The sequence below is a fragment of the Streptomyces sp. NBC_00316 genome (assembly GCF_036158715.1).
GTDB lineage: Bacteria > Actinomycetota > Actinomycetes > Streptomycetales > Streptomycetaceae > Streptomyces.
The window spans coordinates 861,705-917,820 of record NZ_CP108023.1; the positions used below are offsets into that span (position 1 = coordinate 861,705).

General features: G+C 69.2%; 52 protein-coding genes and 3 pseudogenes (1 of these 55 running past the window's edge). 19 read left to right on the forward strand and 36 right to left on the reverse strand.

Annotation, left to right across the window (positions count from 1 at the left end):
* Positions 1–21: 21 nt before the first annotated feature.
* Together OG878_RS03960 and OG878_RS03965 are read right to left on the reverse strand one after the other, a co-directional pair.
* The gene (locus tag OG878_RS03960) at positions 22–732 is read right to left on the reverse strand and encodes a response regulator (protein WP_328885441.1); all 711 of its coding nucleotides are present in this window, start codon (positions 730–732) and stop codon (positions 22–24) included.
* Positions 729–4,916, reverse strand: coding sequence for a HAMP domain-containing protein (locus OG878_RS03965; RefSeq protein WP_328885442.1), 4,188 nt, complete (start codon positions 4,914–4,916; stop codon positions 729–731). The genes OG878_RS03960 and OG878_RS03965 overlap by 4 nt, the downstream gene beginning before the upstream one ends.
* Positions 4,917–5,046: 130 nt before the next feature.
* On the opposite strand from OG878_RS03965, the gene OG878_RS03970 reads away from it, so the two are divergent.
* The 4 genes from OG878_RS03970 (at position 5,047) to OG878_RS03985 (ending at position 10,950) form a co-directional block, all read left to right on the forward strand.
* On the forward strand, positions 5,047–6,957 hold the full coding sequence (locus OG878_RS03970; RefSeq protein ID WP_328885443.1) for a SpoIIE family protein phosphatase: 1,911 nt from the start codon (positions 5,047–5,049) through the stop codon (positions 6,955–6,957).
* A 294-nt stretch (positions 6,958–7,251) separates the two neighbouring features.
* On the forward strand, positions 7,252–7,773 hold the full coding sequence (locus tag OG878_RS03975; RefSeq protein ID WP_328885444.1) for a (2Fe-2S)-binding protein: 522 nt from the start codon (positions 7,252–7,254) through the stop codon (positions 7,771–7,773).
* A complete protein-coding gene (locus OG878_RS03980; RefSeq protein ID WP_328885445.1) occupies positions 7,760–8,749 on the forward strand; it encodes an FAD binding domain-containing protein in 990 nt (329 codons plus the stop codon). Before OG878_RS03975 ends, OG878_RS03980 begins: the two co-directional genes overlap by 14 nt.
* Positions 8,746–10,950: a xanthine dehydrogenase family protein molybdopterin-binding subunit gene (locus OG878_RS03985; RefSeq protein ID WP_328885446.1), complete on the forward strand. Its 2,205-nt coding sequence runs from the start codon at positions 8,746–8,748 to the stop codon at positions 10,948–10,950. The genes OG878_RS03980 and OG878_RS03985 overlap by 4 nt, the downstream gene beginning before the upstream one ends.
* A gap of 28 nt (positions 10,951–10,978) precedes the next feature.
* Here the strand turns inward: OG878_RS03985 and OG878_RS03990 are convergent, their stop codons facing one another.
* The 10 genes from OG878_RS03990 to OG878_RS04035 all read right to left on the reverse strand — a co-directional run bounded on the left by OG878_RS03990 (position 10,979) and on the right by OG878_RS04035 (position 20,858).
* The gene (locus OG878_RS03990; RefSeq protein ID WP_328885447.1) at positions 10,979–11,200 is read right to left on the reverse strand and encodes a hypothetical protein; all 222 of its coding nucleotides are present in this window, start codon (positions 11,198–11,200) and stop codon (positions 10,979–10,981) included.
* A gap of 124 nt (positions 11,201–11,324) precedes the next feature.
* Entirely contained in the window at positions 11,325–12,584 is a 1,260-nt protein-coding gene (locus OG878_RS03995) for an ABC transporter permease (RefSeq protein WP_328885448.1), read from the reverse strand.
* Positions 12,584–13,270, reverse strand: coding sequence for an ABC transporter ATP-binding protein (locus OG878_RS04000; RefSeq protein ID WP_328885449.1), 687 nt, complete (start codon positions 13,268–13,270; stop codon positions 12,584–12,586). The genes OG878_RS03995 and OG878_RS04000 overlap by 1 nt, the downstream gene beginning before the upstream one ends.
* Positions 13,267–14,799 carry a peptidoglycan-binding protein gene (locus OG878_RS04005; protein ID WP_328885450.1) on the reverse strand — a complete coding sequence of 511 codons (1,533 nt, stop codon included), beginning with the start codon at positions 14,797–14,799 and terminating at the stop codon, positions 13,267–13,269. Before OG878_RS04005 ends, OG878_RS04000 begins: the two co-directional genes overlap by 4 nt.
* A gap of 104 nt (positions 14,800–14,903) precedes the next feature.
* Positions 14,904–15,803 carry a hypothetical protein gene (locus OG878_RS04010; RefSeq protein ID WP_328885451.1) on the reverse strand — a complete coding sequence of 300 codons (900 nt, stop codon included), beginning with the start codon at positions 15,801–15,803 and terminating at the stop codon, positions 14,904–14,906.
* A gap of 67 nt (positions 15,804–15,870) precedes the next feature.
* The gene (locus tag OG878_RS04015) at positions 15,871–16,254 is read right to left on the reverse strand and encodes a hypothetical protein (RefSeq protein WP_328885452.1); all 384 of its coding nucleotides are present in this window, start codon (positions 16,252–16,254) and stop codon (positions 15,871–15,873) included.
* Between the two features lie 720 nt (positions 16,255–16,974).
* Entirely contained in the window at positions 16,975–17,982 is a 1,008-nt protein-coding gene (locus OG878_RS04020; protein WP_328885453.1) for a PHP domain-containing protein, read from the reverse strand.
* 179 nt (positions 17,983–18,161) lie between these two features.
* Positions 18,162–18,608, reverse strand: a complete 447-nt coding sequence (locus OG878_RS04025; RefSeq protein WP_328885454.1) for a nitroreductase family deazaflavin-dependent oxidoreductase — start codon at positions 18,606–18,608, stop codon at positions 18,162–18,164.
* A gap of 205 nt (positions 18,609–18,813) precedes the next feature.
* A complete protein-coding gene (locus OG878_RS04030; RefSeq protein ID WP_328885455.1) occupies positions 18,814–19,551 on the reverse strand; it encodes a response regulator transcription factor in 738 nt (245 codons plus the stop codon).
* Entirely contained in the window at positions 19,548–20,858 is a 1,311-nt protein-coding gene (locus OG878_RS04035) for a sensor histidine kinase (protein WP_443049232.1), read from the reverse strand. Before OG878_RS04035 ends, OG878_RS04030 begins: the two co-directional genes overlap by 4 nt.
* 214 nt (positions 20,859–21,072) lie before the next feature.
* On the opposite strand from OG878_RS04035, the gene OG878_RS04040 reads away from it, so the two are divergent.
* Positions 21,073–21,780: an ABC transporter ATP-binding protein gene (locus tag OG878_RS04040; protein WP_328885457.1), complete on the forward strand. Its 708-nt coding sequence runs from the start codon at positions 21,073–21,075 to the stop codon at positions 21,778–21,780.
* On the forward strand, positions 21,777–24,125 hold the full coding sequence (locus tag OG878_RS04045) for an ABC transporter permease (protein WP_328885458.1): 2,349 nt from the start codon (positions 21,777–21,779) through the stop codon (positions 24,123–24,125). The genes OG878_RS04040 and OG878_RS04045 overlap by 4 nt, the downstream gene beginning before the upstream one ends.
* Positions 24,126–24,229: 104 nt before the next feature.
* Here the strand turns inward: OG878_RS04045 and OG878_RS04050 are convergent, their stop codons facing one another.
* The 4 genes from OG878_RS04050 to OG878_RS04065 form a co-directional block, all read right to left on the reverse strand.
* Positions 24,230–24,448 carry a hypothetical protein gene (locus OG878_RS04050; protein WP_328885459.1) on the reverse strand — a complete coding sequence of 73 codons (219 nt, stop codon included), beginning with the start codon at positions 24,446–24,448 and terminating at the stop codon, positions 24,230–24,232.
* A gap of 22 nt (positions 24,449–24,470) precedes the next feature.
* The gene (locus OG878_RS04055; RefSeq protein ID WP_328885460.1) at positions 24,471–24,830 is read right to left on the reverse strand and encodes a UBP-type zinc finger domain-containing protein; all 360 of its coding nucleotides are present in this window, start codon (positions 24,828–24,830) and stop codon (positions 24,471–24,473) included.
* A 130-nt stretch (positions 24,831–24,960) separates the two neighbouring features.
* On the reverse strand, positions 24,961–26,193 hold the full coding sequence (locus OG878_RS04060; protein WP_328885461.1) for an FUSC family protein: 1,233 nt from the start codon (positions 26,191–26,193) through the stop codon (positions 24,961–24,963).
* A gap of 131 nt (positions 26,194–26,324) precedes the next feature.
* Positions 26,325–27,161: an undecaprenyl-diphosphate phosphatase gene (locus OG878_RS04065; RefSeq protein ID WP_328885462.1), complete on the reverse strand. Its 837-nt coding sequence runs from the start codon at positions 27,159–27,161 to the stop codon at positions 26,325–26,327.
* Positions 27,162–27,363: 202 nt separating this feature from the next.
* Between OG878_RS04065 and OG878_RS04070 the strand changes: the two genes are divergently transcribed.
* Both OG878_RS04070 and OG878_RS04075 read left to right on the forward strand, forming a co-directional pair.
* A complete protein-coding gene (locus OG878_RS04070) occupies positions 27,364–27,765 on the forward strand; it encodes a BlaI/MecI/CopY family transcriptional regulator (protein WP_328885463.1) in 402 nt (133 codons plus the stop codon).
* Between the two features lie 15 nt (positions 27,766–27,780).
* Entirely contained in the window at positions 27,781–28,734 is a 954-nt protein-coding gene (locus tag OG878_RS04075; RefSeq protein ID WP_328885464.1) for a M56 family metallopeptidase, read from the forward strand.
* Positions 28,735–28,759: 25 nt separating this feature from the next.
* Here the strand turns inward: OG878_RS04075 and OG878_RS04080 are convergent, their stop codons facing one another.
* From OG878_RS04080 to OG878_RS04095, 4 genes are all read right to left on the reverse strand, one after another.
* Entirely contained in the window at positions 28,760–29,455 is a 696-nt protein-coding gene (locus OG878_RS04080; RefSeq protein ID WP_328885465.1) for a peptidoglycan recognition protein family protein, read from the reverse strand.
* A 579-nt stretch (positions 29,456–30,034) separates the two neighbouring features.
* Positions 30,035–31,072 (reverse strand): ABC transporter substrate-binding protein, encoded by a 1,038-nt coding sequence (locus tag OG878_RS04085; RefSeq protein WP_328885466.1) that lies wholly within the window; start codon positions 31,070–31,072, stop codon positions 30,035–30,037.
* 64 nt (positions 31,073–31,136) lie between these two features.
* Positions 31,137–32,000: an ABC transporter permease gene (locus tag OG878_RS04090; RefSeq protein ID WP_328885467.1), complete on the reverse strand. Its 864-nt coding sequence runs from the start codon at positions 31,998–32,000 to the stop codon at positions 31,137–31,139.
* Positions 31,990–32,805 (reverse strand): ABC transporter ATP-binding protein, encoded by an 816-nt coding sequence (locus tag OG878_RS04095; RefSeq protein WP_030973163.1) that lies wholly within the window; start codon positions 32,803–32,805, stop codon positions 31,990–31,992. The genes OG878_RS04090 and OG878_RS04095 overlap by 11 nt, the downstream gene beginning before the upstream one ends.
* 217 nt (positions 32,806–33,022) lie before the next feature.
* Here OG878_RS04095 and OG878_RS04100 point away from each other — a divergent pair, with 217 nt between their 5' ends.
* The gene (locus tag OG878_RS04100) at positions 33,023–34,621 is read left to right on the forward strand and encodes a sensor histidine kinase (RefSeq protein ID WP_328885468.1); all 1,599 of its coding nucleotides are present in this window, start codon (positions 33,023–33,025) and stop codon (positions 34,619–34,621) included.
* Positions 34,618–35,316: a response regulator gene (locus tag OG878_RS04105; protein ID WP_328885469.1), complete on the forward strand. Its 699-nt coding sequence runs from the start codon at positions 34,618–34,620 to the stop codon at positions 35,314–35,316. Before OG878_RS04100 ends, OG878_RS04105 begins: the two co-directional genes overlap by 4 nt.
* Before the next feature lie 99 nt (positions 35,317–35,415).
* Here the strand turns inward: OG878_RS04105 and OG878_RS04110 are convergent, their stop codons facing one another.
* The 7 genes from OG878_RS04110 to OG878_RS04140 form a co-directional block, all read right to left on the reverse strand.
* Entirely contained in the window at positions 35,416–35,925 is a 510-nt protein-coding gene (locus OG878_RS04110; protein ID WP_328885470.1) for a mycothiol transferase, read from the reverse strand.
* Between the two features lie 107 nt (positions 35,926–36,032).
* Positions 36,033–36,497 carry a MauE/DoxX family redox-associated membrane protein gene (locus tag OG878_RS04115; protein ID WP_328885471.1) on the reverse strand — a complete coding sequence of 155 codons (465 nt, stop codon included), beginning with the start codon at positions 36,495–36,497 and terminating at the stop codon, positions 36,033–36,035.
* A gap of 340 nt (positions 36,498–36,837) precedes the next feature.
* Positions 36,838–37,020 (reverse strand): hypothetical protein, encoded by a 183-nt coding sequence (locus OG878_RS04120; protein ID WP_328885472.1) that lies wholly within the window; start codon positions 37,018–37,020, stop codon positions 36,838–36,840.
* Positions 37,021–37,441: 421 nt separating this feature from the next.
* Entirely contained in the window at positions 37,442–38,077 is a 636-nt protein-coding gene (locus tag OG878_RS04125; protein WP_328885473.1) for a hypothetical protein, read from the reverse strand.
* 401 nt (positions 38,078–38,478) lie between these two features.
* The gene (locus OG878_RS04130) at positions 38,479–38,733 is read right to left on the reverse strand and encodes a hypothetical protein (protein WP_328885474.1); all 255 of its coding nucleotides are present in this window, start codon (positions 38,731–38,733) and stop codon (positions 38,479–38,481) included.
* A gap of 121 nt (positions 38,734–38,854) precedes the next feature.
* On the reverse strand, positions 38,855–39,778 hold the full coding sequence (locus OG878_RS04135) for an RNA polymerase sigma-70 factor (RefSeq protein ID WP_328885475.1): 924 nt from the start codon (positions 39,776–39,778) through the stop codon (positions 38,855–38,857).
* A 282-nt stretch (positions 39,779–40,060) separates the two neighbouring features.
* Positions 40,061–40,534 carry a carboxymuconolactone decarboxylase family protein gene (locus tag OG878_RS04140; protein WP_328885476.1) on the reverse strand — a complete coding sequence of 158 codons (474 nt, stop codon included), beginning with the start codon at positions 40,532–40,534 and terminating at the stop codon, positions 40,061–40,063.
* A gap of 632 nt (positions 40,535–41,166) precedes the next feature.
* Here OG878_RS04140 and OG878_RS04145 point away from each other — a divergent pair.
* The 3 genes from OG878_RS04145 (at position 41,167) to OG878_RS04155 (ending at position 42,276) form a co-directional block, all read left to right on the forward strand.
* A complete protein-coding gene (locus OG878_RS04145) occupies positions 41,167–41,481 on the forward strand; it encodes a hypothetical protein (RefSeq protein WP_328885477.1) in 315 nt (104 codons plus the stop codon).
* Positions 41,482–41,538: 57 nt separating this feature from the next.
* On the forward strand, positions 41,539–41,826 hold the full coding sequence (locus tag OG878_RS04150) for a hypothetical protein (protein WP_328885478.1): 288 nt from the start codon (positions 41,539–41,541) through the stop codon (positions 41,824–41,826).
* A 99-nt stretch (positions 41,827–41,925) separates the two neighbouring features.
* Positions 41,926–42,276, forward strand: coding sequence for a hypothetical protein (locus OG878_RS04155; protein WP_328885479.1), 351 nt, complete (start codon positions 41,926–41,928; stop codon positions 42,274–42,276).
* 2 nt (positions 42,277–42,278) lie between these two features.
* On the opposite strand, the gene OG878_RS04160 is transcribed toward OG878_RS04155, so the two are convergent.
* From OG878_RS04160 to OG878_RS04170, 3 genes are all read right to left on the reverse strand, one after another.
* Positions 42,279–44,336 carry a SpoIIE family protein phosphatase gene (locus tag OG878_RS04160; RefSeq protein WP_328885480.1) on the reverse strand — a complete coding sequence of 686 codons (2,058 nt, stop codon included), beginning with the start codon at positions 44,334–44,336 and terminating at the stop codon, positions 42,279–42,281.
* A gap of 435 nt (positions 44,337–44,771) precedes the next feature.
* Entirely contained in the window at positions 44,772–45,347 is a 576-nt protein-coding gene (locus OG878_RS04165) for a helix-turn-helix domain-containing protein (RefSeq protein ID WP_328885481.1), read from the reverse strand.
* Positions 45,347–46,036, reverse strand: a complete 690-nt coding sequence (locus OG878_RS04170) for a metal-dependent hydrolase (RefSeq protein WP_328885482.1) — start codon at positions 46,034–46,036, stop codon at positions 45,347–45,349. Before OG878_RS04170 ends, OG878_RS04165 begins: the two co-directional genes overlap by 1 nt.
* A gap of 481 nt (positions 46,037–46,517) precedes the next feature.
* Here OG878_RS04170 and OG878_RS04175 point away from each other — a divergent pair, with 481 nt between their 5' ends.
* The 4 genes and pseudogenes from OG878_RS04175 to OG878_RS04190 form a co-directional block, all read left to right on the forward strand.
* Positions 46,518–46,976, forward strand: a complete 459-nt coding sequence (locus OG878_RS04175; protein ID WP_328885483.1) for a universal stress protein — start codon at positions 46,518–46,520, stop codon at positions 46,974–46,976.
* Positions 46,977–47,095: 119 nt separating this feature from the next.
* Positions 47,096–48,925 (forward strand): glycoside hydrolase family 15 protein, encoded by a 1,830-nt coding sequence (locus tag OG878_RS04180; protein ID WP_328885484.1) that lies wholly within the window; start codon positions 47,096–47,098, stop codon positions 48,923–48,925.
* Positions 48,912–49,040 (forward strand): annotated as a pseudogene (locus OG878_RS04185) (hypothetical protein); the annotation flags it as partial. The gene OG878_RS04180 and the pseudogene OG878_RS04185, both read left to right, overlap by 14 nt.
* 64 nt (positions 49,041–49,104) lie before the next feature.
* Positions 49,105–49,164, forward strand: a pseudogene (locus OG878_RS04190) (hypothetical protein); the annotation flags it as partial.
* 15 nt (positions 49,165–49,179) lie between these two features.
* Here the strand turns inward: OG878_RS04190 and OG878_RS04195 are convergent.
* Positions 49,180–49,727 (reverse strand): annotated as a pseudogene (locus OG878_RS04195) (enoyl-CoA hydratase/isomerase family protein); the annotation flags it as partial.
* Positions 49,728–49,798: 71 nt separating this feature from the next.
* On the opposite strand from OG878_RS04195, the gene OG878_RS04200 reads away from it, so the two are divergent.
* Both OG878_RS04200 and OG878_RS04205 read left to right on the forward strand, forming a co-directional pair.
* Positions 49,799–50,200 carry a hypothetical protein gene (locus OG878_RS04200; RefSeq protein ID WP_328885485.1) on the forward strand — a complete coding sequence of 134 codons (402 nt, stop codon included), beginning with the start codon at positions 49,799–49,801 and terminating at the stop codon, positions 50,198–50,200.
* A gap of 42 nt (positions 50,201–50,242) precedes the next feature.
* A complete protein-coding gene (locus tag OG878_RS04205) occupies positions 50,243–52,051 on the forward strand; it encodes an acyl-CoA dehydrogenase family protein (RefSeq protein WP_443049054.1) in 1,809 nt (602 codons plus the stop codon).
* Positions 52,052–52,289: 238 nt separating this feature from the next.
* On the opposite strand, the gene OG878_RS04210 is transcribed toward OG878_RS04205, so the two are convergent.
* From OG878_RS04210 to OG878_RS04230, 5 genes are all read right to left on the reverse strand, one after another.
* Positions 52,290–53,594: a cytochrome P450 gene (locus OG878_RS04210; RefSeq protein WP_328885486.1), complete on the reverse strand. Its 1,305-nt coding sequence runs from the start codon at positions 53,592–53,594 to the stop codon at positions 52,290–52,292.
* A 113-nt stretch (positions 53,595–53,707) separates the two neighbouring features.
* The gene (locus tag OG878_RS04215) at positions 53,708–54,298 is read right to left on the reverse strand and encodes a GTP-binding protein (RefSeq protein WP_328885487.1); all 591 of its coding nucleotides are present in this window, start codon (positions 54,296–54,298) and stop codon (positions 53,708–53,710) included.
* Positions 54,273–54,644 (reverse strand): DUF742 domain-containing protein, encoded by a 372-nt coding sequence (locus OG878_RS04220; protein ID WP_328885488.1) that lies wholly within the window; start codon positions 54,642–54,644, stop codon positions 54,273–54,275. The genes OG878_RS04215 and OG878_RS04220 overlap by 26 nt, the downstream gene beginning before the upstream one ends.
* Positions 54,641–55,045, reverse strand: a complete 405-nt coding sequence (locus tag OG878_RS04225; protein WP_328885489.1) for a roadblock/LC7 domain-containing protein — start codon at positions 55,043–55,045, stop codon at positions 54,641–54,643. The genes OG878_RS04220 and OG878_RS04225 overlap by 4 nt, the downstream gene beginning before the upstream one ends.
* A protein-coding gene (locus OG878_RS04230) for an ATP-binding protein (protein WP_328885490.1) crosses the window boundary here: on the reverse strand, positions 55,042–56,116 show its 3' portion. It continues 134 nt past the right edge of the window; only the last 1,075 of its 1,209 coding nucleotides appear in the window; its start codon lies beyond the right edge, outside the window; the stop codon is at positions 55,042–55,044. Before OG878_RS04230 ends, OG878_RS04225 begins: the two co-directional genes overlap by 4 nt.

The window sequence follows — 56,116 nt, forward strand, 5'->3', positions numbered from 1 at the left end:
TCCGCCTGCCGACAACGGCCCTCAGGCGTCTCGCCCCACGCGCAGGCTGCGGACGGCACGTTCCAGGTCGGCGATGCGGTCGGCGAGGTCGGGGGCCTCGTTGCCCACGGCGTCGCGGAGTTGAAGCTCGATCTGGGCGAGCCGCTCGGTGATTTCCGACAGCTGCTCGCCACTGCCCGCACCCGCAGCCGTTCCAGCGGCCCGCACCCGCGACAGCCTGTTCCGGGCGTCTTCGATGCGTTCGACGGATCCCGCCGGCCCTATCGCTGCGGCGGGCGTCGGGGCCCCGACCAGCAGCCGCCGCAGCTGCTCGGCCTGTGCGGCGAGCTGGCGGTTCTTGCGGTACAGATCCAGGAAGACGTTGACCTTGGTGCGCAGCAGCCACGGGTCGAAGGGTTTGGTCAGGAAGTCGGCGGCGCCGAGCGCGTATCCCCGGTACAGGTAGTCCGTGTCGGCCTCGTTCCCGGTCACCAGGATGATGGGCACGTCCTTGGTCTGGTCCAGACGTTTGATGTTGGCGGCGGTCTCGAATCCGTCCATGCCGGGCATCAGGACATCGAGCAGGACGACCGCGAACTCCTGGCGCAACATCGCCTTCAGGGCCTCTTCTCCGGAGTGGGCCCGTACCAGCTCCTGGTCGAGGGAGCCGAGTACAGCCTCCAGCGCGACCAGGTTCTCCTCCATGTCGTCGACGATCAGGATGCTGGCCTTCTCCGGGGTGGCAACGTTCATGACTCACGCCTCGGCGGGTCTGTGCCGTCCTTCTCGGCCGGATGTGATTTTTCGCCGGTTGCCGACTCGGGTGCCGGCGTGGCGCCTTGCGGGTCGAGCAGGTCGCAGATGACCGTCAGCAGCCGGTCCACGTCCACGGGCTTGGGTACGTAGTCGGAGGCGCCGCTTTCGATGGCCTTCTCGCGGTCGCCCGGCATGGCCTTGGCTGTGAGCGCGATGATGGGGAGTCCCGCGAGACGGGGCGTTCGCCGGATGGTCCTGATCGTCTCGTATCCGTCCATTTCAGGCATCATGATGTCCATCAGAACCAGCGACACGTCGGGAGACCGGTCGAGGACCTCGATGCCTTCGCGGCCGTTCTCCGCGTACTTCACGGTGATGCCGACGCGGCCCAGCATGTGCGTGAGCGCGAACACGTTCCGGATGTCGTCGTCGACGATGAGGATGCGGCGCCCCGCCAGCACATGGCCAGGGCGCCCGCTCAGCCACTCCTTGAGCCGTGTCGTCTCCGGCCAGGCGTCGTCCCGGCCGTCGGCTGCCCCCGGGGTTCCCCTGCCGATCAGGCTGTCCGCGGTACCGAAGACGCCGCTCGGCGCGTAATCGGCGGCCACCCGCGACGGTACGACCTGTTCAGGGAGCTCGGCGGGAGCGACCGTCGCCGGCGCCGCCGGTTCGGGCTCGGGGAAGGCGCCGGGGTAGTGCGAAGGGACGTAAAGGGTGAAGCAGGATCCGACGCCCAGTTCGCTCTCGGCGACGATCCGGCCGCCCAGCAGCCCGGCGATCTCGCGGCTGATGGACAGTCCGAGCCCGGTGCCTCCGTACTTGCGGCTGGTCGTGCCGTCGGTCTGCTGGAACGCGTCGAAGATCACCGACAGCTTCTCGGGCGGGATGCCGGTGCCAGTGTCCTTGACCGAGAAGGCGATGACGGTCTCGGCGTTGCGCAGCGACCGGTCCTCGAACTCCGTTCCGGGCACGCACTCGACGCGCAGTTCCACGCCGCCGGAGGAGGTGAACTTCACGGCGTTGGAGAGCAGATTGCGCAGGATCTGCTGGAGACGCTGCTCGTCCGAGACCAGCTCGCTCGGCACGTTCTCACCGACCGTGACATCGAAGGCGAGTCCGCGGTCGAGGGTCAGCGGGCGGAACGTGGCCTGCACGTAGTCCAACAGTTTGGCCAGCGGCAGCGTCCTCGGGCGCACATCCATCCTGCCTGCCTCGATCTTCGACAGGTCGAGGATGTCGTTGATCAGCTGCAGCAGATCCGAGCCCGAGCGGTGGATGGTCGCCGCGAACTGCACCTCCTGCTCGGACAGCGTGTCGTCCGGGTTGTCGGCGAGGAGGCCGGCCAGGATCAGCAGCGAGTTGAGCGGGGTGCGCAGCTCGTGCGACATGTTCGCCAGGAACTCGGACTTGTACTGCGAGGACGTGGCGAGCAGCGCGGCCTTCTCCTCCAGCGCGGCATTGGACCGCTGGAGCTCGTCCGAACGCTTGCGCAGCTCGCTGGTGAGGCGCTGGGACTCCGAGAGAAGGGACTCGGTGCGGGAGTTGGCGATGATGGTGTTGATGGATACGCCGATGGTGGTGACGAACTGGTCGATGAAGGCCAGGTGTACGTCACTGAACTTGCTGAACGAGGCCAGCTCGATCACTCCGAGCACCTGGTCCTCGAAGAGGATCGGCAGGATGACGACGCTGGCCGGGAGTGCGGCGCCGAGCCCGGAGTTGATGGTGATGTAGTCCGGTGGGACATCGGCGATGAGGATGCGCTTCTTCTCCAGTGCGGCCTGGGTGATCAGCCCACGGCCCGGCGTCCCGGATTCGGGCAACGGGCCGCTCCCCCTGGCCGCGTCGGTGCCGTAGCCCGCGATGAACTGGAGCCCCTCCCCCGGCTTGGCTCCGGCCTCGGTCAGGAAGAACGCTCCGAACTGCGCGTTCACCAGTGGCGTCAGCTCGCGCAGGATCAGGTCGGCGACCTCGACGAGGTCTCGGTGGCCCTGCATGAGGCCGGCGATGCGTGTCAGGTTGGATTCCAGCCAGTCCTTGGCGCGGGTGGTCTCGCGAAGGTTGGCCACCATGAGGTTGACGTTGTTCTTCAGCTCGGCGACCTCGCCCTGTGCCTCGACCAGGATGGCACGGGACATGTCGCCCTGGGTGACGGCGCTGGCGACCTCGGCGATCGCGCGGACCTGGGTGGTGAGGTTCGAGGCGAGTTCGTTGACGCTGGTGGTGAGCCGTTTCCAGGTTCCGTAGACGCCCTCGACGCGGGCCTGGCCGCCCAGTTGCCCCTCGCTGCCGACCTCGCGGGCGACTCGGGTGACCTCGGAGGAGAAGGAGGAGAGCGTGTCGACCATCGTGTTGATGGTGGTCTTGAGCTCAAGGATCTCGCCGCGCGCGTCCACGTCGATCTTCTTCGACAGGTCGCCCTGGGCGACGGCGGTGGCGACCTGGGCGATGTTGCGGACCTGAGAGGTCAGGTTGTCCGCCATGAAGTTGACGTTGTCGGTGAGGTCCTTCCACACCCCGGAAACGCCTCGGACCTGCGCGCGCCCGCCGAGGTTTCCCTCGGTACCGACCTCACGGGCGACGCGTGTCACCTCGTCCGCGAACGCCCGAAGCTGCTGGACCATCGTGTTGACGGTGTCCTTCAGCTCCAGGATCTCGCCGCGTGCGTCCACGTCGATCTTCTTCGACAGGTCGCCGTTGGCGACGGCCGTGGTCACCTGGGCGATGTTACGGACCTGAGAGGTCAGGTTCAGCGCCATGAAGTTGACGTTGTCGGTGAGGTCCTTCCACACCCCGGAAACGCCTCGGACCTGCGCCTGCCCGCCGAGGTTTCCCTCGGTACCGACCTCACGGGCGACGCGTGTCACCTCGTCCGCGAACGCCGAGAGCTGGTCGACCATCGTGTTGATCGTCGACTTCAGCTCCAGGATCTCGCCCTTTGCCTCCACCGTGATGGTCTTGCCGAGGTCGCCCTCGGCGACGGCGGTGGCGACCTGGGCGATGTTGCGGACCTGAGAGGTCAGGTTGTCCGCCATGAAGTTGACGTTGTCGGTGAGGTCCTTCCACACCCCGGAGACCCCACGGACCTGTGCGCGCCCGCCCAGGCGCCCCTCGGTACCGACCTCGCGGGCCACCCGAGTCACCTCGTCCGCGAACGCCAACAGCTGGTCCACCATGGTGTTCACAGTGCTCTTGAGCTGCAGGATTTCGCCCTGCGCGTCCACGGTGATCTTCTGGCTGAGGTCGCCGTTGGCGACAGCGGTGGTCACCTGGGCGATGTTCCGGACCTGCGAAGTGAGGTTCGAGGCCATGAGGTTGACGTTGTCGGTGAGGTCCTTCCAGACTCCGGAGACCCCGGGCACCTGAGCACGTCCGCCCAACTGACCTTCCGTGCCCACCTCGCGGGCGACGCGTGTCACCTCGTCCGCGAACGCCCGAAGCTGGTCCACCATGGTGTTCACGGTGAGCTTCAGCTCCAGCAGCTCGCCGGTCGCCTCGACCGTCACCTGCTGGGTCAGGTCACCGCGCGCCACCGCCGTCGTCACCACGGCGATGTCGCGCACCTGCGCGGTCAACCGTGCTGCCATGGTATTCACGGCCTCGGTGACGTAACGCCAGTCGCCCGACAGGTCCTGCACCTTGGCCCGCCCGCCGAGCCGCCCTTCCGTCCCGACCTCCCGTGCCACACGGGTCACCTCGCCCGTGAACAGGGACAGTTGGTCGACCATCCGGTTCACCACGAGCCCCAGGCGCCTCAGATCACCGCGGAGTTGACGGTTGCCGTCGTGCATGTCCACCCGCTGTGTCAGATCACCGGCAGCAACCGCGTCCAGCACCCGCGTCGCGTTCGCCACCGGGGCCACCAGCGCCTCCACGAGCTGGTTCGTCGCTTCCACGCTCGTCGTCCAGGCCCCCTGCCCGGGACTTGCGGCGATCCGCTCGTCCAGCCGGCCCTGCCGCACGACCTCCCGGCGCACCCGCTGGAGTTCCGCGGCCAGATGCGCGTTCCGCGCACTGATCTGGTTGAACACCCCCGCCATCTCGGCCAGGACGCCTTCATCCGCACCCTGTACACGCACGGTGAAATCTCCGTCGCGCAACGAGTTCAACGCCGCGAGCAGCGGACGCAGCTCCGCCGTGTTCACCCACTGCCCGTCCGCGGCGGAGCCCAGCGGAGCCATTCGTTCCTGGGAATCATCCGACTCCGGGGAAGGAGGGGCGGGGGGAGCGGCATCGGGCGAGGGATCGAGTGCCATGGCAGCTCACGCTCAGGATCGGGGCATATGGGTGCTTTGTCGTAAAATACGTTACATGATTCCGTCAGTCGTCGGGAACTCCAAGGAGCCGCCGGTAGGGGCACTGTCCCCCCACCGCGAGTTCGTCTCGCGGACGACACTGCCTGCGGACGACGGCGCGGCATCCGCGGCGCGCACCTTTGTGCGCGCCGCGCTCGGCGAATGGACCGATCCTGCGATCCCCGGCTCACCGAGGATCACCGACCGGCTCGTCGACGACGCCAAGCTCCTGGTCAGCGAACTGGTCACCAACGCCGTCATGCACGCCGGCACCCAGATTGAGGTCGTCTGCCGCCTGGAGGCGGGGCACGGCTCGCCCGCCGCGTCCCCCCTCGACGTGACCGGTCCCGTCAACGCGGACGGACCTGTCGACGTGGTCATCGAAGTGGCGGACCGCCACCCCTCCCGCACGGTGCTCGGCAGGAAGGACGCCCGGCGCGCGGCGTGGTACGGCCGTGGCCTCCAGCTCGTGCGTGCACGGGCGGAATCGTGGGGCGTGACGTACCGGCGGACCCAGAAGACGGTGTGGTTCCGGTTGAACACCATGGCTGAGGAACCGGAGACGGTCGACAGCCCTCTTGACGAGGTCCCCGGCAGCGAACCGCACACCGCGGACAACTTCGTATCCACCTCGGTGCACGAGCGACGCGACGCCACCACCGATTGGGCCGACCGCGGGGGTCCTTCGTTCCTCGCCGAGGCGAGCGAGCTCCTCGCCGGACAGCTCGACCCGGACATGGTCGCCGCCCTGGCCGGGCAGCTGCTCGTGCCCAGGCTCGCCGACTGGTGCGGCGTGTGGCTGAGCACCGAGAGCGGCGGTCTGCGGCTCTCCCGCGTCTGGCACGCGGACGAACGGTGCATCGACGCGCTGCGTCGCGTACTGGAGAAGGACCCGCCGCCCAGCAGGCTCGCCACGACGGGTATCCCCTGGCCCTGGCCGGAGAGCGCGAACACGGGCGGCTCCGCAATCGCCTTCCCCCTCGTCACGTGCGGTCACTCCTACGGTGTGCTGCTGCTCGGCCGGGCGGACCTGCTGCAGATGACCGACGGAGTCGTGCGGCTCGCGGAAGACCTGGCACGGCGTGTCGCCCAGGCGGTGGCCACAGCCCGCCAGTACACCGAGCAGACGACCATCAGCCGGGCACTCCAGCGCAGGCAACTGCCCGCTTCCCTCGCCAGCATCCCGGGCATGGACGCGGCCATCGTCTACGAGCCGCGCGGTCACGGCCAGACCGTCGGCGGCGACTTCTACGACCTGTTCCCGATGGAAGGCCATCGCTGGGGCTTCCTGCTCGGCGACGTGTGCGGCCACGACCCGGAAGCGATGTCCGTCACCGGCCTGGCCCGGCACCTGGTACGGATGCTGGCACGCGAGGGTCACGGCGTCGAGTCGGTGCTCTGCAGGCTGAACTGCGCGATGGCGGAGGAGAGCGCCGAGGCCGTGGCGCTCGGCGGCGAGCAGGCCCGGCCCCAATTCCTGAGCCTGCTGTACGGGGAACTGGAGCCCGACCCCGCCGCAGGCGGCGCGCACTGCAAGATCGCCAGCGCCGGGCACCCGCTGCCTCTGCGGCTGTCCGCCGATGGCTCGGTGGCGCCCATGGCGGACCCGCAGATGCTGCTGGGCATCGACGACAACGCGAAGTTCCACGCCAACTCCTTCGACCTCGCACCGAGTGAGACCCTGCTCTGCGTGACCGACGGCGTGACCGAACGCCGCAGCGGGAATCGGCAGTTGGACGATGACGACGGACTCTCCGAACTGCTGCAGGGGTGCATGGGGCTGAGCGCCACAGCCGTCGCGGAGCGGGTGCGGCAGGCGGTGCACGACTTCGACACGGGTCCGGTCGAGGACGACCTCGCGGTGCTGGTGCTGGGAGCGATACCCGTGCATGTGCCAGAGGCCGATCAGGTGCGGAACCGGGCGTGAGACCGAACACCGGGCGAGCCGCGGACGCCGACCGGGTGGTGCGGCAGGTCCGGGGCCTTCGCACCCGGACAAGGGCCGGTGGCCGCGGAGCCGCATGAGGGGTCGTTGGCCCGGAACGCGACTTCACCAACGGCAATACCACGTTCATGACATGAAACCTGCTACACCTGGCGCGACTGCATCAAGGACGCGAGGGACATGCCGGTACACGGCGGCCAGCACGTTTTCGTCCTTCCTGCATGAGTCCATGCAGAGCCGTTCAGAACCGACCATGAGCCGTCCGGAGGACACGCGATGGTGGACGTAGCCGGTGCGCGGGGTTCGGCACCCACAGCCGATCCGATCGTGACACTCGATGTGAACGGGCGTGCCTGCACGGTGCAGCTCGACGCCCGCGTCACGCTCCTCGACGCGCTGCGGGACCGGCTGGGTCTCGTGGGCACGAAGAAGGGCTGTGACCAGGGCGCGTGCGGGGCGTGCACCGTTCATGTGGACGGCAGGCGGGTCCTGTCGTGCCTGACCCTCGCCGCCCAGTGCGAGGGGCGCGAAGTGACCACGATCGAGGGCATCGCGGGCCCCGACGGGCCGCACCCGGTGCAGCGCGCCTTCATCGAGCACGACGGTTTCCAGTGCGGGTTCTGCACGCCGGGCCAGATCATGTCCGCCGTGGCCCTGCTGTCCGAGGGACGTGCCGGGTCGGACGAGGAGATCCGCGAGTTCATGAGCGGCAACCTGTGCCGGTGCGGCGCGTACCCGCACATCGTCGCGGCCATCCGCGAAGCGGCGTCAGCAGGTGGTGACGATGAAAACGTTTGAGTACGTCCGTGCAACGGATGCCCGCCAGGCCGTGGAGCTGGTGGCGGGCGACCTGTCCGCCGCGTACCTCGCCGGCGGGACGACGCAGCTCGACCTGATGAAGGACGGGGTGCTCACTCCGGGCGTTCTGGTGGACATCACCCGGCTTCCTCTGCACAGCATCGAGCGGGTCGGTGAGGCGCTGCACGTGGGTGCGCTGGTCACGATGGAGGAACTCGCCGCCGACCCCACGGTTGCCGGGCGTCTTCCCCTCGTCCGCGATGCGCTGCTGGCGGGCGCCTCCACGCAGTTGCGGAACATGGCGACGATCGGAGGAAACCTGCTGCAGCGCACACGCTGCCGGTACTTCCGCGATCCGGCCGTGCCGCACTGCAACAAGAGGGTCTCCGGGTCCGGGTGCGCCGCCGTCGAGGGCAGCGCGCGCATGCACGCGATCCTCGGCGCCAGTGACCGGTGCATCGCCCTGCACGCCTCCGACCTGGCGGTGGCCCTGGTCGCTCTGGATGCCGTCGTGCACATCCAGGGGGTGTCCGGGCCGAGGCGGGTCCCCCTGACCGAGTTCTACCGGACGGCGTCCGAGAGCCCCGCTACCGAGAACGTCCTCGTTCACGGCGAGTTGATCGACGCCGTGGAGATCCCCCTCCTTCCCGACGGCGTCAGGTCGGGCTATCTCAAGGTGCGCGACCGGGCGTCGTACGAGTTCGCCCTCACGTCGGCCGCGGTGGCGCTGACGATCTCCGACGGGGTCGTCCGGGAAGCCCGCGTCGGACTGGGCGGCGTCGGATCGAAGCCGTGGCGGGCGTGGGAGGCCGAGCAGGTGCTCGCGGGCTCCGCGGCCGGAACGGAGACGTACCGGCAGGCGGCCGAGGAGGCCGTACGGGGAGCCTGGACCGTGCCGGGCACCGCCTTCAAGGTGCAACTCGCCCAGCGCACCCTCGTTCGCGCATTGCAGTCGGTGGCGGGAGTTCCGGTATGAGTACGGTCGAAAGCAAGACGGCCGTCGGCGCGGGTGTCAACCGTGTCGACGGTCCTCGCAAGGTCGCGGGCGCGGCGCCGTATCCGATGGACTTCGACGTCCCCGGCCAGGCGTACGGGGCGCTCGTGCAGAGCACCGTCCCGGCCGGCAGAATCGTCCGCCTGGACACGACGGCCGCCGAGGCCGCACCCGGTGTACTCACCGTACTCACGCACCTCAACGCGCCCACGTTCGAACGCCCGATGACCGCTCTGGGCATCTCGCCGCCCCCTCCCCTGCAGGGCGACCGGATCCTGCACTACGGGCAGCACATCGCCTTCGTGGTCGCGCAGACGCAGGAGCAGGCCACGGCCGCCGCCCGCCTGGTGTCGGCGGAGTACGAGACCACCGAGCCGCTGCTGGACCTGATGGACCCGAGGGCACCTCAGGCGGAGAACCCCTGGGGGACGGACCACAGCCGGGGAGACGCGGCCGCGGCGCTGGCGTCGGCCGAGGTCAAGGTCCGGGCGACCTACCGGACGCCGGACAACACGAACAATCCGCTCGGGCTCGCCGCGACGCTGGCCGCCTGGGACGGAGACCGGCTCACCGTGCACGACACGACCCAGTGGCCGTCCATGGTCCGCACACATCTGGCCACCGTCTTCAAGGTCCCCGAGAGCTCGGTGCGGGTCCTCGTGCCCTACGTGGGCGGGGGCTTCGGCATGGGGCTGCGCGTGTGGCCGCATGTGGTCCTCACCGTCGCCGCTGCCCGCCGGCTCAAGCGGCCGGTCAAGCTCGTCCTCACCCGACCGCAGATGTTCACGTCCGTGGGGCACCGGCCCCACGGCGTTCAGCAGATCGCTCTCGCGGCCACCCGTGGCGGAGATCTGGTGGGGATCGACCACCGCAGCCTCTCTTCGCTGGCGATGGAGGACGAGGACTACGAGCCCTTCGCTGCCGGAACCGTGTTCGCGTACGCGTGCCCGAACGTGTTCACGCAGGACCGCCAGGTCCGTCTCAACATCCCCAGCCCGTGTTCCATGCGCGCCCCCGCCCAAGCCCAGGGCAACTTCGCGCTGGAGTCCGCCCTGGACGAGCTGGCGTACGAGTTGGGCATGGACCCGGTCGAGCTCAGGCTGCGCAACCACGCCGACGTCCACCCGGTCCTCGGGCTGCCGTGGTCCAGCAACGCACTGCGCCGGTGCTACGAGGTCGGCGCGGAGCGTTTCGGCTGGTCAGCCCGTAACCCCGAGCCGCGCTCCACGCGGGACGGGAACTGGCTCGTCGGCTACGGGATGGCCGCAGTCAGCTACCCGTGGTATGCGGTCGGCTGCCGGGCCCAGGCCACCGTCAACGGTGACGGCAGCGCGCTGGTGCGCAGCGCCGCAACCGACATCGGCACGGGAACGTACACGGTCATGACCCAGCTCTCCGCCGAGTGCCTGGGGCTCGGACCGGAGCGGGTGCGCTTCGACCTCGGCGACTCGGACATGCCCGCCGCGCCCCCGGCGGGTGGCTCCGGACTCACCATCGCGCTCGGCAACGCCATCCACGACGCCTGCAAGCGGCTCGTGGAACGCTTCGTCGACCTGGCCGCCGAGGACAGCGATTCCCCGCTCCACGGTGCTTCGGCCGAGACGGTGGAGGTCACGGACGGCCGTGTCCACCTGGCCGGCCGGCCCGACCGGGGCGAGGCGTACACCGACATCCTCAGCCGTCACGGCCTCACGGAGCTGACAGCGGACGGCTCCAGCACCCCGACGTCCCCGGAAGCGCTCGGGATGGCGCTCTCGGGTGCCTTCGGCGCCAAGTTCGTCGAGGTGCGCGTCGATGCGGACCTGGGGCTCCTGCGCGTTGCACGCGTCGTGTCCGTCATCGACGGCGGTCGCATTCTCAACGAGAAGACCGGCCGGAGCCAGATCGTCGGCGGAACCGTCGGCGGCATCGGCATGGCACTGTTCGAGGACACCGTCACGGACACCCCGTCCGGTCGCATCGCCAACGGCACGTTCGGTGACTATCTCGTCCCCGTCAACGCCGACGTCCCGGAGCTGGACGTCGTGTTCGTGGGCGAGCCCGACCGCGCCAGCGCGATCGGGACCAAGGGAATCGGCGAAGTAGGCCTGGTGGGAGTCGCTGCCGCCGTCGCCAACGCCGTGTACCACGCCACCGGAAAGCGCATCCGCTCCCTGCCGATCACACTCGACGCGCTGCTGTGATCACCGGCACCGCTCCCACCGAACCTGCTCAGCGGTGGTACCGGCTGAACCTCGCTCCGGCGAGCACGGAGCCGTCGGCGGTGAGCATGCCTACGCCGGTGACCGGCGCCGTGCCGGCGGGGCAGGGCGCGCCCCGGGCGCCGTAGCCCTCGTCGCTGAGGGCGAAGGAGCCGTCCTGGACGGTGGAGCCGTCGGCCCGCTGAAGCCGGCACCGGACGGAACCGGAGTGCCCGTCGGCGTCCACCGTCATGTACAACCAGGGCGAGTGCCCGGTGTGGAGGCAGATCTGCCCGAGCGGGCTGCCCCGCCGGCGAGTTGGGCGGGGAGCGGCTGCGGCTGCACCGGGGAGGCGACCGGCGCGACCGGGGCCGGCGCTACCGGCGCAGTGCTTCGACGGGTTGGATGCGGCTGGCGCGCCAGGCCGGATAGAGCCCGGCCAGCAACCCGGTGACCAGACCGATCACCGGCGCTGCCATCACCGTCGTCGGCTGGATGACCGGCGTCCACTCCCGGGTCATGGCGACGCCGACGACTGCGAGGACTCCCAGGGAGGTTCCGACCAGACCGCCGAGGGTGCCCAGGACCGCGGACTCCGCGAGAAACTGGCCGAGGATGTGCCGGCCGCGGGCACCCAGAGCGCGGCGCAGGCCGATCTCGCCGGTGCGTTCCATGACGGCGACCAAGGTGGTGTTGGCGATGCCCACCGCGCCGATGAACAGACACACCGCGGCGAGCACCAGGAAGAGTTGACCGAGGTCGCCGCTCACGCCGCTGCGCAACGTGCGGGGGTCGGGCGGTGGCACGGCCCTGAGATATTCGGGGTGATCGGGGCGCAGTGCCACAGGGGCCTCGAGTGCCACCTGCTGTGCGGCACCGATGCGAGTGCTGACCAGCATTTCGGCGCCGTCCTTGGGAGGACCCCAGATCTGCTGCGCGGTACTGCGCGGAACGATGACGGAGAGCAGCAGATCGGCCTTGCGCCGCACGTCGTCGACGATACCGATCACGGTGAACGCCTGATCGCCGATGAAAACGGCCGGATGTGTCTCCAGTGTGGTGATCCCGAGCTTCGCCGCCATTCCCGTACCGATCACGGCAACTCTCTGCCGGGTGGCGTCGTGCCAGCGGTTGAACACGGCTCCTTGGCTCACCGAGGGACCGGCGGCGTCAAGTGCTCCCGCCGAGGCGGCGACGACCTGGATCTGGGTTCCCGCGGCAGAGCCCGCAACGGGCGCGGACCGCACCTGCTGTCCCTTGCCCAGTTGCACCGTCCACAGGACGCCGCCGTGCTGCACGCCGTTGAGGCGTTCGATCCTTTGATCGGCATCGTCGGGAAAGGCGAGGTTCTCGAATTCGGTGTACTCGCTGCTGACGTCCTGAACCGACACCTCGGTGGCGCTCAGTTCGCTGAACCGTCCGTCGATCTGTGATGCCGCTGTGGCCGTGAGGCCGAGCACCGCCACGAACGATCCGACCCCGAGCACCGTTCCCAGCGCGGTCAGCGCCGCGCGGGCCGGACGCTGCAGCAGGCCGGCCGTGGACTCGGCGATCAGGTCCCGCCAGTGGAACCGGGACGGCTCCACCCCGGCAGCACGGCGGCGACGGAGAAGTACCGGCAGAACAGGAGCGCGCATCACACTCCGCCTTCGGACAGCATGCCGTCCCGTATCGACAGGGTCCGCATGCCCCGCTCGGCCACCGCGGGGTCGTGCGTGATGACCAGGACGGTCATCCCGTCGCTGTGCAGGGCCTCCAGCAGCCCCATGATGGTGGCGGCCGTCGCAGAGTCCAGGTTGCCCGTGGGTTCGTCGCACAGCAACAGGGAGGGACGTGCGGCAAGAGCGCGGGCGATGGCGACACGCTGCCGTTCCCCGCCGGACAGCGTGGTGGGGACCGCGTTCATCCGGTGGCTGAGCCCGACGCGTTCGAGGGCCTCTCCGGCAGCCCGGACACGGTCCTTGCGGCCGGCTCCGGCGTACACCATGGACAGCGCCACATTGTCCACGGCCGTTCGGTGCGGCATCAGATGGAACGCCTGGAAGACGAACCCGATGCGACGGCCGCGCAGTGCGGAGCGGTCCGGGTCGCTGAGTGTGCCGGTGTCGATCCCGTCGAGCAGATAGTGGCCCTCCGTCGGGGAGTCCAGGAGTCCCGCGATATTGAGGAACGTCGACTTCCCGGACCCCGAGGGACCCACGATGGTCACGAACTCGCCCTTGCGTACGACCAGGTCGCACGGCTTGAGCGCGGCAACCGGAGGAGGGCCCGGATAGGTCAGCCCCGCCCTGCGCATCTCGATGACACACGTGTCGCCGCTCATGACCGGCCGCTGACTGCGGAGGAGCCCGTGCCGGTGGCGGCGACTCCGGTGATGACCTGGTCTCCCGCGGCCAGTGCGAATCCGGCCTCCGGGCGGATCTCCACGTATCCGTCGCCGGCCGCCCCGGTGGTGACCGGAATACGGTGCCGTGTCCCGTTCCGCTCGGCTGCTGTCACCGCGGTGCTGCCGTCGGCTCCGGCCGAGACGGCGGTGACCGGGACGACGAGGACCTTGTCCTCGGTGGCCGCCGTCTCGATGGTCAGCCGCACATCCTGCCCCGCCATCGAGGCATCGAGGCCCTTGTCGGGCACCACGACCATGGCGTAACCCTGGGCCCCGGACGACTCGGCCTGGGGACCCTCGGTGCCTGGCGTCTGCTGTTGTTGCGCGACGCTGTCCGACACCGACCGCACCGTCGCCATCGCGGACTTGCCTTCCAGCTCGGAGACGATCTGCACCCGCTGCCCGGGGCGCACCAGCCGGCGCTGCTGGTCCTGCAGGAATCCCCGGACGACGAGACGGCCGGCCGATACGGTCATCACGCTTCCCGACACATGGGAGCCGACCTCTGCCGCCACCTTGTCCACCCGGGCCGGAAAGCCCTTGAGGTACACCACTTCCGCGGCGGGGAGCATGGGACCGGTCCTGGCCTTCACCTGTGCGAGCTGCTGCTGAGCCTTGGCCAGGTCTTCTCCGGCCCGCTGCAACTGAGTGGTCGGGGAGCTGCCGTCACCGGTGCCCGGCACCCGCCCCGTGGCCGGAGCAGCCGGGGAACCGGCCGTCCTGCCGGGGTCGGCGGCGGACCGCTGGGCCGCCTGGAGGTCCTCGACGTTGCGCCGTGCTGCGGTCACCGCGTCCTGCGCGCTGGCCACAGAGGCGTCGCCGTCGGCCTCGGCAGGCAGCGGGTCGTACCCGATGCCCTGGTAGAAGGCGGCCAGGGCCGCTTTGGTCCCCGCTCCGAAGTACCCCGACCGGTCATCGGACGTGGAATGGCCCGCTTCCTTCAGCACCTGCTGGAGCTGGGCGACGTCCTCGCCCTCGGCGCCGGGTTTGAGGTCCCGGTACACCGGCAGCGTGCCCTTGAGAGCGATGACGGGGCGCCCGGACACCTCCATCAGCACCCGCCCGGAGGAGAACGTGCTGCCGGCTGTCAGATTCATCTTGGTCACCACGGGGGACCCGCCTCCCTCGCCCGAGCCGGACGGGGAGATCTCGACGGTCTGCGATGCGCTGACGGTTCCGCGCACGATCACCGACTCCCGCAGGACGCGGCGCTCCACGGGAGCGGTCATGACACTGGGCGGCGGGGCCGCGGTGTCCGCGGCGGCCTGGGCGGGTGACTTGATGACACGGGCCGAGACAATGCCCAGGCCCGAGACGACCACCGCCACGACCACCACCGCACTCAGCAGACGTCGGCGGCGGGCCAGGCCGCTCCCGCCGTCGGATGCGGCCTGGGCGACGACCTCGGCAACGGGGTCGACCGCCGACTCGGCGTTGTCGGGCACTACTTCATGACCATGGGCCACGGCTGATCCTCACATCTGCGCGGCACCTGGGAGAGGGCCGGCGGACCATGGACGTGTGCGCCGCTCGCCGGTTTGGCACGACGACGCCTCGCCCACATTCCGATTCACCTGCGAAGTGCCGCTTCCGCGGTCTTGACCGCCTTGGCGTTCTTCTGCTTGAGCTGTTCCAGGGCGAGTTGATTCTCCTCGACCTGCTGTTTCTGAATGGCCGCGTCGACCGAATACCAGATGTGGACGAGGTCCACTTCCTTCTTGCAGTCGATATCGGCCAGAGCTATGGAAATGTCCTTCGCCGATGCGGCCGCACCTTCGACCTTCGGCACGAGATTGACCGCTGCATAGGGGTCCTCCACGGAGTAGCCCTTTTTCTTCATGCAGCCTGACCATGCCTTGATGACTTGCTGAACTTTCGGGTCCTCCTGACTCTTGACCAGACTGTCGTGGTCGAGCCGGCTCGAAAGCCCGAAATCGATCTGGGCACCGATCTTGTTGAACGCCGCACCCTGGCAGCCGTCCTTGGGAATCTTCTTCCCCTGATAGGTGGCAGGCGCTTGTTCGGCTCTCGGGTTCAGTCCCTTGCGGCCGGTCAGAACGGCAACCGCCGCAGGGGTCAGCTTCGGAGGTTGCGGGTGTTCCCCGTTCTCCGGGGGAAGACCGTATCCGTACTTGGCGGCCGCGTCCCGATCGGTGATTCCGTACCGTCGCGGCATATTGGAGTCGTCCGCGTTGGGCGGCGGATTGGTTCCCACCGGAGGAAACGTGATAGTGAACCCGAATCCGGCCATGCACTCCGTCTCGAGGCTTCGGCCGGCACGCTCGATGACGACGGAATCCTCATAGGTCTGCATGTACTGCTGCAGCGGCAGGACCAGCCCCCGCGCGAGCCCGGAATCCGGTGTCGCCTTGGGCCAGGACGACTCGTCGACGGTGGCGACACCCGAAGCGGACGGCCGTGGCGCCTGGCCGTCCGCTTCGGATGCGGACGAGCCGCACCCGACGAGCACACTCGTCGCAAGCCCTACTCCGCCCAAGGCCAGCAGGAGCCTGGACCGGCGTGCGGACGCGCCGCGCTCAGGCGAAGTGCGAGGAGGCATTGTTGTTCTTCAGGGTGGCATCCAGGTTCGTGCTGGACCCGCAGCCGTAGTAGTGCGGGATGGACTGGGAGTGTCCCGCGTAGCCCGAGTTGTAGTAGACGCGGTAGCCGTCGACCGTGGAGCAGTTGTTCGCGGACGCGGCGTTGTTCTTCACCAGCTGCCCGGAGCCGTCCCCGTAGCCGGAGTAGAACACGTAGATGTAGTGCACGGTGCCCGCATCGGTCCCGTTGTACGAGACATACGTGCCTGCGTGATCGGAGATGTTGCCGTAGAAAGAAGCGAAACTGCCGCTGGGGTTTCCGATCCCCGAAGTGGCGACGGAGTGATAGTTCATGTAGAGGTCACCCTCGGTGCAATTCATGAAATCACAGTTGTCACTCACGTACTGCGTGCTCACCGCGGCAGCCGGCGTGGCCGTGTACAGAATGGCCGTCCCCGCAGCCACAATCGCGGCCCCAAGAGCACTCATACGTGCGCGAACAGTCTTGATACTCATCGACTTCCCCTCCAAGTTCGCCAATACCTGCGAACGGCGCGCCGAAGCCGCCCATGACAAGCGAATCGCCCCCATGGAAGTGCTTTGCCCCGCCCCGCAAGTCCCCTGCAATACCCAAACCCGGGATCACTTGATCCGAACAAGGCGGGACACTACCGAGCAGCGAAGGGGCTGGTCTAGATCTTTCGGGACCGCTCGTGATCTTTGACCTCTGCTTTACCTGTCCACTTTTCCTGGATTGGCGACAACTTGGGGAGTATGCGTCGAGCGACGGAGAGGCACATACGGTCCGAAGGGTCATCAACCTGCGCATGGCGTCGACGAGTTGAGTGCCGCAACACCCAGGACAAAAGGGCCCCGCACCGGACAGAAACCGCCTTGCACAGGCCCTGAGCGTTTACCCGTAGATGCATTTCCGCCAACTCGATGGCGCATTTGAATCGCCTCGGAGACGTCGTGCGCCGATTCGCTCGCAGAGACACGCGGCCACGGGACAATTCGACAGCCTCATTCCGCGCCCGAACAGGCAATCGCCCAAGGCCCGGGCGCCCCGAACCGGACCGTCCGCGCGGACACGCCGGGCGCTCACCGTCGTGACCAGGCCAGCACTTCGTCCACCGGCCACGACGTGACGACCTGTTCCGCCGGCACGCCGCACTCCTCGGCCCGGGCACAGCCGAGGATCTGCCAGTCGAGCTGACCGGGCGCATGTGCGTCGGTGTCGATCGCGAACAGCACCCCGGCATCCACGGCCCGGCGCAGCAGACTCCGGGGTGGGTCGAGCCGCTCGGGCCTGCTGTTGATCTCCAGGGCGGTGCCCGAATCGGCGCAGGCGGCGAAGACTTCGTCCGCGTCGAACTGCGAGGCCGGGCGGCCCCGGCCGCCGATCAGACGACCCGTGCAGTGCCCCAGTACGTTCGCCTGCGGATGGCTGACGGCGGCGACCAGGCGACGGGTCATGGCCCCCGCATCCATCCGCAGTGCGGAGTGCACGGAGACGACCACGACGTCGAGCTGTTCCAGCAGGTGTTCCTCCTGGTCGAGGGAGCCGTCCAGCAGAATGTCGCACTCGATGCCGGTGAGGAGTCTGAACGGCGCCCAGTGCTCATTGAGTTCGGCCACAGTGGCCAGTTGGCGGCGCAACCGCTCGGGCGACAGACCGTGTGCCACGGTCAGCCTCGGCGAGTGGTCGGTGAGGACCACCCACTCGTGTCCCAGTTCGATGGCCGTCCGGCCCATCTCCGCGATCGGGCTTCCGCCGTCCGACCAGTCGGAGTGGAGATGGCAGTCACCGCGCAGCCGGGCGAGCAGCGTCCCGCCGCCCTCCGCAAGGGGAGCCTCGGCGTCCTCCTCCAGCCGCCGGAGGTAGGCGGGTACTTCTCCGGCCAGCGCTTCGCGCACCACCAGCGCCGTCTTCGGCCCGATGCCCCTGATCGACTCCAGCGTCCCGGCCGTCACGCGCTGCGCGACCTCGTCGCCCGTCATCGCCCCGATCGCACCGGCTGCCGTGCGGAAGGCCTGGACGCGGTAGGTGGCAGCCCGGCCGCGTTCCAGCAGGAAGGCGATCCGCCGCAAGGCGTCGACCGGATCCATCGGCACCTCCCGTCCCGCCACGACACGGCGGGGCCCGCGCGCACCGGGGCTCTCCCCACGGTGGCACACCCGCACGGCGGGCGGCATCTCGTGGAGCCGCGCCACCCCGGCGTACGCGGAGGAAGGCCCCCTCGCGGGAGGCGCCACAAGTCTCGGGCCGGCGCCTCCCGCGGCCGGGGTCAGTGGCTCCGGGGCGCCGGCTCCAGGACGAAGACAGGAATCTCCCGGTCGGTGTTCTTCTGGTAGTCGGCGTAATCGGGGTACGCCTCGACCGCCCGCTCCCACCACAGGGCCTTCTCGTCGCCGGTGACCTCACGTGCGTTCATGTCCCGGCGGACCGGCCCGTCCTGAAGCTCGACCCGCGGGTCGGCCGTGATGTTGTAGTACCAGACGGGGTGCTTGGGTGCGCCTCCCAGCGAGGCGACCACGGCGTAGGTGCCGTTGTGTTCGACCCGCATCAGCGGCGTCTTGCGGATCTTGCCGCTCTTGGCTCCACGGGTGGTCAGGATGATGACCGGCATGCCTCGCATCGTGGTCCCCTCCGTCCCGCCCGAACTCTCGAACAGCTCGACCTGATCGCGGACCCACTGCTCGGGGCTCGGCTCGTACGCACCCTTGAGAGGCATGGCATCTGTCCCATCGTCGGCATTCGGGCAGCGCGGACGTCGATGTGTCCTGCGGCATCGAGAACTCTTTCATCATCGCGCCGTCCCCGGCCCCGGACGAGTACGCGTGTCACGGCGCCGGTTCGGCCGCACGCGAGCGTCGGCCGGGCAGAAGCCGGCCGCGCGGGTGGATCGTGGAGCGCCGACCCCACGTTTCGGCTTCGGTCTACGTCTGCTCGGTGGGCTGCTGGGCGGCCTCGCGTGCACCGGCGCTGATCAGCCCTGTCTCGTAGGCGACGATGACGGCCTGGACACGGTCACGGAGTCCGAGCTTGGCCAGGATGCGGGCGACGTGCGTCTTGACGGTGGCCTCGGCCAGGTGGAGGCGGGTGGCGAGTTCTGCGTTGCTCAGCCCTCGGGCCAGCAGGCCGAGGACCTCCAGCTCCCGCGGGGTGAGTGAGGCGAGGTCGCGGTGGAGGGCGGCGGTGTCGCTGCCGCGCTGGGCGAACCGCTGCACGAGCCTGCGGGTGATCGCGGGTGCGAGGAGAGCGTCGCCGGTACGGACCGTGCGGACGGCCGCGGTCAGATGCTCGGGGGTGACGTCCTTGAGGAGGAAGCCGCTGGCCCCGGCTGACAGTGCCGCGTAGACGTACCGGTCGAGGTCGAAGGTGGTCAGGATGATGACGCGGGGTTTGTCGGGGAACGGGGTCGCCCCCGCTCGAACGGGGTGGAGAGCTCGGGGAGCGGTGAGGATGCGGCGGGTGGCCTCCAGCCCGTCCATCTCGGGCATCCGGACGTCCATCAGGACCACGTCGGGACGTGTGCGGCGGACCGCTTCGACCGCTTCGGTTCCGTTGGTCGCCTCGGCGACGACATCGATGCCGTCGGCGCCGAGGATCAGCCGGAATCCGGTGCGGACGAGGGTCTGGTCGTCGGCGAGGAGTACCCGCAGCGGCTCGGTCACGGTGTCTCCAGGGGGATCAGTGCTTCCACCCGGTAGCCGCCGGTCAGGCGTCGGCCGGTGTTCAGGATTCCGTCATGGACGGCGAGGCGCTCGCGCAGGCCGATCAGGCCCCGGCCGTTCCCGGCGGCCGCGCCCGCGCCCGGACGTCCACCGGTGTCGGTGACTTCCACCCGGAGCCGTTCCGGGCCGTAGTCGACGGTCACGGCAGCGGTGGCGCCGGACGCGTGCTTCACGGTGTTGGTCAGGGCTTCCTGGACCACGCGGTAGGCGGCGAGTTCGAGGCCGGGCGGGAGGGGGCGGGGCGGGCCTGTCACGGTCAGGTCGACGGGCAGTCCGGTGTCCCGGACCCGTCCGACCAGCGTTTCCAGCTGGTCCAGGCCGGGTTGCGGGGCCAGCTCCGCCGCCGAGTCGGCCGGGTCCGCTCCTCCGTCCGTCCCCTCGCCCTCGTCTGCCATGGTGAGCAGTCCCATGACGTGACGCAGCTCCGTCATGGCCGCCCGTCCGCCCGCCTCGACGGCGAGCAGCGCCTCGCCTGCCTGCTCGGGCGAGGTTTTCATGATCTTGCGGGCGGCGCCCGCCTGGATGATCATCACGCTGACGTTGTGCGTGACGACGTCGTGCAGTTCGCGGGCGATCCTGGCCCGCTCGTGCCCGACGGCCCGGCGCAGCGCCTCGGCCTGTTCGCGCTCCAGGGCGGAGAGCCGGGTGCGGCCCTCGTCGGTCCGGAGTTTCCAGGTACGCAGGCCGACGGCGGCCACCGCCATCGGGACCAGGATCAGCAGGGCGATGTATTCGTTGGGGACGATCGGTGTCACCGAGTTCCCCGAGGTGCCGACCAGGACGACGGACACCGGCAGCGCCGCCAGGGCCGCCACCCGGTACGGGCTGTACACGGCGGCGCTGTAGACGGCGATGACGAACGCGTAGAAGGTCAGCCGCAGAACGCTCTGCGGTGTCGCCAGTGTCGCGGCCGTCACGACGCACAGCACGGCGAGCGGGTAGCGTCGGCGCAGCGCCAGGGCACCCGAGGCGATGACCGCGAGGGTCACCATGAAGGCCAGGCCGCCGGGGCCGGACGGGCGTGGCAGGACGGCCTCCACTCCGGGTGCGATCTCACGCACCACGACGACATCGGCGTTGTCGATGCCGTAGTAGACGGTGGCGATTCCGAGTGTCAGTGACGCCAGCGCGTCGAACCGCCGGGCGCGCAGGGTGGGTCGCAGCGGGGGACCGCTCGGAAGCCTGGCGTCGCGGACCGTCCGGCGGGCGGCTTCCCGCAGCCCCTCCAGTGTCGTACGTACGTCCATCACCGGTTCATTGTCGCCGCCGCGCGGACCCGCGGAGTCCGTCCAGGTGGTCATTCCCGGCGCACCGGATACATCACCCGCCTACATCGCAGGGATGACGTTCTTGGGGCTCATCCCAGTGCGGTACCGCAATGGGTTCGGGCGGACGACGTGTACGGAGCGGGCCCGCTCCTAGCGTTCGCAGAGCCAGCCGCCCGTACCTGAGGAGCCCTTCATGACCACGCCGGTGATCGAACTGCGCGAGGTGAGCCGCCGCTACGACGACGGCCCGCCCGCGCTGCACGAGGTGTCGCTGACCGTGCAGCCCGGCGAGGCCGTCGCGATCCTCGGTCCTTCCGGCAGCGGCAAGTCCACGCTGCTCAATCTGATCGCCGGCCTGGACCGGCCCGACACGGGGACCGTCACCGTGGACGGGGTGCGGGTGGACCAGCTGGGCGAAGCCGGATCGGCGCTCTACCGGCGGTCGAAGATCGGCATGGTCTTCCAGTTCTTCAACCTGCTCGACGATCTGACCGTCACCGACAATCTCGTCCTGCCCGCGCGCCTCGCGGGTACGCCACGCGGCGAGGCGGACCGCCGGACGGCGGAACTCCTGGAACTGCTGGGCATCGACCGGCATGCCCGCGCCTACCCGGGACGGCTGTCCGGCGGCGAGCGGCAGCGCGTCGCGGTGGCCCGGGCGTTGATGAACCGGCCGGCGCTGCTCCTGGCCGACGAGCCGACCGGGGCCCTGGACACGGCCGCCGGACAGGACGTCAGCAGGCTGCTCACCGGCCTCAATGCCGAGGGCCAGACCATCGTCGTGGTCACCCACGACCTGGACTTGGCCCGGTCCTGCACGAACCGTACGGTCCGGATCGCCGACGGCCGGATCACCGAAGACGTCCGGTCGCAGGCCGTCGCCCCGGAGGCCGTCCGATGAGCGCGCTCGGCAAGGTGGTGCGCTCGGGGGTGGGACGACGGCGGGTGCAGACGCTGGTGATCGGGCTCGCCACGATGATGGCGGTGGCCGCTTCCGTCCTCGGCGGATCGCTGCTCGTGGTTTCCGGCGCGCCCTTCGACGACGCCTTCGCCAAGCGGCACGGCGCGCATCTGTCCGTGCAATTCGACGCGGGCAAGGTGAGTGCCGGGCAGTTGTCGAAGTCCACGGACACCGACCGGGTGAGCAGCGCGGCCGGGCCGTTCCGTACGGCGACGGTCACCCCGCTGTCGGACGGGGCGGGCCCCGGGTGGCCGATGACCGTGGTCGGCCGGGGCGATCCCGGCCGTGACGTGGACGAGGTGGCACTGCTCGACGGGCGGTGGCCCACGCACTCCGGCGAGATCGTGCTGTCCGCCGACTCCTCAGTCATCCCGACCATGGGCAGGAGGCTCGCCTTCCCCGGTCTTCCCGGCGGTCCGACTCTGACGGTGGTCGGTGTGGCCCGCTCCGTCACGCAGACCGCTGACGCCTGGGTGGTTCCGTCCCAGATGCCTGCGCTCACCGCGCCCGGGAGCGGCGGCTACCAGATGCTCTACCGCTTCACCGACGCGGGCACCGCCGCGCAGATCACCGCGGGCGGCAAGGCCGTGACGGAATCGCTGCCGCCGGGAACGGCCGTCGGCGAACAGTCATGGCTCACCGTCAAGAAGACCGCCGAGCGCGACACCGCCCTCTACGTCCCCTTCCTCATCGCGTTCGGCACCCTGGGCCTGGTCATGTCGGTGCTCATCGTCGGCAACGTCGTCGCGTCGGCCGTCGGCGCGGGAACGCGCCGCATCGGCATCCTCAAGGCCGTCGGCTTCACCCCGGCCCAGGTCGTGCGGGCCTACGTGGGCCAGGCACTGATCCCGGCCGCCGTCGGCACGGCCCTCGGTGTCCTCACCGGCCGCCTGCTGGCCGTCCCCGTACTGGCCGAGACCGAGGAGGTCTACGGCACCTCGTCCCTGTCCATCGCCCCCTGGGTCGACCTGGCGGTGATCTCCGGGGTGCTCTGCCTGGTGGCGGCAACCGCGTGGGCGAGTGCCTGGCGGGCCGGCCGGCTGCGTACGGTCGATGCGCTCGCCGTCGGGCATACCGTTTCGGCGGGGCGCGGCCGGTGGGCGGCCCGCCTGGCCGGGCGGCTGCCGTTGCCGCAGCCGGTCGCCCTGGGCCTGGCCCGGCCCTTCGCGCGGCCCGCCCGCGCGCTGGCCATGGGTACGGCGATCCTGTTCGGCGCCATCGCCGTCACGTTCACCGTGGGGATGGACGCCTCGCTCGGCCAGGTGATGAAAGCCAAGGCCCACGACGTCGCCGATGTCGTCGTGCCCGCGCCCTTGCCGGACTTCGGACGCCAAGGCCCTGGCTCCGAGAAGCAGCCCAAGGCCGACCCCGCTGCAGTCGCCGCGGCCATCGAGGCCGCCGCCGGAACAGGGAAGCACTACAGCGCCGCTACCGTACGGGCGACCGTGTCCGGCCTCACCGGCACCATCGACGTGATCGCGTTCACCGGCGACGCCTCCTGGGGCGGCTACTCGATGGTCTCGGGCCGGTGGATCGACAAGCCCGGCGAGGCCGTGGTCCCGACCCCGTTCCTGGCCGCCACCGGCACCCGCATCGGCGACACCGTCACCCTGAACGGCCTGGCCGAGCCGGTCACGGTCCGGATCGTCGGCGAGGTCCTCGACCCCCGCAGGGACGGCATGCAGGTCCTCACCGACGGCTCGACCCTCACAGCCGCACATCCCGACCTGACGGAGACCAGCCACCACATTGCGGTCACGTCAGGCACCGACGTGACCGGCTACGTCGACGCGTTGAACAAGGACCTGACACCGCTGGGGGCCACCGCTCGGGCCGGCGGGCTCGGCGCCGGCAGCGACATGGTCGTCACGCTCAACGCGCTGTCCGCGATCCTCACGCTGATGCTCGTCGCCGTCGCCGCGCTCGGCGTGCTCAACGGCGTACTGCTCGACACCCGCGAGCGCGTCCGGGAGCTCGGTGTCCACAAGGCGCTCGGCATGACGCCCCGGCAGACCATCGCCATGGTCATCACCTCGGTCGTCGTGACCGGACTGGTCGCGGGCGCTCTGGGCGTGCCGCTCGGCGTAGCCCTGCACGGCTGGGTCATCCCCGCGATGGGCGACAGCGTGGGGCTGCGCCTCCCCGGTTCCGTCATCGCCGTCTACCACGGGGCCGAACTGCTCCCGCTCGCACTCGGCGGCCTGCTCATCGCCACCCTGGGTGCGCTCCTGCCCGCCGGCTGGGCCGCCGGGGCGCGGACCGCCACGGCCCTGCGCACCGAATAGGAGGCCGGGTTCGGCGCTCTGCTTCCGGCCCCCACCGCAAGGAGCGGTGGGGCCGGTTGGCCGGGACCCTCCCACCGGCGCGGGCGCTCTGCGAACTTCGCCACTCATGCCCGGGGTTCCGCCCTGGGGACCCGTGTAAGGCGGCTGTGCCGGCCGGGCTTCTGCTTCAGGGCCGGGTCTTCCCGGTACAGGTGCGCGGTCACCGTGGCGAGGTCGTCGGGCTGCCCTTCCAGTGCGGTGATGCGGCCGTTCGCCGTTCGCAGTCGGCGCCGCAGACCGGCGGGTTCGGCGCGCTGTGCGGTGGGAGCGGGCTGCCGGGGCATCGCACGGAGCGCCCCCGCAGGCTCAGTGCAACTGCTGCTCCCAGTCCTCGGGGACCTTGCCTTCGGGACCCGGGGCGGGCTGGGCGATCGGGTGCGAGGTCGGCGGCAGCAGCTCCGGCCCTTCGTAGTACTCCTCGGTCTCGAAGTTCCACAGCCAGTTCTCCCCCGGCTCGAAGCTGGCCAGGATGGGATGCCCCGCCTCGCGTGCATGCTTCGAGCCGTGCTGGCCGGGTGAGGAGTCGCAGCATCCGATGTGCCCGCACGCGGCGCAGCGACGCAGGTGGAACCACCATCCCGGCCCTTGGCCCGCCAGACAGTCCGCACATCCCGCTCCGCTGGGAGCTGCGGTGAGATCGATGCCCGGGACCTGGTCAGATGCCATGTGACGTGCCTCCCTGGTCAGACGCGAGCACCCGGACCCCACCGGTCCCGGCTCGACGCGCTGAGCCCGTCCGCGTCCCCTTCTGCATCGTAAGGCCGGGTGGGCGGGCGCGCCTGCGTCGAGCGATCGCTCACCTCTCCGGAGTCGTCGGCTGCGGCTGCGGCCGGCGGGTGCTGCCCAGCCGCCGGCGGAGTGCGGCAAGTCGGGGATGGCGTTCGTGCAGTTCGGCGGAGTGGCGGTCGAGTTCCTCGCCGAGACGTTCGGCGCGCTTGTCGATGTCCAGCTCATCCAGAATGCGGTCGATCTCTGCGAGCAGAGCGCCGTGGAGCTGCCACTGCCTGGGGTGCTCCTGGACGTCCTCCAGCAGGAGGTCGGCCACCACGTCCCGGGTGGCACGGCTGGATGCCAGCGCGGCGGCCAGCCGCGACTCGGCCTCCTCGGCGTTGGCGGACACGGGGGTGGTGATCAGCGTGGAGAAGCTTTCGATCGCTTCGGCCATCTGCCCGAAGAGCCCTCGGAGCGACACCGCCACGTCCTCGGGGAAGAGCGCCTCCTCGGTACGAGCCTTGGCCAGGTCCGTCAGGGTGCGTGCCAGCACCCGCAGGACGACGGCACAGATCTCCAGCGTGTCGAGCCCGGTACGCAGGACGATCCGGTACAGGAGTCCCTGGCTCACCCGGGGGTTGAGCATGAGGCTCTCCTCGGCCTGGCGCAGCGAGGCGTCGACGGCCACGATGTCGTGGTCCAGCCGGCGCGCGTCGTGCAGCCTGGCCGCGGCCTGCGAGACGGAGATGTGCCCGCCGATCTCCTCACCCATGGCACGGAACGTCCGCCCCATCTCCCGCGCCAGCGTGTCGATGGACACGCCCGCAGTCTCGACCCAGACCGGCGGAGCGAACAGGTTGAACAGCAGGCCGACACCCGCACCGATCAGGGTCTCGAGCACGCGGTCCCATGCGGTGTAGGCGATCTGGGACACGCCGAGGACGAGCATCGCGCTGATGGCCACCTCGGGCACGAACTCGTCCACGCGCACCAAGCGTCCGATGATCAGCGAGCTGAAGATCGTCAGACCCAGGCTCCACCAGGTCAGGCCCACCAGGGCGCTGAATCCGATGGCGATGAGCACCCCGACGACAACGGAGTTGACTCGCCGGATACCCGTGGTGAGCGTCGCGTACAGCGTGACCTGAACGACGAGGAGCGCCGTCAGCGGGGCCGTCAGCGGCGCGGGCTGGGGAAGGGTCCACACCGCGACGACGTAGGAGATGACCGCGGCCGCTGTGGAACGCAGGGTCTGGACCGCGACCGGTTCGCTGGTTCGTCGTACGAGATTGATCACAGGTGCGGAGAGTTCTGGCATCTCACTCCCCTTCCCCAGGGCGACCGCTTGCAGCCCCACGGATGGACCGGACGGGTGCCGAGGGCGTTGCCGGGACGGCGAGGCTGCGCCGGGTTCGCCGTCCCCCGCTCCGCTCCCCCGCGGTCCGCCCGTCAGGCGTTGAGGACTCCGGCGCCCAGCAGGGCGAACAGCAGCACGCCCACGACGATGCGGTAGATGACGAACGCATTGAACGAGTGTTTGGCAACGAACTTCAGCAGCCAGGCGATCGAGGCGTACGCGACGACGAACGAGACCACCGTGCCCACGGCGAGCGGAGCCACGTCCATACCGCCGCCGACCGCGTCCTTCAGTTCGTACAGCCCGGCGCCGGTCAGTGACGGAATGCCGAGGAAGAAGGAGAGGCGGGTCGCGGCGACGCGGTCGAGGTCCAGGATGAGTCCGGTGGACATGGTGGCGCCGGAGCGCGAGAAGCCGGGAAAGAGAAGTGCCAGGATCTGGGAGGAGCCGACGAGCATCGCGTCCTTGAACGTGGTGTCCTCCTCGCCCCGCCTGTGCCGCCCCATCTGGTCGGCCGCCCACATCACACCGCTGCCGACGATCAGCGACCCCGCCACCACCCACAGGGAGGCGAGCGGCCCTTCGATCAGCTCCTTCGCCGCCAGCCCGACGATCACGATCGGGATCGTGGCGTAGATGACCCACCAGGTGAACTTGTAGTCGTGGTTGTCCCGTTGGTCGCGGTGGCGCAGACCCCGTAGCCATGCGGTGACGAACCGGACGATGTCCTTGAAGAAGTAGAGCAGGACGGCGGCGATCGCACCCACCTGGATGACCGCGGTGAAAGCGACGACACCCTTGTCGTCCACCGGGATGTCCATCAGCCCCTCGGTGATCTTCAGATGCCCGGTGGAGGAGATCGGAAGGAACTCGGTCACCCCCTCCACGATGCCGAGCACGACGGCCTGTCCGATGCTGATGGCGCTCAAGTGTTCCGTCCTTGTGAAGCGTTCGGTGGATGACGGTGGTGCGGTGGGGCTCGCAGCTCCCGGAGTTCCGAGCGGTGAGGTCCGGATGTCCGCCGGCAGCCGGTCGGCGAATGCGTGGCACACTCGGGGAAGGCCTTTACCTTCTACGCGCGCGTAGAAGGATGGGTGTGACTGTAGAGGATGAGCGAGGAGGCAGCCAACGGTGGGTACGGTTGAGCGTGCCGGGGCACACGGGACGGACGGCCGCCTGGCCAACGGGAAACGGGAAGCCGAGGTGCTCGCCGTGCTCCGGGCGGCGCAGGAGCCGCTCACCCCGAGGGCCGTACGCGAACGCATGGACGGCGACTTGTCCTACAGCACTGTGGTGACCATCCTGACCCGGCTGTACGAGAAGGACGTCCTCACCCGGGTTGCGCAGGGCCGGGCCTTCGCCTACGCGCCCGCCACGGACGAGCCGGGTTTCGCGGCCCGCCGGATGCGCCAGGCCATGGAGGAGGTGCCGGACCGCGAGACGGTTCTCACGCGCTTCGTGGACGACCTGTCGAGCGGCGACGAGGCACTGCTGCGCCGGTTGCTCGGCGGCGACCTGGACTCCGGCCGGTAGGGCACGGGAACCACAATGCATCTCGCCATCTATCTGCCGTTGCTCTTCCCGCTGCTGGCGGGACCCGCCGCCCGGCCGCTCGCCGACCGGCTGGAACCGCGGCTGGCCACCTGGGTGCTGACCACGGCTTCCGTGGTGCTGGCCGCGGGCAGCACCACGGTGCTCGGCCTGCTCGCCCTCGCCGGCCTGGTGCACATCCCGAGGGTCGCCGAACTTGCCGATCTGTCACCGGCCGTGCTGGGGCGCGACGATCCGGCGTGGGTGTCGGTGGCCTGGTTCGCGGCCGCGGCGCTGCTCGCCGTCGCGGTGGTCGCGTCCCGCTTCCTGGTCCGCCGGGTACGGGCGGTGTGTGCGGCCGTCCTTGCGTCCGCGTGCTTCCCGGGCCAGGATCCGCTCGTGGTGATGGAGGAGCCGGCCGCCGACGCGTTCGCCATGCCCGGACTGCCCGGCCGCATCGTGGTGTCGACGGGCATGCTGGCCACACTCGACGACACCGAACGCGCCATCCTGTTCGCGCACGAGCGCAGCCATCTGCGCGCCCACCACTATCTTTTCGCCGCAGCCGCCCAGCTGGCGGCCGCCGCCAACCCTTTGGTGCGACCGCTGGCGGCGCAGGTCTCGTACACGGTGGAGCGCTGGGCGGACGAGGACGCCGCGGACGCGACCGGTGACCGCCGCCGGGTGGCGGTCACCGTGGGCAAGGCGGCGCTCGCGACCAAGCGCTCGGGCGGTCTGCGACGCCTGTCCTCCACGGCCCTGGGAATCCTCGGCCGCCGGGGCGGGGAGCGGGTCCGGCTGGACGGGGCGGGGCCGGTGCCCCGGCGGGTGGCCGCCCTCCTGGCCCCCGTACCGGCCGGCGGGAAGTGGCGGGCGGCAGCCACGGCCGCCTACCTCGCGGCCGCGGTCCTGTGCACCGTCGAAGCCGCCCAGGATCTGCACGAGGTTCTGGAGCGGGCCCGGGGAGGCTGAACGGTGCGCCCGTCGGACCGTCCGGTCAGCGACTGCTGAAAAGGCCGGGCAGGGTCATGGGGAGCTTGACCACACGAGTCGGCGGTTTCGGGCCCCTGTCCTGGAGTTCGGCGGCCAGTTTCCGGATCGCGGGGAGGCGGGCGAAGAGCGCCTCGCCCGGGCAGTTGGTGGCGTAGCCGTCACGATGCCCGGAGATGGCATAGAACTTGGCCGAAGTGCCTTTGGGGAAACGGCTCTTGTCATTCGTGGACGTGAGTCGCACCTTGCTGCGGGGGTCGACGCCGCGCAGGCCGAGTTTCCAGGCGGCGAGGGCCGCGATCGCATGTTCCATGGGGGCAGGCACCGCCGTCCCCGGCCCGAAGGTGCCGATCGCCGCGATCCCTGCGGTGCCACGGTTGAACCCGATGGTGTGGGATCCGACAACGGGGCGGTCGGCGCCGCCGGCACGGCCTTCGTAGATGGTGCCGCATCGGTCGACGAGGAAGTTGTAGCCGATGTCTCCCCATTGCTGGTCGTGGGTCTGGCCCGTGTAGAGATTGCGCAGGGTACGCGGCACGTCCGCGCAGTCGTATCCATTGGGGGTGTCGGTGTGGTGGATGAAGATCGCCGTGACACCGTCCGCATAGTGGGCGTAGCGGTCGCGCTGCGTCTCGTCGGCCCGCCACTGCGCACGGGACACGATGGTGGGCCGAAGCGCCGCATGGGGGAAGGTCACGGACATCGTCCGGAGAGCACGGACCGAACGGGCGGAATCGGCAGCCGGTCCCCCGAAGACTCCGGTCCGCAGCCCCGAAGCAGATCGTCCCGCCGCCCCGCCGCCCCCGGTACCGGCCGTCGTCATCCCGGCCAGTGCCGCCACCAGCGGAACTGCCACCACGGAAGCTTTGACACACGGCGATATGCGGTACAGACGCACAGGAACCTTCCTTCACTGTCGCCGAGCGGCCGGCGAGGTGCGTACCTCGACAGCTTTGCCGCAGATGGTTCGCCGTGCGCGCCGGACTACTGCAGACAGGCGACCGTGGCAGGGGTGTGACGCGCCTGCTGCGGGCGGCGGCCATCGGCAGCCGGAGGGCGCACTGCCGGTACGGCCCGGCACCCGGATGGACGCGTTGCTCGCTCTGTTCGGCCTGGTGAACAGCCCTCCTCACGCGTCCCTGTGCCGGCCGAGGGTCTGGCACAGGAGTGCTCGGCAGTACACAGGAGGCGGAGCCCCCGGCGGAACGGCTCGTCCGTCAGGGCGAGTCGTTCGGCTTCGGGAGCTCCGCCGTCCGTTCGGTAAGCCGTGCGCGCCGTCGCGTCAGCCGGCCTTCTTGACGAACTCGGTGGTGTACGTCTTGTCGAGGTCGACCTCGGCGTTCTTCAGGTTCGGGTTGAAGGCCTTCAGAACCCGCTCGACGGTGGCGGGGCCGTCGGCCGGCATGACACCGTCCGTGGTGAACATGGGCAGCGTGTTCTTGATGGCCTGGGCATAGAGCGCCGTGCCACCGCCCTGCGCGTAGTCGGCGGGCATCTTGGCCGCGATCTCGTCCGCACTGTGCGTGGACATCCACTTCAGAGTCTTGACGAAGGCGTTGGCCAGCTTCTGGACGGTGTCCTTGTGGCTGTTGACCCACTCGGTCTGCATGTAGAGGCTGGAGGACGGGTAGAGCCCGCCGAGCGCCTGCCGGGACCCTTCGGGGGTCCGCATGTCGATGAGGATCTTGCCGAGCTTCTTGTCCAGGATGGTGGCGACGGTCGGGTCGGTGGTCATACCGCCCTGGATGGAGCCTTGCTGAAGAGCGGAGATGAAGGTCTGTCCCGCCCCCACCGCGACCGGCGTGAACTGGCTGGTCTGCACACCGTTGTTGACGGCGAGGTACTTCGTCAGGAAGTCGGTCGAGGAGCCGATGCCCGTCACGCCGAGCTTCCTGCCCTTGAAGTCCTTCGGCGACTTGATGTCGTCCGCTGCCTGGTTGGAGACGATCTCGACCTCACCCGGGGCCTGTGAGAACTGGACGACCGACTCGACCTGCTTGCCCTTCACCTGGAGGTCGAGGGTGTGGTCGTAGAAGCCCACCGTGCCCTGCACATCACCGGAGACCAGGGCCGTCTCGGCCTGAACACCTGCGGGCTCGGTCAGGAGCTGGACCGACACGCCTTCGTCCTTGAAGTAGCCCAGTCGTTCGGTGAGCATCGCGGGCAGGTAGATGACCTTGTCGAGGCCCCCCACCATGATCTTGACCTTGTCGTTCTTGCCGTCGGAGGCGGAGGTGGAGTTGTCACCACAGGCGGTCAGCGTGGTCAGGGCGAGTGCGCCGGCGACGGCGACAGCCGGAATCCGGGTGAATGTACGCATCTGGTTCACGTCCTTGTGAAAAAACAATCGGATGTTCGGATGGCTGGCAGACAAACTCGGGGCGTCAGCGTGCGGCTTCGGCGTCAGCCGGCTTCCAGCGGAAGAGCCGCTTCTCGAGGAAGGTCAACAGGCCTTCGGCCAGCAGCGCGACGACCGCGAGGATGACCATGGCGGCGTAGACACCGGCGGCGTTGAAGGTGCCCTGGGAAGCGGCGACCAGCAGCCCGAGCCCCTTGGTGGCACCGATGTACTCGCCGACGATGGCTCCGATGAGCGCGAAGCCGAAGCTCACGTGCAGGCTGGTGAAGATCCACGACGTGGCCGAGGGAATAACCACCTGGAAGGTGACCTGGCGATTGCTGGCTCCCAGAATGCGGGAGTTGGCGACGAGGTTGCGGTCCACCTCCCTGGCGCCCTGGAAGGCGTTGAAGAAGACGGGGAAGAAGACCAGGACGACGGCGGAGGCCACCTTCGAGGCCGGGCCGAGGCCGAACCAGATCAGGAAGATCGGGGCGAGCACGATGCGCGGCAGGGCGTTGAGCACCTTGATGTACGGGCCGAGGACATCGGCGGCGAAGCGGATGCGGCCCAGCGCGATACCGAGCAGCACACCGGCGATCACACCGATGACCCAGCCGAGCAGTGCTTCGTAGAGCGTGTACCAGATCTGCTCCCACAGAGAGCCCTGGGCGGTGCCGTCGACGACCCAGGCGCGGATCTGGTCCCAGATCTTCGAGGGCATGGAGAAGTTGAACGGATCGATGACCGCGGTCCGCGCCAGCCACTCCCACAGTCCGACGACCGCGAAGAGCAGGGCGACCCGGCTGCCGAGCACCAGGAGCCTGCGGTTGCGGGTGGCCCGCGCCCGGGCCCGGGTCCGCTCGGTCTTGGTGACGGTGGCGTTCGCGGTGATGGTTTCAGGCGACATCGAGGGCACCCCTCTCGCGGGTGATGCGGACCTCTTCGCCGAGCGAGGACCAGATCTCCCGGTAGATCTCGAGGAAACGGGGCTCCAGACGGACCTGTTCCACCTTGCGGGGGCGGGGCAGATCGATCTCGAAGACCTCCTTGACGGTGGCCGGCCCCGCAGTCATGACCACGACCTTGTCGGCCAGCGCGATGGACTCCTCCAGGTCATGGGTGACGAAGACGACGGAGGCGCCGGTCCCGGCCCACAACTCCAGCAGTTCGTCCGACATCAGGGCCCGGGTCTGCACATCGAGTGCGGAGAAGGGCTCGTCCATGAGCAGGATCTCGGGGTCGTTGACGAAGGTGGCCGCGAGTGCGACACGCTTGCGCTGGCCGCCGGAGAGCTGGTGCGGATAGCGGTCCTCGAAGGAGGAGAGGCCGACCCGGGCCAGCCACTCCCGGGCGCGCTCCTTCGCCTCGGGCTTCGGCACGCCCCGGAAGCGGGGGCCCGCCATCACGTTGGACAGCACAGTGCGCCAGGGGAAGACGGCGTCCTGCTGGAAGACGAATCCGACCTTGTCGCCGATGCCGCGCACCGGCTCACCGGCCACCAGCACCTCTCCCTCGGTCGGCTCCTCCAGGCCGCTGACCAGTGTCAGTGTCGTCGACTTGCCGCATCCGGTGGGTCCTACCACGGCGACGAACTCACCGCGCCCGATCGTGAGGTCCAGATCCCGTACGGCGGTGTGGAGCGCCCCCGACGGAGTCCGGAACGCTTTGCTCGCCCCCCGCAACTCGATGGCGGGGCTCGTTTCGCTGTTCATGAGGCGGGACGCTAGGTGCGGCCCGGGCACCACGGCACCCTTGCGCTCACAACTCCTGCTTCTGCCCATAACCTGCGGTTCTGCTCGTTCTGCTCACGCGGACAGAACGAATGCGCAACGAGGGCTGGTCAGAAGCGGCAGCGGCATTTACGTTGCGTTCACAGACGGCAAAACGGAGCACCCAATTCCAAGGCGACGGAAGGCAGAGGGCGAGCGCATGCGGATTCACTGGCCCCGCCGTGTCTTCGCCCAGGTCCTCCTCACACAAGTGGCCATCACGACCGGGGTGGTCATGCTCGTCACCGGCCTCTTCCTCGCCCCTCTCAGCCACCAGCTCGACGACCAGGCGATGCGTCAGGCGCTGTCCATCGCCCAGACGACTGCGGCCGAACCCGAACTGGTACACAATCTGACGACCACCGAGCCCAGCCCCGGCGGCCCGGTACAGGCCGAGGCCGAACGGATCCGGCGGGCCACCGGGGCCCTCTACATCGTGGTCATGGACACCCGCGGGGTCCGCTGGTCGCACACCGACACCGACCAGATCAGCAAGCACGTCTCCACCGATCCCAGCACAGCCCTGGCCGGCCGGGAGATCATGCAGATCGACGACGGAACCCTGGGCCGCTCGGCACGCGCCAAGGTCCCCCTCCGCGACGGGCACGGGACCATCGTCGGCGCCGTATCGGTGGGCATCGCCTACGACAGCGTCCGCGAGCGGCTGCTCGGAACCATTCCCGGACTTCTGCTCTACTCGGGAACCGCTCTCGCCGCAGGCGTGCTGGCCGCCCTGGCCGTCTCGCGACGCCTGCAACGCAGCACCCACGGGCTCGCCTTCGCCGACATCTCCGCGCTGCTGGACGAGCGCGAGGCCATGCTGCACAGCATTCGCGAAGCGGTGCTCGCCCTCGACGCCGGCGGGCGGATCCGGCTGCTGAACGACGAGGCGCAGCGCCTTCTCGAGGTGACGCCGGACGCCGTCGGCCGCGCGCTGAGCGAGGTACTGCCCCCGGGCCGTACGACCGACGTGCTGGCAGGACAGGTCGACGGCACGGACCTGCTCACCGTCTGCAGGGGTCGCGTACTGATCGCCAACCGCATGCCGACCGGTGACGGCGGAGCCGTGGTCACCCTGCGTGATCGCACCGAACTGGAGCTGCTCGGCCGCGAACTGGACACCACACACGGCCTGCTCGACGCGCTCCGTGCCCAGGACCACGAACACGCCAACCGGCTCCACACCCTCCTCGGGCTGCTGGAGCTCGGCAGACACGATGCGGCGGTGGAATTCGTCGCCGAGGTCGCCCACGGCCACCGGGCATCGGCGGAGCAGGTAGCGGAACGCGTCAACGATCCGCTGCTGTCCGCACTGCTGGTGGGCAAGTCGGCCATCGCGGCGGAGCGGGGCGCATCCTTGCGCATCTCCCCGCACACCCGGCTGCCCGACGTGGTGGTGGACCCGCGCGATCTGGTGACCGTCCTGGGCAACCTGATCGACAACGCACTGGACGTCGCCACCCTCATCGAGGTGGAGCTCCTCGCGGAAGGCACCACAGCGGTCCTGCGGGTCAGCGACAACGGTCCGGGCGTGGCTCCCGAGATGCGCGAACAGATTTTCACCGAGGGCTGGTCCACCAAGGAGTCCCCCGCGCATCGGGACCGTGGACTCGGTCTGGCGCTGGTGCGCCGTCTCGCGGAGCGTTACGGCGGCGTCGCCCGCGTCGGTGCCAGGGCCGGCGGTGGCGCGGTCTTCACCGTTGTCCTGCCCGAGACACTCGCCGTCCGGCAGTTGACCGAAGTGGGAGAGTTGCAGTGATCGACGTTCTGGTGGTGGACGACGACTTCCGGGTGGCCGAGATCAACGCGGCGTACGTGGCCAAGGTGCCCGGCTTCCGTGTCGTCTCACGCGCGCACACCGCCGCACAGGCGCTGTCCCTTCTGGAGCGCAACCATGTCGACCTCGTACTTCTCGATCACTATCTTCCCGACGAGACGGGACTGACGCTGGTACGTCGGCTGCGCCAGCTCGGCCATGCGGCAGACGTGATCATGGTGACGGCGGCTCGTGACGTCACCACGGTGCAGACCGCCATGCGGTACGGCGCCCTGCAGTACCTCGTCAAACCGTTCAGCTTCGCCGGTCTGCGGTCGAAGCTGGAGAGTTACGCGGCCCTGCGGCGCACCCTCGAAGGCGTGGGCGGCGGCCGGGGCGAGGCCGGGCAGGAACAGGTCGACCAGATCTTCGGGGCGCTTCGCACTCCGGAGGCGGCCGGCACGGCCGGGCTGCCCAAGGGGCACTCCGCACCCACCGCCGACGTCATCCGCCACGTCCTGTCGGCGGCCGACGAACCGCTGTCCGCACACGAGGTCGCCGTCCGCGCCGGGTTGAGCCGCTCCACCGCCCAGCGCTACCTCAAGTATCTGGAGAGCGCGGGCCGCATCAGTCTCAGCCTCAAGTACGGCGACACCGGCCGTCCGGAACACCGCTACGCGTGGGCCAAGGCCGACTGAGGGCCAAGGGGCGCCGGAGGCCTCCGGCGTGCCGACGGCACCCGAGGTCCGGCGCACCCCGTGCCCGATCGCGTCCCGGTCCGAGGAGTCCCGGGCCGGCTAAGGACGCTCGAGCCAGCCCCGGACGAATGCCGCCTGGCCGGCATGCTGCAGGTCGTCCGCGATGACGCTGATCAGCCGGACACCCAGAGTGACCGGCGGCGACCACGCCTCGTCCACGATGCGGTCCAGGGATCTGCCGTTGAGCCCACGGATGAAGCCGATGCTCTGCTCGTGGACGGCGTCGTGGTATCCGAGCAGCAGCTCCGGCGAGCCCACCCGCACGGCCGCGACCTCCGCGCTGGTGTGTCCGTAGCCGGTGGCTCCCTTCTCGAAGGGAAGGTCGTAGCGGGAGGCCCAGTCCTGGGAGATCCAGATCTGCTCGACACCGGCCGCGTCCGAGACATGGTCGTCCTGAACCCGGGTGAGGTGCCAGACCAGCCAGGCGATCGAATTCGCGCCTTCGTCGAGCCGCACGTGCAGGTCGTCGACGGTGAGACCCTCGACCGCCGCGTGCACCGATTCCTGGATGCGTGTGAAGGCATCCATCAAAAGGTCTGCGCTGTTCATGCGATCACCATCGCCGCTCCCCCACCGGGGTTCTGCCACCGACACGCGCCGCACACCCCGTCCGCCCCTGGGACCGACGCACGCAGCCGGCCGGCGCAGACCGCCCGTCAGCAGTGCCGCCCGTACCGGCGACGAGGACACCGGTTCGCACCGCCGCCACCGTGTGGATCCGCGCACAGGAAGCCGATTCCCATGCCGAGCAACCAGGTGTCCTTGGCCAGCGGGATGCCGTTCGGGGTCGGGCACAGACTGCCGGGCTCCCGCATTCCGGGAAGCCGGAGGTACAGGCCGACCAGTCCCGCGGAGAACCCGGTCAGTGCCAGTCCGGCCAGACGGGTCGGAACGAAGGGAACGAGCAGCGCTCCGCCGACCGCGATCTCCGAGCACGCGAGCAGCCGGGTGAAGCGCTGTGCGTCCATCTTCTTCAGGAACGGATAGGCGGCGCAGGCCATGCCGTGCACGCCGGCGGCCGTCTCCTCGTCCGCCCTCAGTTTGCCCAGCCCCGAGTGCAGAAAGAATGCACCGGTGGCCAGGCGCGGAGCCACGTCGCGGGCTTCGAGTCTCACTGCCATGGGAGCCTCCGTCGATCCGGTACCGGGCCCCTCGTCGGCCTCCGTCAGAAGGCCCCGGGGCGTTTTGCGGAGAGCACCGGGGGAAGCCGCTCTCAGGGACGCGGTCCTCATCGGCCTCGACCACCTCTGCGCCGATGATCTGCAACGAGAACACCGTGCAGTGCAGGACCGTGCCATACGGGTACGTACCGCCACCGGCACCGAGCACGAGTTGACGGCCTCCGTACGTGCCGGGACTCCGCGCTCGGTCCGCCCCGGCATCTACGGAGGTCCTACGCCCCGCCACCGCCATCCGACCCGGGAGCGTCAGGCCGTTGCGACGCGGCTTCCGGGTCGGCGGTCACTCTTCGCGTTCGTATTCGGCTTGGGCTACTTGTTCGAGCAGATCCTTCTGCGCGGAGCTGTAGATGTCGCGGACCAGCCGTTGGGCGGTCTCCGGCTTGATGCCGTCGCTGTTCTTCACAAGCTCCTTGGTCCAGGTGTCCACGGATTTTTCCATGTCGACCTTGCGGTCGCCGTGCATGACGGCCTCCCTATGATGCCGCACCGGGATAGAGGATCTGTAGGGGAGCACTCGGCTGCACAGCCCCTTACTCATGGCGGGCAGGGCAGCCGCGTTCGGCGCGGCATGTGTCGCTCATGCTCTCGCCTCCATCCTCCTGGGCCCAGGGCTGCTCGCAACCCGGGCCGGTCGCCCCGGACCGCGCGGCCTTGGCCCTACGAGCACGTCTCACCGCGACACGCGGGACACCCGGTTACCGCTTACTATGGCGTGGCGGGTGTATGGGATTTCGGGTGCGGACCGCTCATGTGTGCGGCACCCCGGACCGGACATCCAGCGAGAAGCACCCCATACCGGAAACCCCGGCCCGATTCCGACGGGCCGGGGTTTCCGTACTGCGGGGGTGGTTCTTGCTGTTACCTCTTGTCGTGTCGGTCTTCGATTACCGGCCGCCGCCGCCGCCGAAGCCGCCGCCGCCGCCGCCACCGAAGCCGCCACCGCCGCCACCGTAACCGCCGTCGTCGTAACCGCCGCCGCCGTAGCCGCCGCCATAGCCGCCGAAGTAGTGGTCCTTGACCACTCGGAAGCTGGCTACGACGCCGTTACGGACCTTTACGCCGCCGTGGACGAAGCGGGTCTTGACGCCGGTGCTGGTGCTCCACGGGCCGACCGTGGCGACGGGGGCACCGTTGTCGCAGGTGGCACCGCGGAAGACCTCAACGGTGTGCCGGCTGTCGTTGCGGACGTTGAAGGACTTGGAGCCCAGGCCGCTGACGACCGTGATGCAGCCGTCGGGGTGGGCGGAGTAGGAGCGCTCGTTGAGGAAGATTCGCCCCTCATAGTGGTAGCCACCGCCACCGCCACCGCCGTAGCCACCACCTCCACCCCTGCCCTCGTTGCCCTTGCCTTCGTTACCCTTTCCGCTGTCGCCACCGAGGGGAGTCTCGGCGGAGCCGGCCTGCTGGACGGAGGGGGCGGCCTGAGTGGTGGATCCAGCAGCCGCGTAGCTGATGCCGGTGGCGGCGAGGGCCGCGGCACCTACTGCGGCGGCAGTCACTGCGAAGGTACGCGTAGTCATGTCACTTCTCTCTGTCTCAGAGACATCGGCTGTTCTGCCGATCTGCGGACGAACATACCGATAATCCTTTTATCTCCAATAACGGACACGCCGAAGATGTCGCAGAAAGAATTGACCGAACATGCGGGCGATGCGTGCCGCATGTCGCGTGACGGCCCGGCATCCGGCGCATTCCCCTGACGCCTTCTCACCACCCCATGCGGTTGCCAGATGTGCGCTCGTCCTGTCGCGTCCACGTGTCCGACGCAGTCGCCCGCCCTCACCGACCGGAGCGGCGCCGGCGCAACAGCCGGCCGGACCGCCCGATCCGCGGCGCCGCCGCGGCGTGCATCGCCCGCTCACGGCACTGACCGCAGGCCGTATCCCAGCGACAGTCACGCACCCCCTCGCACCCCGTGGTCTCAGGGGCGTGGTGTGCCCATCGCCAGCCGGTGCAGTCGGGCCTCGCCGAAGCCGTTGGTCCCCCACAACTGGGTTTCGCACAGATGCAGTTGTGGATCCGTGGGGGTGAACGGCGGAACGGTGACCCGGATGTTGCCGAAGAAGGCGAGGGCAGGTGGGGCAGCCCCGATGTCCACCCGCGGTTCCCCGAGCGCGGCGGCGCCGGTCGACCGCAGACGGACGTGGTTCCAGATACCGGCGGACCGGTCGTGCACGGCATCCGGTCCCGAACTCCAGCCAGCCACAACGGTCGAGGCCGGTGCCGGAGCCACGCGGCAGCCGCAAGCAACGCCCGTACCACCAGGAGCGATGCAACAGGGCGTCCGGAACACGCGGTCAGCCCGTTGGCCGGCGCACCTGTATTACCTCGCGGTGGATGGCCCATGCGTCCGCCACCGGTCCCACGTGCCCGAGCTTGTCCGGGTTGATCACCGAGCGGATCGCCTGGATCTGTCCGTCGAATACATCGAGGGCCAGGGTATGAAGCACGTTGCCGTCCCGGTCGCGGAAGATCGCGCCCGGCTGGCCGTTGACCTCGTGCGGCTCGAACGTCACGTCGATCCGGGCCAGCCGGGGGAATACGAAGGAAAGCAGCCGGGCCACACGCTCGACGCCGATGACGGCCCTGGCCAGCTGCGGAGCCTTGCCGCCGCCGTCGCCGACCATCGACACGTCGGCTGCGAGCAGTTCCTGCAGGCCGGCGACGTCGCCTTCGCGGAGGGCGTCGAAGAACCGCGACGCCAGCTCCTCCCGCTCTTTGCGGGCCGCCTCGAAGCGCGGCCGCCCGGCCTCCATATGCCGCCGCGCCCGCACCAGCAACTGCCGGCAAGCCGCCTCGGACCGCCCGACCGCCGTCGCGACCTCGTCGAACCCGAAGCCGAACACCTGCCGCAGCACAAACACCGCCCGCTCCAGTGGGCTGAGCCGCTCCAGCAGAAGCAGCGCCGCCATCGACACCGAGTCGGCCAGCTCCACCGACCGCGCGGGGTCCTGATACGGATCGCTCAGCAGCGGTTCGGGAAACCACGGGCCCACGTATTCCTCCCGCCGCACCCGGGCAGAACGCAGCACATCGATCGAGATCCGCGTCACCGCGGCCGACAGAAAGGCCTTCGTCGACGACGGCCGGGTCGCCGAGCCGTCGAAGCGCAGCCACGTCTCCTGCACCGCATCCTCGGCCTCACCCACACTGCCCAGAATCCGATAGGCAATCGAAAACAGCAGCGGCCGCAGCTTCTCGAAATCCTCGACCTTGCTCACGCCAACTCCCCTCCCTCTGAGGCCTTCCCGCCTGGCCGCACTCGTCGGCACAGGCAGCTACGTGTGCTCAGCTGGACCGCCCGGGGCCGGATCAATGCCCCCTGGGCCGGTGGCCCGGAGCCCGCAGCCCGACCCTGCAGCCGGGCCTGCCCGGTGATCCAGGATCGCAACGCGGGCGGAGGAGCGTGTCGATGACGAGGTGGATGCCGCGGGCCGCGATGTCGCGTGCCACCTCGCACGGGTCGAGCGGCCCGCAGACCCCGGGCCAGTTGCTGATGCCGTTCAGTGGAACTGCCCGGGCTCGTAGGTGCCGGCCGGCTGCCGGGTGATGACGTTCAGCCGGTTGACCATGTTCATGAAGGAGACCAGGACCACCAGGGCGGTGAGCTGCTCCTCGTCGTAGTGCTTGGCGGCATACGCCCACACCTCGTCAGTGACCCCGCCGGCCGCATCCGCAACCCTGGTCCCCTCCTCCGCCAGCCCCAGCGCGGCGCGTTCGGCCTCGGTGAAAACCGTGGCCTCCCGCCACGCCGCCACCAGGTTGAGCCGCACCGGGGTCTCGCCGGCAGCGGCGGCCTCCTTGGTGTGCATGTCGATGCAGACGGCACAGCCGTTGATCTGGCTCACGCGCAGCGCCACCAGCTCCTGAGTCGCGGCCGGCAGCGGCGACTCCTTGAGCGCCTTGCCCGCCGACATGACGTACTTGAGGGCCTTGCCGGCGGTCGGGCCGGCGAAGTAGTCCAGTCGCGCGTCCATGGTGTGCTCCTCTGCGGTCGTCAGTGGCTACACCTCCTGAGACGGGGTAGCCCGAACCCCTGTGACATGGATGAATGTGACCTGCGTCTCCCGGCGGTCGGCGCACGTCTGCCGACGAGTTCGCCGTCACGCGCCCCACCGTCCACGACACCTCGACAAATCCCTGCCCCGGCAGGCATTCAGCCGTGGCAGCGACGCCGCGAGCTCTCGCCGCGGACCATGCAGACGCCGACCTATGAGGGTGCACGCCGACAAGGGCCGGCCTTCGCCGGCGCAGCAGTGGCCTTCATCTGCCAACTCCGCCTTGCCGCGGGTTGAGTTGCCTCAGCGTGCGCCCTCGTCCCTTCTTCACCATCTGTTCCACTGGCGGATCCTCCCAACCGCCTCCCTCCTGCACGGAGTGGTGCGCCGATCACAGTGCAGGATTCCTGATCCCGGAACGAGATGGAAATGTCATGGCCATGCAAAATTTGCCATCAACGATCTACCCGCATAGACCTCGTGGCGTCATCCTGGTTCCGCACCCTCGACCGCACCTCCGGCAGGTTCCCCGTCCCGGGGAGTCGTGACACCGTAGGCGCACCCCCGCACGTCGCCGTCAGATGTCCCATGTGACAGGAGAGGACGAGTAAATGAGGATCGTGACAAAGGCGTTGGCCACGGCGGCTGCCGCCGCTGCGCTGACAGTGGGGGGCCAGTTGCCGACCCAGGCGGTGGTGGTTCCCGAGCACGCGGTGATCGTGTGCCAGAGCGCGAGTTTCTACGCGAACTATGACAGCTCCTCAGGGCCTTCCGGACTGGTCCGGGTTCTGTCGTACGGCGACAAGGTCGGCCACACCCGCGGCGCCCACCCCGTCTACAACGGCTGGGCCGCCACCTTCGACTTCGGCCCGAACGACTGGGGCTACGTCCGCCAGGAGTGCCTCGGCGGCTACGGCTCCTGGTAGATCGCCGCGCCCCTACCGCACTGCCCCTCGCACACCGATCTCACGGAAGGAACGGTCATGCCCGCACTCCGAACCGCCCGAACAGCCGTGACCGCGGCGGCTCTGGCAGCAGGCCTGCTGCTGGCCGCGGCACCGGCCCAGGCCGCCAACGGCACCGTCGGACAGCGCGAAACCGTATGCGCCCAGGACCTGTTCGTGCGCACCGATCCGGGCGGCGCCTGGATGGGGACCCTCTACAAGGGCCAGACCTTCACCGTGGAGAGCAAGCAGAGTGGCTGGGCCTACGGGTTCGCCTACGGCGACATCAACCGCCACGGATGGGTCCAGGACGGCTGGTTCTGCTGACCACGGTCCGACGGTCGCTTCCCGCCCCGGGGCCGGCAGGAACCTGACCGTCACCGGAGCGGGTACCGTACCTGCCGTCATGGCCGGATGATCGTGTTCATGTCCGCAGCCGTTCCGGACCGCCCCCGGAAGACGATTCCGTCCTGGGCCCTTGTCGGCCGGCAGGACAAAACGATCAACCCGGACCAGGAACGCTTCCAGGCCGAGCGTGCCGGTTCGCACACGGTGGAGATCGACTCCTGCCATGTGTCGCTGATCGCGCACCCCGACGCTGTCGCCGACCTGATCCTCCAGGCGGCCGAGGCGTCCCGCTCCGCAGCCGCGACGTCCCTCGCGACCACCGGGTCCGCGGACGGCGCACGCGCCGAGGCCGGCATCGCCGGAGCCTCTCTGGTCGCAGGCGTCGGTGCCGTGCTCCTCGGCCGCCGACTGCGACGCCACTCCCGCTGACATCAGGCGCCCGGCAGCTCCTGTTCGGCCCAGATGGTCTTGCCGGCCTCCTCGTACCGCGTGCCCCAGTGCCGTGCAAGGGAGGCCACGAGGAACAGGCCGCGTCCGCCCTCGTCCTGGAGGCGGGCATGGCGCAGGTGCGGGGCGGTGTCGGCGTCGTCGGAGACCTCCACGGTCAGCGTACGGTCGAGAATCAGACGCAGCCGAATGGGGCCCGTCGCATGGTGGATCACGTTGGTGGCGAGTTCGCTGACCACCAGGTCGGTGAAGGGGGTTTGTTCTTCCAGCCCCCAGTGCTCCAGCCGGTCGCGCGCCGCTCTCCGGGCCTTGCTGACCGAGAGCGGCTCGGGCGGGAAGGTCCAGGAGGAGATGTGGTCCGGGTCGAGGCAGCGGGTCCTGGCCACGAGCAGCGCCGCCCCGTCCTCCGGGGTGCCGTGCCGCACCACTTTGTAGGCGACCGAGTCGCAGATGTCCTCTGGGGCCGTCGAAGCGTCGCCCACCGTGTCCCACAGGCGGCTGAGGCGGGCGTCGGCCTCGGCCGGATGGCGGCCCGTGCTGCCGTCCGAGTAGAGGGACAGCAGACTTCCGGCACGCAGTTCGGTGAGGAAGAGTTCGTACGGTACGCCCCGGCCGAGCGGTGCCCCCCGCGGCACCTCCAGCCTGCTCACCACGCCCTCGGGGCTGGTGAGGAGAGGGCTGTCGTGTCCCGCTGAAGCTGCCGTGCACCGCCGGGTGATCGGGTCGTACATCAGGTACAGGCATGAAGCGGTGAACGGCGGACGCCCGTGGTGCAGGGTCACCGGATCCGCATTCTGCTCGCGCGCCATTCTCTGGGCGGCGTCGTCGAGGTGCGTCAGGAGCTCGTCGGGAGGCAGATCCATCGCGGCAAGGGTTGAGGCGGCGGTGCGCAGCCGCCCCATGGCCACGGACGCCTGGAGCCCCTCCCCGGGGACGTACCCGATCACCAGGCCGACCCTGCAGCTGGACAGCGGGAGGACGTCGAACCAGTGGGCGCCGTAACGCCCGGGCCGATAGCAGTGGGAGGACTCCAGCGCCGCCGTCTCGGGCGGTATGCGCGGCAGCAGGCTGCGCTGCAGCGTCGTGGCGACCGTGTGCTCGCGGACGAAACGGCGCGCGTTGTCGATGCACACCGCCGTGCAGCCGGCGAGTTGCAGGGCCAGTGACATGTCCTCCTTGTCGAAGGTCCGGTGGTGGGAGCCGCCCCGGTAGAAACTGGCCAGGCCCAGCACGAGCCCGTGCACGGTCAGCGGCGCCACGATGAGCGACTGCACGTCCGACCGGGCGATGAACTCGGCGCGCGTCGGGTCGTTCAGCAGCCATCCGCCGGCCGAGGACATCGATTCGACCAGCCGCGGCCGCAGATCGGCCAGTGCCTGCGTGTACGGCGTGGGGGATGCGAAGTGGCTGGGCGCGCCCACCGGGTAGGCGCCGTAGCGCCCCTCACCCGCCTTGAACGCGGCGCGCCGCATCGGCAACCGGACTGCGACCGGGCCCACGGGGGCGTCCCCGGTGAGCACGGACTCCAGCAGGTCGACCGCGACGGCGTCGGCGAAGCCGGGGACCGCCATCTCGACGAGTTCCTGTGCGGTCCGCAGCGCGTCCAGGGAGCTGCCGATCCGGGAGCGCGCGATGTTCAGAAGATCCAGTTCCTTCTGTCTGCGGACCTCCTCCGTGACGTCGTGGAGCATGGCGGCAGCGCCGATGGACCGGCCGTGGTCCTCCAAGGGATACCCGGTGACGACGAACTCGTGCCGGTGCTCCGGATCGGTGGCCGGATACGCGGACATCCGGCGATCGACCACTGCGGCACCGGTCTCCACTACTTCGCGCATGATCGGCGAGAGCGGGAGTCCGGAATCCAGGTCCTGGACACCGACCCCGATCACCCGATCCGAGGGCAGACCACGCAGGGCCAGGATGACGGGGTTGGCCCGGACGATGCGCAGGTCCGCGTCGTAGACCTCGAGACCGGCCCTGGCGTGATCGAAAAGGGCCCTCTCGACGTTGCCCGCTCCGTCCGGCGCGTTTGTGCCGGTCATGGGCCGGATCGCCGGTGTCGTCGTTCACACGGCATGGTCGACTCCGTTTCTCATCGACATAGACCAGTTAACCCACCGATCGGCCCACCTCACCACCGGGAGCGCCGGCCCGCGGGCGGTGGCGCGGTGTCCGGTCTCCGCGACGTCCGGGCCCCACGGACCAACGTCCGGTCCCTCGGACCTGTCGCCGAGCCTGGCCTGGCGGAAATCATGTGAAGCCTGTGGTGGTGGCAGGTGATCACGACACCCCCGGTGCACGGCCTCGCACCGTGCGGGGGTCACGAGGGTGGCGAACCGATGACACGTCTCGTCAACGGACCTTCCCACCGAGTTCGGCCACCTGCGCTTCGCCACCTGCTACGACCTGCGCCAGGACCACGCGTACTACCGGCCGGCGCAGCGCTTCTGCCCCCTGCACAGGGAAGGCCCTGCCTGTCAGTTGATGATGGGTGAGGCGATGACGACGGTGACGTCAGCCGTCTCGGGGCCCGTGCGGTAGACGTGCGGGGCGTCTCCCGCGAAGGCGAGCAGATCGCCGGAATGCAGCTCCGTCGGCGCTTCAGCAGGTCCGGCGGTGAGCCGGCCGGAGGCGACGAGGAGGTGCTCGATGGTGCCGGTCGCGTGCGGTACGCCGTCCAGTTCCGTGTGCGCAGGCATCCGGAGCCGCCAGATCTCCAGGCTGTTGCCGCTGCTGATGCGGCGCAACAATTCCCTGCCCACGTCGCCGTCGGCCAGGTCCGTACCGGGTACGAGCACCGGACCTGGATCGGTGTCGCGGGCCAGCAGGTCGGTCAGCGGGATGCGCAGGGCGACCGCGAGCGCGTCCAAGGTCTCGATCGTGGGATTGCCCTTGCCGGCCTCCAGTTGCGACAGCGTGGCCTTGCTCAGTCCTGCCCGGCGGGCCAGTTCCGCGCCGGTCATGCCGCGCTGCTCACGGCGCCGACGGATCTGCGCCCCCACCGCCACCGCGGTACTGCTGGCCGGCCGCCGCTCACCCGAGGGGGCTGCCATCACCGCTCCCGGTGGGTCGCGTTGTAGGAGACACGGATCCGGCCCTTCTTGACCTTCAGCGTCGGCAGCACCACGTCGACCAGCTCACCGAGGCTGCGCACGTGCGTTCCTCCGCACGGCGCGGCATGCAGGCCGGCCACGTGCACGACACGACGCGCTTCGTCGTCGTGCTCCCAGGTGACGGGCAGATCCTGCGCGATGACCTCTGCGACCTTCTTCCGGAGCGCTTCGGTGGCCTCCTCCCGGCCTTCGGGGGTTTCCAGCCGGGCATCCGGCTCCGGCGCGGTGAACTCGATCCGTGACTGATTCGGGAAGTGGTTGTTCGCGGCCGGCACCCACCCCTGCGCCCGGCCGGCCGCCTCGACCAGATGCCCGGCCGTGTGCAGCGCGGCATGGGTCATACGCGCCGCGATGTCGATGCGGACCTTGACCGGCTGCCCTACGGACAGAGCCGGCAGGGCGTCGTCACCGGAGGCGATCGCCACGATCAGTGCGGAGTCGTGGTCCCGCACCGGCACGATCTCGTGGTCGTCCACCCAGCCTCGGTCGGCCGGCTGTCCCCCGCCCTGCGGGTGGAACAGGCAGTCCTCGACGGCCACCCACGGTGAGCCGTCCCGCTCCCCCAGGGCGATCACCCGTGTGTGGGCCCGCTCCTGGTAGGTGTCCGCGTAGTACGAGTGGACCTGCATCGCGCCTCTCCCATCGCATTGTTTGTCAAACGTTGAGTTCACTATAACGAACGCCATGTTCGAGTCCTCCTCCTGCTGCGGAGGCTGGTGCAGACAGCTTCCCCGTGACTGCTACGTCGCACCCCCGTGCACACCGGCTGCGCGGATCCATGAACTGCCCGAGGTGGCATGTGCGGTTCGAGTCGCGGGGTGAGGACGATCGAGGCCGCGTCGACCACGGCAACGACGAGGAACGGCGCCGCGTGCCCGATGCCGCAACGGTGGGTGAAGAAGACCGTGCCGATGATTCCGGCTGTCACGAAGGAGTACCGGAACACCTTGAGGCAGCGGCCGGAAGGCCTCCGGGCACGCCGACCGGCCGTCCCCCGTCCGGACCTGTCGGGCTGTGCATGTCGTGCGGTCGGCACGAGGCTGGAAGCCAGAGCAGTGGCGGGGCCGCGGACCCTGTGCGGCCGCCCCCACCGTCGAGTCGAGGAGAACCATGACTGACCAGCATGAGGAGAAAGAGCGCATCGTGGTCGGGGTGGACGGCTCGGACTCGTCGAAACAGGCCCTTCGCTGGGCCGTGCGACTGGCGGAACTCACCCATGGTGTGGTGGAGGCAGTGACCGCTTGGGACAACCCGCAGTTCCACGGCGCGCTCGGCTGGTTGCCCCCGTCGAGCAGCGACGAAGCGGCCCTGAAGGACCGGGCGCGCACAGAACTCACCCAAGCCGTGGAGGAAACCGTGGGAGCGCAGTCACCGGTGGACGTACGTATCGAGGTGCGCTACGGCACCGCCGCCGGTGTGCTGCTCGACGCTGCCCGTGACGCGGACCTGCTCGTCGTCGGCAGCCGAGGGCTCGGGGGCTTCGGCGGGCTGCTGCTCGGATCTGTCGCCCAGCACTGCACCCAGCACGCTCCCTGTCCGGTCGTCGTGGTCCGTGACAGAAAGGATTGAGCGTCCCACCGCTGGTCCGACGGAGATGACGTCGGACGCCGCCGGAACGGACAGTGATCAGCTTCCGGGCGGGCACATCTCATCGCACGTATTTCTTCGGCGCTGCGGAAGTGAGAGGCATGCACGATCCCGATCCCCCCTTCCGGCCGGTCCGCAGGCAGGACGGCTACCTGCCGCTGGAGGATCTCGGCCTCATCGGGGACGGCACGACGGCCGCGCTGGTCGGCCTGGACGGCTCCATCTCGTGGATGTGCCTTCCCCGGTTCGATGCCGAACCCCTCTTCTGCGGCTTGCTGGACCACGCACGAGGCGGGCATTTCACCCTGGCGCCGGAGGATCTGGTGGAGGCGCGACAGCGCTACGAACCCGACACCGGCGTACTGACAACCGAATTGCGCAGCCCCACCGGCCTGGTCCGCGTCTCCGATGCGCTGGCCGTGCGCTCCGGCGCCGACCTCGCTGATGACGCGCCGGCTGATCGGGCCGAACTTGTGCGTTCGGCGGTGGTGCTGGCCGGAGACGTCCGCCTGCGAGCGGACCTGGAGCCCCGTGGCGGTGGGCAGGCGCGGGCCTTGTTCAGCGGACTGGAAGTGCGGCCTTCCCGGCGGCCGGACCTGCGGCTCCACCTACGGTCCAACCGCCCCCTCAGCGGCCTGTGCAGCACACACGACCTGCAGCAGGGTGATCGCCTCGACCTCGTCCTGTCCTGGGGCCGCTTCCATCGCCACCACCGGTTCGACACCGACGCGATGCTGCGGGGAACCGCTGACGCGTGGCGCCGCTGGATGACGCACATGGACTACAGCGGTCCTGAGGAGCCCTTGGTCAGGCGCGCCGCGATCACGCTGAAAATGTGCGACGACTGGGCCAATGGCTCGCTGGTCGCGGCGCCCACGTCCTCCTTGCCCGCGCCGATCGGCGGCATCCGCAACTGGGACTACCGCTACGCCTGGATCCGCGATGCCGCCTACGCCGTGTTCGCCCTGCGCCGCATCGGCTTCCGTGGCGAGGCCGACGCCTTCCTCGGCTGGGTACTCGATGCCTTCGAGTACAGCGGACGGCCCCGGATCATGTACGGCCTCAACGGCACTCCGGTGCCGGACGAGGCCGAGGACGGCGAGTTGGAAGGCTACCGGCGCTCTGCCCCGGTGCGATGGGGCAATGGCGCGACCGACCAGCGCCAGCACGACGTCTACGGTGAGATCCTCGACTGCGCCGATCAGTGGCTGCTCTCCGGCGGTGAGATCCAGCCCGCGCTGTGGACCAGCCTGGCCGGGCTGGCAGACGCCGCGGGGCAGGCCTGGCACCTGCCCGACCAGGGAATCTGGGAGGTGCGCAGCGAAGGCCGGGCGTTCACGTACTCGGCCGGGATGTGCCAGGTCGCCCTGGACCGGGCCGCGGCGATCGGGGAACGGCTCAGCCTGCCCGGGCGGATCGCCGAGTGGCGTGACTCGGCCGACCGGTTGCGCCGGCTCATCCTGGAGCAGTCCTGGGACGAGGACGCCCAGACCCTGAGCGCGCACCTGGACGGCGGCGGCGCTCTGGACGCGAGCCTGCTCGCACTTCCTCTGCGCCGGGTCGTACCGGCTGATCACCCGCGGATGGTGGCGACCACCACGGCGATCGCCGAGCGTCTGTCGGCCGGCGACGGGCTGCTCTACCGCTACCTGCACACGGAGTCACCCGATGGTCTGGCAGGCGACGAGGGTGCCTTCGTGCTGTGCAGTTTCTGGCTGGTCGACAACCTGATCGGACAGGGCCGGATCGAGGAGGCGACCGAACTCTATGCCTCGTTGTGTGCCCGGGCGAGCCCGCTGGGACTGCTGTCGGAACAGATCGATCCGTCCACAGGAGCGTTCATCGGCAACTTCCCTCAGGCATTCAGCCACATCGGGATCATCGCCTCGGGCGTCAACCTCGCCCGGGCGAAGGCGGGTGCTCGGACATGATCAACCGACTCGCCGTCTCGGGGCGACAGGCGACCTCACCGCCCGATTCCTGCTGCCGGCGCTGGCAGCCCTGCGGGCGGCAGGACACCTGGGCGACCTCTTTCAGCTGACCGGCGCAAGCAGGGACGACTGGGACGACGATCGGTACCGCGCGTGGATCGCCGACCGGCTCGACCGTCATGGCGGACCCTGTCCTCAGGGCCGGCTACTACGACCACGTCTGGGCGCTCAAGGACATGGTCCAGAACCACCTTCTGCAACTGCTCTGCCGGTCGGCGGAGGATCGGTTCGGCCCAGGCGGCCACCGCGGCGTCGAGGGCCTGTTCCGGTACGACCTTCTGCAGGATCGACATGCTCTGGGCCTCGTGGGCGTCGAAGGCACGACCGGTGAGGACGAGTTCGCGTACGCGGGCCGCGCCGACTTCGCTGAGGAGACGGGGTAGCAGACCGCCCCAGGCGGTGGGCAGGCCGAGGGCGAGCTCGGGCAGCCGGAAGGTGGCGTTGTCGGCGCCGACGCGCAGATCACAGGCGAGCGCGAGGGCGAAGCCCGCGCCAATGGCTTTCCCCTGGACTTTCGCGATGGTGACGGCGGGGTTGCCGGTGAGTGCTTCGCAGCACGACGGGCTTTGGTACCGGAGGTGCGGATGCCGCTGCCGGTGGGGTCTTGGTCCAGGTGCTCGGCGATTTCGTTGCGGTCGCCGCCGAGGCAGAAGTCCGAGCCCGCGCCGGAGAGGACGATGAGCCGCAGGCCAGTATCCTGATGAACATCGTGAGGTAGCAGAGGACGTGTCCGCGGCCGCACCGTCGTCGGGGAATTGCCCGTCCCAGTGGTGTATCCAGTCGGAAAGGACGTCGTTGCCAGGGTTCGCTTTGTTGCCGCATCAGCTCGGTGGAGAAGCTGGGCAGTTCGAGGCTCGCCTCGGCGGACACCACCAGTTTGCTCTTGGTGGACAGCAGTTCCTGGGCGTGGAACTGGCGGTGCGTGAAATCCAGTATCTGAGCGTGGTGTTCGTCGGGGATGCCCAGCCAACGGCCGCCGGTGCGGATCGGCAACTGCACGCCGACGGTGGTGACGAAGTCGGCCTCACCGTCCGTGTGGAGCCGGCAGTCCAGGTCGTCGAGGAGCCGTGTGACGTGTTCTTCGACTTGGGGCCAGCCCCACCTCTTTCAGATCGCCATATCACGGCACCACAGCGGATGGCGGACAGCGGTTGCATCGCAACAGCTCCAAGTGGGCACCTACCACGCCTGACGGGGTTTCAATCGTGTTTATGATCATGCCCAGTTGAACGATCAAATGAACTACCGTACCGGAACGTGACCTCTCAACTCCCCTGTGACCAGGACCTCTCGATCGCTACAGATCTTACGCGAACCCTTTTCGGAGATCAGTTCGAAAAGGTTCATGAGCCATGGCGCAAACTCTTCGGCACCGACGCGTTCCGCTTTCAGGAAGGTCTGGCCCCGGAGGAGCGAGCGGCCCTCTCCTATCAGCGGCTGCGGCTGATCAACGAGTCTCTCGACAGCCCGGAACAGTTGGTGCTGGATGTGGAGCGGCTCACCGCTCTGCACGAGTGGGTCGGTCCCGTGGACGCGGGCCTGGGAACCGTCGCCAGCATCCACTACAACCTGTTCCTCGGGAGCCTCCTCGACCACGACGGCGACCAGCGGAACCTGCGGGCATTCACGAGCATGGAGCGCACGGGAACCTTCCTGTGCACCGAGGCGGGCCATGGAAACTCCTCCTCCCAGTTGGAGACCACGGCCACCTATGACCCAGTGAGCCGCACCTTCGACCTGCTCACGCCCACACCTGCGGCACGGAAGTTCATGCCCAACACCAGCTCCACCGGCGGTCCCAAGACTGCCGTCGTAGCCGCGCGCCTGATCACCGACGACGGCACGGACCGCGGGGTGTTCCTGTTTCTCACCCCGCTCAGCGACGCGCTCGGGGATCCTCTGCCCGGCGTGCGGATACGAAGACTGCCGCAGACCGCGACGGCCCCCGTCGATCACTGCACGACGATCTTCGAGCACGTACGGCTGCCCTACGATGCGCTGCTTCAGGCCGACCACGGGCGCCTCGCCCCGGACGGCGCATTCACCAGCACCATCGGCAGTCCCCGCAAGCGTTTCCTCAGCAGTATCGGCCGCGTCACGACTGGCAAACTCTGCATGAGCGCCTACAGCCTGGGCGTCGCACGCCACGCCGTCACCGTCGCTGTGCGCCACGCCCACACCCGCCACACCGTCGGTGTCACGGCGCGGGGAACGGTCCCGCTGTTCGCATACCGCAGCCACCACACCCCTCTCCTCGACGCCCTCGCCACCACTTACGCCGCGACCCTCCTGCACCGCATCGCGGTACAGCAATGGGCACAGACCACGGACGTCAGCTGCGAGGACGCCGAGCGCCTGGCCGCCATCGCGAAGGGATGGATCACCTGGCGCGTCCGCGAGGTCATGACCGAGTGCCGCGAGCGCTGCGGCGCGCAAGGCCTGTTCCTCGCCAACGGCATCACCGGCCAGCTCGCCGCGAACGAGGGCACGATCACCGCAGAGGGTGACAACCTTGTCATCTGGGTCAAGGCGGCCGGGGAGCTGCTTCTGGGCCACTTCACACCGAGCCAGCCCAGCGACATCCCCCCTGCGGACCGCGAGCTCACTGACGCCGCCTTCCTCCAGGACCTCCTCACCGATATCGAACGGATCTGGCACCACCGCGCCCGCACCCGCCTGCGTACAGCCGAGCCCGGCAACCCCCTCAACCGGTGGAACCAGACCGTCACGCCCGCCCTTGAACTCGTCGACTCCCACGCTTACCGCCTGGCCGCCGACGCCCTGCTGGCCGCGGCCGGGCAGGCCAGCGGTTCCAGGGCCGGTGATCTCCTGTACGGCCTGCACCGGCTGTTCACCCTGCGCCGCGTCGCCGCCCAGAGCGGGGACCTCCTCGCGGAAGGGCGGCTCACGGCCGACCAGGTCAGGCAGCTCCCCGACGCGACCGAGGCGGCCATCGCCACTCTTGCGCCGCACGCACTGACCCTCGCCGCCGGCTTCGGCGTCTCGGAAGACGTCCTACTCGACCACCCCATCACTACGAAAGGCACTGGCCAGTTGGTGTCCTAGGTGTGTTGTCTCAGGAGGTTGGTTCCACGCCATCGTCGAACGTGAGGTGCTGTGGGAGGGTGTCGGTTTCGGCCGAATCACTCCGCACCGCCGAATCATTGGTCCCGGAGTGATCCAACCATCTCGAAGATCATTTCATTAGGAGTTCTTAGGCTTATGCGGAACCGCTACCGCCGGAATCTCCCCTTCCTGCTCCCCCATGCGCGGCGGAGTATTGCTCCTGCCACATGCCCGTGCACTAAACACGGAACAGGTCGAGGAAGGTGCTCCACAGGGTCTTCTTCGCCTGCGGCCTCGCCTGCGGAGGCGTGGAAGCGGACAGCCTGGCCTGGTCGACCGCCGCGGGGCGCACTGCTTCATGGCTGACGGTGGCGGCAACTCGCGTGGCCGGGGTGGGGTTGAAGGTCACCGGCAGGGTGACCAGGGCCCGGTGGAAGGGGCCCGGGCGCCACTGCAGGCTGCGCTCGGGGACCGCGAGCTTCACGTCGGGCAGCGAGTTGAGGATCCTCTCGATCGCGGTGACGGCGATGAGCCGGGCCGGGGACTTGGCAGGACAGGCATGAGTGCCGGCGCCCCACGCCAGGTGGGCGCCCATGCTCCGTGACCGACGCGCTTCGGCAAGGCTGGGGTCGCTGTTGGCGGCGGCGAAGCTGATGACGAGTGGAGTGTTCGCATGGACGACGACCCCGCCGAGATCGACGTCCTGGAGCGGGAAGTGCGTGGCGTAGTTGGCGATGGGTGGGTTGTTCCACAGGACGTTGTCGATGGCGTCGTCGATGAGCATGCTGGCGCCGCCTGCCGGAGATTCGTCCGACAGCAGCAAAAGCAGGGCGCTGCCGATGAGATTGCGCTCGGGTTCGAGGCCGGCGCCCATCAGCATGACCAACTGGTCCTTGAGTTCCTCGTCGCGCAGGCCGGCTGGGTGCTGGATAAGCCACGTCGTTATGTCGTCGCCCGGTTCGCGCCGCTTGAGCGACACCAACTCCATGAGACAGGCCGTGATTTCTTCGCTGGCGCGCAGCGCGTCCTGGCCGTCGAACATGGCGGCCATCGACCGTGTGAGGCGGTCGCCGATGCCGGCCGGGCAGCCGAAGAGCTTGTTGAACAGCAGCAGCGGAAGCAGCTTCGCGTACTCGTTGAGAAGGTCGGCAGTGCCGCGTTCGCTGAACTGGTCGACGAGGTAGTCGGTGATCTGCTCGACATCACGCGCAATGCGGGTGAGGTTGAGCCGGTCGAGGCTCTCGGTGACGGCCTTGCGCAGTCTCAGGTGCTCGGTGCCGTCCGTGAACAGGCAGTTGGGCCGGTGGATCATCATGGGGAGCACGGGGCTGTCGAGGGCTATCCGGCCCTCGTTGAGGGCGGCCCAGCGGCGGGAGTCACGGGCGAAGACCGTGGGGCTCTGCAGCACCCGCAGCGCCGTCTCGTGCGCGGTGACCAGCGTGGCGTCCACACCGGGGGCGAGTTCGACGGGTGCGGCCGGACCGTGCTTCCGCAGCTGGTCGTAGATCCGGTTGGGGTCGGCGGCAAAGTCCTGCCCGTGCATGGGGCACCTTGCCGGCACGCCTGGTGCGGCGTCCGCTTGCTGAAAGTCCATGAGTTGGTCCTTATGAGGGCCCGGGTGCCTGACAGCCCGGGATGGCGGGGACGGGGTGGGGTTCAAGCCGCGCGGGTCAGCAGGTGCCGGACGAGCGCGATCAGGGCCTCGGCGGACGACGCCTGGTCCCGGGCGTCGCAGTACACGACCGGGGTGTCGGGGAGCAGGTCCAGTGCTTCGCGGATCTCACGCTCCGGGTACTGGCCTTGCGGGCCGAAGCTGTTGACCGCGATGGCGAATTCGAGGCCGTGCTTCTCGACGAGGTCGATGACGGGGAACGTCTCGGCGAGACGGGACGGGTCCACCAGAAGCAGCGCACCGAGCGCTCCGTGCGTCATGTCCTCCCACACCTGTACGAAGCGGTGCTGGCCCGGCGTGCCGAAGAGGTAGAGCACGAGTTCGTCGCTCAGGGTGAGGCGGCCGAAGTCCAGGGCGACGGTGGTCGTCTCCTTGTCCGGCGCGCCTTTCAGATCGTCATGGTCGACCGAAGCCTGCGTCATCTTCTCTTCGGTGCGCAGCGGGGGGATCTCCGAGAGGCTGCCGATGAACGTCGTCTTGCCCACGGCGAAGTGCCCGACAACGAGGATCTTGGCGGCGGTGGTCACCGCATCCGACACGTAGACGTTGTCAGGCGAAGCGCCTTTGGAGTCCATGCAACACCCCTTCGAGGATTGTTCTGTCGACGGCCTGGGCGGGTGGCGGCGCGGCACGGCGCAGCAGATGACCTTGTTCGAATAAATCGGTCAGCAGGAGTCTCGCGACGCCTACGGGCAGGCCCAGATGGCCGGCCACCTCGGCCACGGAGAGGTAGCCCCCCGAGCACAGCTCCCAGATGGCGCGCACCTCGGGGCTGGCCTGCGGGGGCAGTTCCCGGTCGGGGGCCAGCATGACCAGAGTGAGCAGTGACATCTCCTCCGCAGAGGGGAGCCGCCGGCCGCCGGTGATGACGTACGAGCGGACGAAGTCGCTGGTGACCGAGTTCTCCTCGGAGGGGGTCATCCCTCGATACCGGTGTTCTCACGCGGGGGCGCCGTCATCGCCTTGCCCAGCGCGGTCACCTGCTGCTGCATGCGGAAACTCATGGCTTCCATGTCGACGTCCGGGGCTGCGGCGGCAGCCATGTACGCGCCGCTTCCCGCGGCGATCACGAAGATCCAGCCGTGCTCGTATTCGAGCAGCGTCTGCCGCCACTTGCCGTTGCCGGAGCCTCCCGCGAAGGGGGCTATCGCGCGGCTCAGGGACTGCATCGAGCTCACCGCGGCGGCATAGGTCTCCGCAGCGTCACGGGTGATGTCGGTGGAACGCTCCAGCAGCAGGCCGTCGGCCGATACGAGAATCGCGTGCCGCGCACCGTTCACCTGCAGCACGTCGTTCAGCACCCACGACAGATCGGGATTCACTGGTTCTGAGGTCCTTCCGTGGTCGTTTCCCGCCCTGACTGCGTTCCGCGCTGGAACGCCCCGATGGCCCCGATGCGTGAGGCCGTCACCTCGCCGCTGAATGCCGGCTCCGAATCCGGTTCGGGCTCCGAACGGACCACCTCCACCGGCCTGCGACGCCGCTTGGGCAGGCCGCCCGCCGTCGTCCCGATCGGGCCCGAGGGCGCCGTGGGGGCCGTCGCGTCCGGCCGGTCCGAGGTCACGGCGTCCGCGTCGGCCATGTTGTCCTCCGTATCGGTCCTGACTACAGGCTCGGGCACATCCGTGGTGAGCAGGGCTTCCGGAAGGAGGATCACGGCACGTACGCCGCCGTAGGGAGAGACGGAGTCGACGGAGACCTTGAAGCCGTAGCGGGCGGCAAGCAGTCCGGCGACGGCGAACCCGAACCTGGGCGGGTTGCCGAGGCTGGTGATGTCGACCGGTGCCTGCGGCGACAGCAGGGTGGCTGCGCGGTCCTTCTCCTCCTGGCTCATTCCGAGGCCGTAGTCGTCCACGATCAGGCAGACACCGGCCGGGACGGCTTGAATGCTGATTTCGACGGGTGTGTCGGGCCGGGAGGAGTTCGTGGCGTTGGCCAGCAGCTCGGCCAGTACCACCGCTACCGGTTCGACGACCCTGCTGACGACCGAGAACGTCACCTGCGTGTGGATGCGGACCCGGTCGAAGTGACGGATACGGCCCTGAGCACTGCGGGCCACGTCGTACACGGAGGCGATGCCCTCGCGCCGCCCCAGCCAGCCGCCGCACAGCACGGCGATGCCTTGGGCACGGCGGCTGAACTGGGAGTTGGTGTGGTCGACCAGCATCAGGTCGGCCAGGACGTCCGAGTTGTCGCCGTGCTTGCCCTGCATCTGGGCTATGAAGCGCTGCTGGTCGTCGGCAAGCACCTGCAGCGTCCGCATCGCCGCTTTGAGGACCGCCTTGGTCTCCTCCGCCGCGTCCTGGCGCACCTCCGCAAGTTCGGCGGCGTGCCGGTTCTGCATGCCGAGGTCCTCGGCGGCGAGGCGATGGCGCTCTCGCTCCGCGGCTTCG

What these genes read in the sequence shown, in the direction of transcription:
- OG878_RS04170 (WP_328885482.1), bottom strand. Translation starts at nt 46,036, where the DNA reads ATGCAGGTCCACTCGTACTACGCGGACACCTACCAGGAGCGGGCCCAC.
- OG878_RS04075 (WP_328885464.1), top strand. Translation starts at nt 27,781, where the DNA reads ATGCATCTCGCCATCTATCTGCCGTTGCTCTTCCCGCTGCTGGCGGGA.
- OG878_RS04060 (WP_328885461.1), bottom strand. Translation starts at nt 26,193, where the DNA reads ATGCCAGAACTCTCCGCACCTGTGATCAATCTCGTACGACGAACCAGC.
- OG878_RS04100 (WP_328885468.1), top strand. Translation starts at nt 33,023, where the DNA reads ATGCGGATTCACTGGCCCCGCCGTGTCTTCGCCCAGGTCCTCCTCACA.
- OG878_RS04215 (WP_328885487.1), bottom strand. Translation starts at nt 54,298, where the DNA reads ATGGACTCCAAAGGCGCTTCGCCTGACAACGTCTACGTGTCGGATGCG.
- OG878_RS04020 (WP_328885453.1), bottom strand. Translation starts at nt 17,982, where the DNA reads ATGGATCCGGTCGACGCCTTGCGGCGGATCGCCTTCCTGCTGGAACGC.
- OG878_RS04160 (WP_328885480.1), bottom strand. Translation starts at nt 44,336, where the DNA reads ATGACCGGCACAAACGCGCCGGACGGAGCGGGCAACGTCGAGAGGGCC.
- OG878_RS04055 (WP_328885460.1), bottom strand. Translation starts at nt 24,830, where the DNA reads ATGGCATCTGACCAGGTCCCGGGCATCGATCTCACCGCAGCTCCCAGC.
- OG878_RS04050 (WP_328885459.1), bottom strand. Translation starts at nt 24,448, where the DNA reads ATGCCCCGGCAGCCCGCTCCCACCGCACAGCGCGCCGAACCCGCCGGT.
- OG878_RS04115 (WP_328885471.1), bottom strand. Translation starts at nt 36,497, where the DNA reads ATGGCAGTGAGACTCGAAGCCCGCGACGTGGCTCCGCGCCTGGCCACC.
- OG878_RS03995 (WP_328885448.1), bottom strand. Translation starts at nt 12,584, where the DNA reads ATGCGCGCTCCTGTTCTGCCGGTACTTCTCCGTCGCCGCCGTGCTGCC.
- OG878_RS04165 (WP_328885481.1), bottom strand. Translation starts at nt 45,347, where the DNA reads ATGGCAGCCCCCTCGGGTGAGCGGCGGCCGGCCAGCAGTACCGCGGTG.
- OG878_RS04210 (WP_328885486.1), bottom strand. Translation starts at nt 53,594, where the DNA reads ATGCACGGGCAGGACTTTGCCGCCGACCCCAACCGGATCTACGACCAG.
- OG878_RS04040 (WP_328885457.1), top strand. Translation starts at nt 21,073, where the DNA reads ATGACCACGCCGGTGATCGAACTGCGCGAGGTGAGCCGCCGCTACGAC.
- OG878_RS04035 (WP_443049232.1), bottom strand. Translation starts at nt 20,858, where the DNA reads ATGGACGTACGTACGACACTGGAGGGGCTGCGGGAAGCCGCCCGCCGG.
- OG878_RS04045 (WP_328885458.1), top strand. Translation starts at nt 21,777, where the DNA reads ATGAGCGCGCTCGGCAAGGTGGTGCGCTCGGGGGTGGGACGACGGCGG.
- OG878_RS03965 (WP_328885442.1), bottom strand. Translation starts at nt 4,916, where the DNA reads ATGGCTCCGCTGGGCTCCGCCGCGGACGGGCAGTGGGTGAACACGGCG.
- OG878_RS04015 (WP_328885452.1), bottom strand. Translation starts at nt 16,254, where the DNA reads ATGAATTGCACCGAGGGTGACCTCTACATGAACTATCACTCCGTCGCC.
- OG878_RS03970 (WP_328885443.1), top strand. Translation starts at nt 5,047, where the DNA reads ATGATTCCGTCAGTCGTCGGGAACTCCAAGGAGCCGCCGGTAGGGGCA.
- OG878_RS04175 (WP_328885483.1), top strand. Translation starts at nt 46,518, where the DNA reads ATGACTGACCAGCATGAGGAGAAAGAGCGCATCGTGGTCGGGGTGGAC.
- OG878_RS04155 (WP_328885479.1), top strand. Translation starts at nt 41,926, where the DNA reads ATGTCCGCAGCCGTTCCGGACCGCCCCCGGAAGACGATTCCGTCCTGG.
- OG878_RS04120 (WP_328885472.1), bottom strand. Translation starts at nt 37,020, where the DNA reads ATGCACGGCGACCGCAAGGTCGACATGGAAAAATCCGTGGACACCTGG.
- OG878_RS04180 (WP_328885484.1), top strand. Translation starts at nt 47,096, where the DNA reads ATGCACGATCCCGATCCCCCCTTCCGGCCGGTCCGCAGGCAGGACGGC.
- OG878_RS04000 (WP_328885449.1), bottom strand. Translation starts at nt 13,270, where the DNA reads ATGAGCGGCGACACGTGTGTCATCGAGATGCGCAGGGCGGGGCTGACC.
- OG878_RS04125 (WP_328885473.1), bottom strand. Translation starts at nt 38,077, where the DNA reads ATGACTACGCGTACCTTCGCAGTGACTGCCGCCGCAGTAGGTGCCGCG.
- OG878_RS04140 (WP_328885476.1), bottom strand. Translation starts at nt 40,534, where the DNA reads ATGGACGCGCGACTGGACTACTTCGCCGGCCCGACCGCCGGCAAGGCC.
- OG878_RS03980 (WP_328885445.1), top strand. Translation starts at nt 7,760, where the DNA reads ATGAAAACGTTTGAGTACGTCCGTGCAACGGATGCCCGCCAGGCCGTG.
- OG878_RS04085 (WP_328885466.1), bottom strand. Translation starts at nt 31,072, where the DNA reads ATGCGTACATTCACCCGGATTCCGGCTGTCGCCGTCGCCGGCGCACTC.
- OG878_RS04090 (WP_328885467.1), bottom strand. Translation starts at nt 32,000, where the DNA reads ATGTCGCCTGAAACCATCACCGCGAACGCCACCGTCACCAAGACCGAG.
- OG878_RS04080 (WP_328885465.1), bottom strand. Translation starts at nt 29,455, where the DNA reads ATGTCCGTGACCTTCCCCCATGCGGCGCTTCGGCCCACCATCGTGTCC.
- OG878_RS03960 (WP_328885441.1), bottom strand. Translation starts at nt 732, where the DNA reads ATGAACGTTGCCACCCCGGAGAAGGCCAGCATCCTGATCGTCGACGAC.
- OG878_RS04025 (WP_328885454.1), bottom strand. Translation starts at nt 18,608, where the DNA reads ATGCCTCTCAAGGGTGCGTACGAGCCGAGCCCCGAGCAGTGGGTCCGC.
- OG878_RS04150 (WP_328885478.1), top strand. Translation starts at nt 41,539, where the DNA reads ATGCCCGCACTCCGAACCGCCCGAACAGCCGTGACCGCGGCGGCTCTG.
- OG878_RS04095 (WP_030973163.1), bottom strand. Translation starts at nt 32,805, where the DNA reads ATGAACAGCGAAACGAGCCCCGCCATCGAGTTGCGGGGGGCGAGCAAA.
- OG878_RS03975 (WP_328885444.1), top strand. Translation starts at nt 7,252, where the DNA reads ATGGTGGACGTAGCCGGTGCGCGGGGTTCGGCACCCACAGCCGATCCG.
- OG878_RS03990 (WP_328885447.1), bottom strand. Translation starts at nt 11,200, where the DNA reads ATGACGGTGGACGCCGACGGGCACTCCGGTTCCGTCCGGTGCCGGCTT.
- OG878_RS04220 (WP_328885488.1), bottom strand. Translation starts at nt 54,644, where the DNA reads ATGACCCCCTCCGAGGAGAACTCGGTCACCAGCGACTTCGTCCGCTCG.
- OG878_RS04145 (WP_328885477.1), top strand. Translation starts at nt 41,167, where the DNA reads ATGAGGATCGTGACAAAGGCGTTGGCCACGGCGGCTGCCGCCGCTGCG.
- OG878_RS03985 (WP_328885446.1), top strand. Translation starts at nt 8,746, where the DNA reads ATGAGTACGGTCGAAAGCAAGACGGCCGTCGGCGCGGGTGTCAACCGT.
- OG878_RS04110 (WP_328885470.1), bottom strand. Translation starts at nt 35,925, where the DNA reads ATGAACAGCGCAGACCTTTTGATGGATGCCTTCACACGCATCCAGGAA.